The sequence below is a fragment of the Nocardioides plantarum genome (assembly GCF_006346395.1).
GTDB classification, from domain to species: domain Bacteria; phylum Actinomycetota; class Actinomycetes; order Propionibacteriales; family Nocardioidaceae; genus Nocardioides; species Nocardioides plantarum.
On record NZ_VDMS01000001.1, the window covers coordinates 1,696,943 to 1,753,045 of the forward strand.

The following is a 56,103-nucleotide window of genomic DNA, read 5'->3' on the forward strand; positions in this document are numbered from 1 at the left end:
GGCGACGACGCCGTGAGCGCCGCCGTCGACGCCTGGACCCTCGCCGACATCCCCGACCAGACCGGCCGCACGGTCGTCGTGACCGGGCCGTCGGTCGGCGGGCTCGGGCACCACACCGCCCTCGAGCTTGCCCGGCGCGGCGCCCGGGTCGTGCTCGCCGGTCGCACCCCGGCCAGGCTCGACGAGACGGCGGCGGCGATCACCGCCGAGGTGCCGGACGCGGCCTTGGAGCGGCTCGTCGTCGACCTGTCCGACCTCACCTCGGTGCGATCCGCCGGCGCCGCGGCCGCGCGGCTCGGGCCGATCGACGTCCTCGTCAACAACGCGGGGGTGATGGGCACCAAGCGGCGCCGTACGGCGGACGACCTCGACCTCCAGCTCGCCACCAACCACCTCGGCCCCTTCCTGCTGACCGGCCTGCTGCTGCCGCAGCTCGTCGCGAGCGAGGCGGCCACGGTGGTCACCGTGTCGTCGATCTTCCACCGGATGGCCGGCGCGGTCGGCGACCCGAGCCGACGGACACGTGGGATCTACCGGAAGTGGCACGTCTACGGGCAGTCCAAGCTCGCCAACCTGCTGTTCACCGCCGAGCTCGACCGTCGCTGCCGCGAGGGCGGTGTCCCGGTCCGGGCGCTCGCCGCACACCCCGGCTTCGCCGGCACCCACCTCGCCGCCAACGGGCAGTACGGCCGCTCCTCCGGTGGCATCGCCTCGGTCCTCGACGCCGCCATCCGCGCCGTCTCGCAGCCCGCCGCCGCCGGGGCCTGGCCGAGCCTGATGGCCGCCACTGCCGACCTCCCGGGCTCGTCGTACGTCGGCCCGAGCGGCCCGGGCGAGTTCGGCGGCACGCCCCGGGTCACCACCGGCAGTCGGGCCTCGCGTGACCGGGCAGCCGCCGAGAGGCTCTGGGTGCGCAGCGAGCAGATCGCGGGGATCGTCTACCCGTGACCACTCCTGGACCGCCGCCACCCGCGCCCCTGGAGGTCTTCGAGGAGGCCCTGGGCAAGCCCACGTCCCACCCCGCCGTCGCGGCCGTGATGAAGGCGCTCGGCGGTGTCTACGAGGTCGGCGACTACCTCAGCCGGACCCGCCACGACTACGACCCCGACATCGCCCGGTCGGTGCGGTGGGAGTTCACCCGCGTCCCGGCGGCCAACTACTACCCCACCCACCTGCGGGTGCTCGACGGGGTCGTGGTCTCGATGAGCCTGCACGGGGGCCTGGTCGCCGGCAGCCACCCGAAGGCCGTCACCCTCGTCCTGCCGGTGGAGGAGGAGCTGGTCTGGCTCGGCCACGAGGTCACCGACGGTAGCTGGCCCCCCAGGGTGGTCCGCCGTGGACAGCAGCACCTGCTCGACCTGACCGTCCCGCAGGGCCACTGGGACGCCCGCTACCGGTTCCCCCTGACCCCGACCCAGGTCGAGGCGCTCAGGGCGAGCCGCGAGACGTGGCAGTGGCTCTGGGACGCCCTGATCAGGATCTGCCAGTCGCGTCGCTTCCTCGACGACCCGGCCACGCTGCCCGGCGACGCGCAGCGGACCATCGACCGCTTCTGCGGGGAGGCCTGATCCTGTCCCACCCGCGGGACCTGGGAAGATTGACGCTTCAACTAGTGTTGGACCCATCATGAAGAAGAACATCGGGTTCCTGAACTTCGGCCACTGGACGCCCTCGCCCCAGTCGCAGGTGCGCAGCGCGTCCGACGCACTGCTGCAGTCGATCGACCTGGCCGTCGCGGCCGAGGAGCTCGGCGTCGACGGCGCCTACTACCGCGTGCACCACTTCGCGCGGCAGCTCGCGTCGCCGTTCCCGCTGCTGTCGGCGATCGCGGCGCGCACCAGCCGGATCGAGATCGGCACCGGCGTGATCGACATGCGCTACGAGAACCCGCTCTACATGGCCGAGACGGCCGGCGCGGCCGACCTGATCTCGGCCGGCCGACTGCAGCTCGGCATCAGCCGCGGGTCACCGGAGCAGGTCATCGACGGCTACCGGTACTTCGGCTACGAGCCCGCCGAGGGGGAGGACCACGCCGACCTGGCGCGGCGTCATACGGCCGACTTCCTCGAGGCGCTGAAGGGCGACGGCTTCGCCGAGCCCAACCCGCGCCCGATGTTCCCCAACCCGCCGGGACTGCTGCGTCTCGAGCCCCACGCCCCCGGACTGCGCGAGCGCATCTGGTGGGGCGCCGGCACCCGGGCCACCGCCGAGTGGACCGCCGCCCAGGGCATGAACCTGATGAGCTCGACGCTGCTGAGCGAGGACACCGGCGTCCCGTTCCACCAGCTCCAGGCCGAGCAGATCGAGCGCTTCCGCAGCGCCTGGGCGGCCGCGGGCCACGCCTGGGAGCCGCGGGTCTCGGTGAGCCGCAGCATCTTCCCGATCGTCTCCGACCTCGACCGCGCCTACTTCGGTGGCGAGTCGCGGGGCCAGGACCAGGTCGGCATGATCGACGGCGGCATCGCCCGCTTCGGCAAGACCTACGCCGGCGAGCCGGACCGGCTGGCCAAGGCCCTCGCCGAGGACGAGGCCATCGCCGCGGCCGACACGGTGCTGCTGACGGTCCCCAACCAGCTGGGCGTCGACTACAACGCCCACCTGCTGGAGTCGCTCCTCGAGCACGTCGCGCCCGAGCTGGGTTGGCGATGACACGCTCACCGGCGCTCTGACGGTCGCCGGCGGAGGCTCCGGTGTCGAAGGAGCGCGGTGTCTCAGGTCGGCCCGTCCGACGGCGTCCCGTTCGCGAAGTCCTGCACCAGGGGGCTGGGGTCGTCGGCCGCACGCCGCACGAGCGTCTCCCGCTCTCCTGGTTGCATGGCAGCGAGTGAGTCGAGCGCAGCGAGCCGAACCCGGGGGTTGATCGCCCGCTCGGTGAGGTGGTCGAGGGTGTCCATGGTCGAGTCCGAGGCGAACCAGCGTGCCAGGTGGCACATGAGCATCTGGCTGGCCGCCGGGGTCTGGACGTGGCCGGTGACCTTCTGGGACTCCAGGTCGAACCAGTACTGATCTCGCGATCCGAAGTCAGCGGACACGATCATCAGGTTGATCGACATGGAGAAGGCCGGCGGCGGCGCCTGGACGTGGATGTCGCGCGACGCGCGGTAGAACATCACCTTGCCGGCGGGAAGTGACGTGTCCTCCAGGAACTCCAGGTCGACGGTCTCGCCTGCGGTGCCGACCACCGCGCGCGGGTCGTACTCGTAGATCGAGGTCTCGTAGCCCGGGCCGAAGTAGCCGACGGTCATGAACGAGAAGTTGTGGTCGTGAGGCCGCGAGTAGGCGTAGAGGTGCGACTCCCAGTCCCAGATGTCGCGGTCGGCGCCCGTGGGCACCCACATGTTCGCCCGCACCGCGAACTTCTCGCCCTGCCCGAGCATCAGCGTCTGCGACGAGTATCCGTTGCCGGTCTGGAACTCGCTCCAGGCCAGCAGCTCGTCGTTGAACCTCGTGGCGATGAACTCGGAGTTGTTGCTCAACGCCTTCAACATGCTGGCCGACTCGAGGATGCTGTCCTCGTCGTTGAGGTCGACGGTCCGTGTCACGAAGTCGATGTACTCGTCGATGTCGATGCTGCCACTGACGTCAGCATCCAGGGTGTAGGCCACGGGATCAGCTCCTCGCTTGGACGGACAGCTCGTCGAGGTAGGCCTCGACCACCGGCAGTGCCCTGACTGCCGCATCTCGGACGTGGGGGTGCGGATCGGCAGTGGCGCGTTCGACGAAGGAGCGACCGTAGACAGCGTCCAACCGGACCATGGCGCGGATGGCGGACCATCGCACGAAGTGGTCCGAGTGCGAGGTGAGGACGGCCAGGCTCTCGGCGCTCTGGTCGTTGCCGATCTCCGACAGCATCCGTGCGGTGAACTCGAGGCGGGACGACTCCACCGAGGCAGCGATCGCCCGGCTGGGGCGTAGCGTCTCGGGGTCGTACTCGATCCTCAGCGAGCTGACGTTCTTCGTGCCGAGCGAGATCAGGAGGACCGGTGCGGAGACAGGCTGGATGGCGAACACGTCGTACCCGGCCCGCACCCTCATGACGTCGAGCGGCTGGATGACCCGAGTGCCTCGCGGTCGGAGCACCTTGTCGCGATCGACCTCGTCGTAGGGCTCGGGGTCGGGTTGCTCGAACAGGCTCACCGGGACGCCTGCCTCTGCTCCGGGCACCGCGATCACTCCCAGGAGTCCGTGCTGGGACGCGCTGTAGAGCTTGTCGGAGTAGTTCTGCTCCGGACGAAGCAGGCGCAGCGACAACACGAAGACCGGATCGACCACGAGGGCCAGGTCCGCCTCGGAACCGCCCCCGGCAGGGACGTGCGCAGCGTCGGCTGCGACCTTGCGCAGCTCGTCGGCGACCAGCTCCGTCACGAAGCCGGACGACAGCAGGCTGCGGAAGCCGGGTTCGAGCGCCCAGATGCCGTCGGGCCGCTCGGCCAGCGTCGCTGCGACCGTGCCGCAGAACTCGTTCAGCGCGGGGATGCCCTGAACTCGCTCGCGGTAGCTGTCGGCGTCGAGGGGACCTCGGTTCACGAAGGGGCGGCGAGCGTCGAGAGCTGGTGACCGCCGGACGTGAGGAACTCCCCGATGTGCTCCGACTCGAGCGCGACCCCCAGGTCGCCTGCCCGAGCGACCACCTCGTCGACGAGGCTGTTGCCGCCGTCGGCGGTGGACTGGACCAGCTGGCCGCCGGCGCGGCTCGCGACCATCTCGATGAGCGACTCGCGCGCAGCGAGGAAGCTGTGGAAGGTCGCCAGTGCGGTCGGCTCCTCGGCGAGGATGCGCCGCAGCTCGGTCTGCGCCTCCTCGGTGAACAGGTCGTCGGTGGCGCTCACAGCGCGATCACCAGGACCACGGTGGCGATGACCAGGGTGATGTTGGGTTCGACCACGTCGACGTTGGCGGCAGGCGGTGTCACAGGCTCGGACAGATCGTCCAGCCGAAGTCCGGAGAAAGCCATGTCAAGTACTCCCTTGCCTAGATTGTCAGCAAATTAGCACCGCTCTTGCCTTTCGTGATAGAGGCGGACCCCATCATTTTCTTCGTCGCACCGGTCGTCGTCGGCTGGCGTCGAGGCCGCCGCCGGATCGACGTACGGCGTGGGCCAGACTCGGCGGGTGCGCATCGAGGAGATCGGACCGGGCGGCCACCCCGAGGTCATCGCAGCGTCGTTGCGGCGCAGCCCGCACCTGACGGCCGACGCCGCGTCGTGGACCTACGACCACCCGGAGGTCTTCTCGGACCTGGTGGCCCTGGTGGCCCGCGACGACGACGGCGCCCTGCTGGGCCACGGCCGGCTCTCGCGGGCCGCGCTCCTGCCCGACGGCACCCGGCTGGTGGCGGTCAGCGTGCTCACGGAGCACGAGGGGCAGGGGGTGGGCAGCGCCCTGCACGAGGCCCTGCTCGCCCGGGTCCCCGCCGACACGACCGAGCTGCGGTCCAGCGTCCACGACGACGAGCCCGGCTCGCTGGCCGTGGCCGAGCACTGGGGGTACGCCGTCCAGCGCACCTCGATCTGCTCGCAGAAGGTGCTCGCCGACCTGCCCACGCCGGCCCCGGGTGCGGGCGTGACGCTCGAGAGCGTGCCCGACCTGCGTTTCGCGGGTGACGACGCCGACGCCGTCGAGGCGATGCTCCTGGCCAGCCAGACCAACCCCGAGGCGGCCGCCGGACAGGTCGCCACCGTCGACTCGCTGCGTGCGCTGGCCCACACCGGCGACCCGGTCGCGGTGCTGGCCCGCGTCGACGGCTCCCCCGCGGCGATCACCGTCGGCGACGTCACCCCCGACGGCACCCTGTTCATCGCCTACACCGGCGTCGACCCGGCCCGGCGGGGCCACGGGCTCGCGCGGCTGGTCAAGGAGCAGGCCCACCTCGACGGCGCCCGCCTCGGTGGGCGCGTGTGCGTGACCGAGAACGAGGCCGGCAACGCCGGGATCCGGCGGATCAACGCCGAGCTGGGCTACGAGGTGCGGTTCGGGACGCACTACCTCGTCCGCCGGCCCGCGCCTCCTGCCTGATCCGGCGCCGAGAGGTGCAGGATGTCGCCATGGCCGACCCCCGCGCTGGACAGCTCGCCGCCCCCTCCGACCTCGTCGACGTCGCCCACCTCGTGACGGCCTACTACACCGGCGTGCCCGATCCCGAGGACGTCGACCAGCAGGTCGCGTTCGGGACCAGCGGGCACCGCGGGTCCTCGCTGAAGACGTCGTTCAACGAGACCCACATCCTGGCCACCACGCAGGCGATCTGCGACTACCGCCGTCAGCAGGGCTACGACGGCCCGCTGTTCATCGGCCGCGACACCCACGGCCTGTCCGAGCCGGCGTGGGCCACCGCGCTCGAGGTCCTCGCCGCCAACGACGTGACCGTGCTGGTCGACTCGCGCGACGCCTACACGCCGACGCCGGCGGTGTCCCACGCGATCCTGCGGGCCAACGCGGGCAGGACCTCGGGCCTGGCCGACGGCATCGTCGTGACGCCGTCGCACAACCCGCCGTACGACGGGGGCTTCAAGTACAACCCGCCCCACGGCGGGCCGGCCGACACCGACGCCACCGCGGTGATCGCCGACCGGGCCAACGAGCTGATCCGCGCCGGGCTCGACGGCGTCCGCCGGGTGCCCTTCGACCGGGCCCGCCGCGCCGCCGGGTCCTACGACTTCCTCGGCACGTACGTCGACGACCTCCCCTCGGTGGTCGACCTGGCGGCGGTCCGCGAGGCCGGCGTGCGGATCGGGGCGGACCCGCTGGGCGGGGCGTCCGTGCACTACTGGGGCGAGATCGCGGAGCGGCACGGCCTCGACCTGACCGTGGTCAACCCCCTCGTCGACGCGACGTGGCGCTTCATGACCCTCGACTGGGACGGCAAGATCCGGATGGACTGCTCGTCGCCGGACGCCATGGCCTCGCTGGTGGCGCGCAGCGGCGAGTTCGACGTCGCCACCGGCAACGACGCCGACGCCGACCGGCACGGCATCGTCACCCCCGACGCCGGGCTGATGAACCCCAACCACTTCCTGGCCGTGGCGATCGGCTACCTGTTCGGGGGCGCCCGTCCCGGCTGGCCCGCGGGGGCGCGGATCGGCAAGACCCTGGTGTCGTCGTCGATGATCGACCGGGTCGCCGCCGACCTCGGCAAGCCCCTGGTCGAGGTGCCGGTCGGGTTCAAGTGGTTCGTGCCGGGACTGGTCGACGGGTCGTTCGGCTTCGGTGGCGAGGAGTCCGCCGGGGCGTCGTTCCTGCGCCATGACGGGACGACCTGGACCACCGACAAGGACGGCCTGGTGCTCTGCCTGCTGGCCGCCGAGATCATCGCCACGACGGGCCGCAGCCCCAGCGAGCACTACGCCGACCTGGTCGCGCGCCACGGCGCCCCGGCGTACGCCCGGATCGACGCGCCCGCCAGCCGCGAGCAGAAGGCGGCCCTCGCCGCGCTCAGCCCCGACGCCGTCACCGCGACCACGCTGGCCGGTGAGGAGATCACGGCCAGGCTCACCGAGGCGCCGGGCAACGGCGCCCGGATCGGCGGCCTCAAGGTGACGACCGAGTCGGCGTGGTTCGCCGCGCGTCCCTCGGGCACCGAGGACGTCTACAAGATCTACGCCGAGTCGTTCCGCGGCCCTGACCACCTCGCCGAGGTGCAGGAGTCGGCACGCGACGTCGTTTCGGCGGCGCTCGGCAGCTGACGTATCGTCGGGGACGCAGAGGGTTTCACGCGTCTCGGAGGTGGGTTCGGCGCGTCGTCCCGACGCGCTCGAAAGGCACCACCCGTGACCCCGCTCGCCTCCTACCGCCGACTCCTCCACCTGGCCGGACCGGCCTACGTCGCCGTCGCCTTCCTCGGCCGGCTCCCCCTGGCCATGAGCCAGCTGGGGACCCTGCTGCTGGTCGCGACCACCACCGGCAGCTACGGCCTCGGCGGCCTGGCCGCCGGCGCCCTGGCCGTCGCCAACGCCGTCGGCGCCCCGGTCGCCGGCTCGCTGTCCGACCGGGTCGGCCAGCGTCCGGTCGTGCTCGTGCAGTCCCTGGCCGGCGCGACCGGCCTGAGCCTCCTGGTGGCCTGCGCACACGCTGGCCTCGCCGACGTCACCCTCGTCGTCGCCGCCGCGGTCACCGGACTGGTGCTCCCGCAGGTCGGCCCGCTCGCGCGGGTGCGCTGGCGCCCGATCACGTCAGGCCAGGGGCCCCACCAACGACGCCTGGTCGATGCCGCGTTCTCCTACGAGGGGGCGGCCGACGAGGCGTCGTTCGCCGTCGGGCCGGCCCTGGTCGGGCTCGTCGCCGTCGCGGTCTCGCCCGGCGGGGCGCTCGTCGTGGCCGCCGTCCTGCTCGCCGTGTTCGGTACGGCGTTCGCGCTCGACCCCTCGGCGCGCCTCGTGTCCGGAGCTCCCACGGCCGCGTCGGGCGGACGTCTGGTCACCGTCGCGTTCGGGGTGCTGGCCCTGGCCCAGCTGTCCATCGGCACGCTGTTCGGCGCCACCCAGACCGGTGCCACGGTGCTGGCGACGGAGTCCGGGACGCCCGGGCTGGCCGGGCTCGTGCACGCCACGCTCGGGGTCGGCAGCGCCGTCGCCGGGATCGCCACGGCGTACGTCCCCGAGCGGGTCGGCCACGAGCGTCGCTCGCTCGTGGCGGCCTGCGCCCTGCTCGTGCTGTCGCTCCCGCTGCTGGTGGTCGACTCGCTGCTCGGCGCGACCCTGTGCGTGCTGGTGCTCGGCTGCGCGGTCGCGCCGTTCATGATCGGCGTCTTCTCGCTCGGCGAGCGGGTGGTCCCGCCCGGCAGGGTCGGCACCGCGATGACCCTGCTCGCCAGCGCCACCGGGGTGGGCTACGCCCTGGGCGCCGGGCTGGCCGGTCGCCTCGCCGACGCGCACGGGTCGACGGCAGCCTTCGGCGTCACCGTGGGTGCCACCGTGCTCGCCGTCGTCGTGATGGCGAGCCAGCAGCGTCGGCTGCGCCGGGCCGTCGCAGTCGCGCGGGCAGAGGAGCCTGCTGTCCCCGCGCTGGTGTGAGGGTCAGGCCGCTGCGGCGGCCTTCTTCTCGGTCCGCTGGCGCTTCTCGAGCTGGACCAGGCGGGCCTGGGCAGCACGCCGGATCTTGGGGCCCTTGGTCGACATCGCCCAGAGCAGCTTGGCCTGCGCCGGCAGGTTCTTGGGCGTCGTGGTGGCCAGGAACCCGTTGGGCAGCGAGAGCCGGACGACGCGGTGCCAGGCGCTCGCGACCTGCTTGGGCAGCGACGCCTCGTGGTAATTGAGGTCGTACTTGTCGAAGAGCGCCTCGACCTTGGGCGCGATCTCGGCGTAGCGGCTCGAGGGCAGGTCGGGGAACAGGTGGTGCTCGATCTGGTGCGACAGGTTGCCGGTCATCAGGTGCATGGCCTTGGAGCCGGAGATGTTGGCCGAGCCGAGCATCTGGCGGAGGTACCACTGGCCGCGGGTCTCGTCGGCGGGGATCGACTTGCGCTCGAAGGTCTCGACGCCCTCGGGGAAGTGACCGCACATGATCACCGAGTGCGACCACAGGTTGCGCACCAGGTTGGCGGTGAAGTTGGCGCCGAGGATCGGCAGGGTGGCGCCGAACGGCAGGCCCAGCGCGGGGTGGACGACGTAGTCCTTGGTGGCCTGCTGGCGGATCTTCTTCAGGGTCTTGGCGAGGTCGGCCTTGAAGCGCTCGCTGCGCTTCTCCTTGGGCATCGACAGGTTCTTGCCGAGCTCGAGGTCGTAGGCCGCGATGCCGTACTCGAAGAAGCAGGCGTTGATGAAGTTCCACAGCGGCTGGCCCAGGTGGAAGGGGTGCCAGCGCTGGTCCTCGTCGATGCGCATGATGCCGTAGCCGAGGTCGTTGTCCTTGCCCACGATGTTGGTGTAGGTGTGGTGGATCTCGTTGTGGGAGTGCTTCCAGCCCTCGGCGGTGGAGGCGTTGTCCCACTCCCAGGTGGTCGAGTGGATCTTCGGGTCGCGCATCCAGTCCCACTGGCCGTGCATGACGTTGTGGCCGATCTCCATGTTCTCGAGGATCTTGGCGATGGAGAGGCCGAGGGTGCCGAGCACCCACAGCGGCGGCAGGGCCGAGCCGAGGAGCACCGCACGCGAGCCGAGCTCGAGCTTGCGCTGCACGTCGACGACCTTGCGGATGTAGGCCGCGTCCTTGGCCCCCCGGGCGTCGAGGACGTCCTGGCGGATCGCGTCGAGCTCGACGCCGATCATCTCGACGTCCTCGGCCGAGAGGTGGGCGGTCGGGTTGACGTCCTGCTTGGTGATGACGGTCATCGGTATGCCTTTCGGTGATCGAGCTTGTCGAGATCTCGGTGATCGAGCTTGTCGAGATCTTCGGTGATCGAGCTTGTCGAGATCAGACCTTGATCGTGCAGGGTCCGGCGGCGGCGTTGATGCAGGTCTGGATGGCGATGCCCTCGGGGCCGGTCTCGCCGGGCACGGCGACGGTGATGGCACCGTTGCGCAGGTCGCGCACGGCGCCGGCCTGGAGCGGCAGCACACAGCCGAAGCAGACGCCGATGCGGCAGCCGCTCGGCATCAGGACGCCGACCGACTCGCCGGCGTCGAGGATCGGGGTGGAGCCGTCGGAGTCGACGACCTGACCGGACGCGAACGACACGGTGCCGCCCTCGCCGGTCTCACCGAGCACGACCGGGCGGAACCGCTCGGTCGTGAGGTCGAGGCCGCGGGCCTCGTGGTGGGCCTCGAGGGCGTCGAGCAGGCCGGCCGGGCCGCAGGCGTAGGCCAGGCGCTCGTCGAGGTCGGGCACCAGGGTCTCGAGCTCGGCGACGTCGAGCATGCCGTCGCGGTCGTCGTAGCGCTCGACCAGGCGCAGGTGCCCGGCCTCGCCGTGGGCGCGCAGCTCGTCGCGGAAGATGGCGCTGTCCTCGGTCACGTTGACGTGGACCAGGGTGATGTCGATGGCCGGGGCGACCGCGCGGGAGTAGAGGTTGCGCAGCATGCCGATGACCGGGGTGATGCCGGAGCCGGCGGTGACCAGCAGCAGCTTGGCCGGCAGCGGGTCGGGCAGCACGAACTCGCCGTCGGCCTGGGCGATCTGGATCATCTCGCCGACCCGGGCGCGGCGGACGAGGTAGCCGGAGACGAGCCCGTCGGGGATCGCCTTGACGGTGATCGAGATGCACCCGTCGCGACGCGGACCGTGGGTCAGCGAGTAGGTGCGCCACAGGCGGACCCCGTCGACGTCGACGCCGACGCGGAGGTACTGCCCCGGCACGTGGCCGGACCAGTCGCGGCCGGGCTTGATGACGAGGGTGGCGGAGTCGGCGGTCTCGGGACGGACCTCGACGATCCGCCCGCGCAGCTCGGTGCCGGCGCGCAACGGGTGGAAGACGTCGAGGACGTCGTCGAGGTCGAGCGGGGTGACGGCGGCGTCGGCGAGCCGACGCAGGCGCTGGCGCAGGCCGCGGGACTCACGGGGTGCGTCCAGGGCGGTCGAGGTCATGTGCTCCAGTATGTCGGCTCCCGGCGCTAAGATCCTGACCACGGGACGTGAAGATCCCACCCTCTTTTGTTCTCTGGAGACAGAATGCCCCCCAGGCCGCGCCGGACCACCGATCCCGGGCTGCTCCTGCCCGGCCAGGTGGCGGCCGAGATCCGCGAGGGACTGCCGGCGGTCGCCGAGGAGGTCGTCGCCGCCATCATCGACGAGGTCCCGAGCTACACCGATGCGTTCAACGGCCCGATGGGCGCTCGGATCCGCGGCGCGGTCGAGGTCGCGCTGGGCGGCTTCCTCTCGCTGGCCAGCAGCCGCCACGGCACCGACCCACGCACGCCGACCGCGCCGGCCGTCGACGGCGCCTACCAGCTGGGGCGCGGCGAGGCGCGCGGCGGTCGGTCGACCGAGGCGCTGCTGTCGGCCTACCGCATCGGGGCCCGCGTGTCCTGGCAGCGGATGGCGCAGGGCGCGGTGCGTGCCGGGCTCGATGCCGAGACGCTCGCCTCGTTCGCCGCCCTGGTGTTCGCCTACATCGACGAGCTGTCCGCGGCGAGCGTCGCCGGCCACACCGACGAGCTGGCCACCACCGGCCGGGTGCGCCAGCGTCGCCTCGAGCGCCTCGCGCACCACCTGGTCGCGCGCAGCGACGTCACCGAGGAGACGGTCCGCGCCGCCGTGGACCGCGCCGACTGGCCCGAGCCGCGCACGCTCACCGCCGTCGTGGTGCCCGAGTCGCAGGTGAGGCCGCTGCTGGCCGTCGTACCCCCCACGACCCTGCAGGCGGCCGACCCCCCGGGCCTCGACGAGGGGGTCCTGCTCCTGGTCCCCGACGTCCACGGCCGTGCCCGCGCCCGGCTGCTGCGCGCCCTACCCGAGCGCGGTGCCGTCGCCGGCCCCGCCCGCCCCTGGCTGTCGGTGCGGGCGTCCTACGAGCGGGTCCTGCGGGCCCGGGCGCTCGGCCTGGGCCACGACACCGAGCAGCACCTGACCCGGCTGGTGCTGACCGCCGACCCGGAGGCGCTGGCCGACCTGCGGGCCCAGGCCCTGGCCCCCCTGGCGGCGCTGCGCCCCGGCACGATCGACAAGCTCGCCGACACCCTGCGCCTGTGGCTGCTGCTCCAGGGGCGGCGCGACGACGTGGCGGCGGCGCTGTTCGTGCACCCCCAGACCGTGCGCTACCGCATGGGCCAGGTCCGCGAGGCCTACGGCGACACGCTCGACGACCCCGAGGTGGTGCTCGCGCTCACCCTCGCGCTGGGCGCTCCCCCGTAGCCTCGGCCAGGTGATGCGAGGACCTGTCGCCGTCCTGGCGGTGCTGACCCTGGGGCTGGTGAGCGCCTGCTCCGACTCCGACGCACCCGCCGCCGAGCCGACCTCGGCGTCGGCGTCGACTTCCCCCTCGGCGTCCGCCTCCGCGTCCGCGTCACCGTCGGGCTCCCCCACGCCCGAGGCGCCCACCGTCGGCCCGCAGTACGTCGCCCTCGGCGACTCCTACGCGGCCGCCCCCGGCGTACCCACCACCTCCGGCGCCGGGGGGTGCTTCCGCTCCAGCGGCAACTACGCCCAGCTCGTCGCGTCCGCCGCCGACCTCACCGTCACCGACGTCACCTGCAGCGGCGCGACCACCGCGACGGTGCTCGCCCAGCAGGTCACCCGGATCACCCCCGACGCCGAGCTGGTGACGATCGGGGTGGGCGGCAACGACTTCGACCTGTTCACCAAGCTCATCCAGACCTGCACGAGCCTGGCCGGCTCCGATCCCGAGGGCACGCCCTGCTCCGACACCGTCCGGGCCGAGCTCGACAAGACCCTGCCCAAGATCGACGCCAACCTCGACGGCCTCTTCGACGCCATCGCGGCGGCGGCCCCGTCGGCGAAGGTCGTCGTCGTCGGCTACCCCGACCTGCTGCCGGCTTCGGGCGGGTGCCCCGACCGGGCTCCCCTCGCGACGGGCGACTTCGCCCTCCTCAACGAGGTGACGCACGGACTGTCCGACCTGCTGCGCGGGCAGGCCGAGCGCCTCGACCTCGACTTCGTCGACCTGGAGGGTCCGAGCCGTGGTCACGACATCTGCTCGGCGACACCCTGGGTCAACGGCGCGGAGTTCGCCCCGGACGGCACGATCCCCTTCCACCCGTTCGGGGTCGAGCAGCAGGCCGTCGCCAAGCTCGTCACGGCGCTGCTCTAGGGGCCGCCTTGGTTATCGGGGGCTCGAGGGCTCGGGGTCCGGCCGACCGTGCTGGTGGTGTCGATGGCCTCGGTCAGTGAGCGAAACCCGATGCCGCAGTGCGACATCCTGATCGAGGGTAGAGACGCGGGCGTACCCGATGAGTGTCAGGGCCCGGCTCTGGCTCTGAGCGACGCTTGTCCGCTCTGCCGCGAGGGTGCGTACCTCGAGCTGGGCGCGACGATCACTCGAGCCTTGCCTCGAACGTGCAGACGAGCGACATCAGGTCGAACGCTAAATGAGCCTCATCGTTCGGCTGTGGACTGCGGAGCGGGGCGGAGCGCAGACCGCTGGGGCGTCTAGACCAGTTACCGGTTTCCCCCTTACGTCTGCGGTTGTCGGACACAAGTGTTCTTCCTTACCCATGAGAACCATGAGAGCCGCTATCGCGGCATCGTTCTGCACCGTCCTCACTGTGACCTTCGTGTCCACTGGGTCGGCATCGGGCTCCGGCTCGCCAACTGAGACGTGCCCTAGCACCAGCGACCAGGTTCTCACGGTCTCCGAGGCCGATGGGGCCTCAGCCACCGGATGCGACCTGGAGGGAATGTCCGTCGTATCCACCTCCGGGACCGTGGTGGTGCCCGAAGTCGGAGAGGCGATCTCCCTGACCGACATGATGAGCAACGGCACCGAGACCGGGCTCATCGTTGGCGTCACACCGGATGGAACCGTCGAGGTCGAGATGACCCACGAGTCTGCACCGTCAACCTCCGGCGAGGACTCGGAGGCATCGCTGGACCCGCAGGACATTGAGTTCCCGAATCGACCTCCGCCGATCGAGAGCAACAAGTGCAATAGCAGTGCCCACGCACTCACCGGGACCCGGTGGGGCGACACCTCTCCGGAGTGGCGCATCAACCAGGGAACCATCCCGACCGCGGAGGTGAGCGTGGCCGGGGCGGTGACTGCCATCAGGACGGCCTTGGGCAACGTCGTGCACCAGGAGAATAGCTGCGGCTTTGGGGACGCAACCACCATCAGCGGCACTTACCTCGGCGACACCAACGTCGTGGCGCCGATCAGCTTCGACTCCGCGGGCAATTCGGTATGTATGGCCAACAGCACCCGTGATGGCCTGAACGAGGTCCAGTTCGGCCAGCGCGGGTCGAAGCAAAACAGCATCGTGCTCGCGACCACCTGCGCGCGCCGGAACTACCGCGACGGTGTCGACCAGACCGCCGAAGTCGACATGGAGATCGCCAGCAGCTTCGCGGCTTTCGGGAGCCGGCCCGCCTTCGCGGCGGGTTGGACCATCTACCCCAACGCTTCGTACTGCGAGCAGGATCGCGACTTCGACCTCGAAGGGGTCGCGACCCACGAGTTCGGCCACTGGTACGGCCTCGCCCACGTCACGGACGACAGCCAGCTGATGTTCCCCAACCCCTCGAAACCCTGCGCGACCGACTGGCGCTACCTCGGCCGGGGAGACATCCTCGGGATGCGCGCCCTGTACTGACCATTGGCGGGCGGCCTAAGCCGCTCTGACCATCACAACCCCCAGAGCCTCCACGGCCCACCCAGAAAATACCTCGCGTACGGTGCAACGCCCGAGACCGGCCGCGACGTGTATGGGCTGTGGAGGCTCTGATGCATCAACAACAAGACGACGACCTCGGTCCTGACCCGAGCACCGGCGCCAACGACAACCGGACCGACGGCCCTACCCGATCAGCCACGAGCAGCGCCTCATCGTTCGACACTTGGGTCGACCAGCACGTCGCCTCGCTTCGCGGGTTCGCCCTAGTGGTGTGTGGCAACCCCAGCGACGCCGACGACGCACTGCAGGAGGCGTTGGTGCGCGCCTACATCAGGTGGGTCTGGATCTCGCGAACGCACGATCCCCTGCGCTACGTACGCAGGATGATCGCCAACGCCCACATCAGCGCCTGGCGCAAGCACCGCCGCCGCGAGTCCCCCATCAGCGACGTCTTCGTGCTGGTCGAGGACACAGCCTCGCGAGCCACCTCGACAGGAGGTATCGCAGAGCTCTTGTCGCAGCTCACCCCCAAGCAGCGCTTGGTAGTGGCCTTGCGCTACCTCGACGACCTGAGCTTCACCGAGATCGCCAAGACGCTCCGCATGCCGGAATCAACCGTGCGTTCGCACCACGCACGAGCCCTCAAGACCCTTCAGACCTCACCGTGGGAGAGCAAGCAATGAACAGCCAGTGGGAAGACCAGCTCCGTTCTTCGATCAAGACCGCAGGAGCACGGGCCTCCAGCAGCACCAACCCAAACCTCACTGGAGAGGTCAAGGCAATCGCGCGCCGCCGCTGGCGCAGCACGGCCCTGGCCGCGGCCGGCTGCGTGGCCGTCGCGAGCGTCGGGATCGCCGCCCTGGCACGCCCCAGTGACGCCCCCAGCCCTTCGAACACCGCGGCTGCCTCCGGCACGACTGACACCACCGGCGCGAAGGCCATCGCCTGCGGCGAGACGCTCGACGCCGTCGAGATCGCCACGACTCGCGACCTCGAGGCCGCCAGCGACGGACTGACGATTTGTCGGTGGAGCAACCCTGCCACCGGTGACCCGTATCAGGACAAAGACACCCTGAGCGGGCAGAAGCCCCTGAATGCCGAGCAGTCAGCTGATCTGCTCAAGGCCCTGCAGTCCGCCCGCAAGATCCAGTCCCCGTCCATGTGCTACTTCGCCGACAGCCCGCCTCCGCTCACCTACGAGGTACTGATCCCTACGACCGCCGGTCCCCGCGCGATCCCCGTCTCCAAGCTTTCGTGCTCTACGTTCACGCTCGCCGACGGGGCCCAGTTCTCTTCCACCAACACCCTCAAGCGACTTCACGCGCTGAGCAACTGACGCCCCTAGGGCCTAGGGGCTCAGGGCGGTCGATCGGACCGGCCCTACAGCTCCGAGGAGCGGTGGACGACCCGCCCGCCGACGACGGTCAGCGCCACCGTCGTACGACGCAGGGCGGCAGCGGCCTCCCGGGCCGACTCCGCCGGCGCGAGGGGGTCGTGGTCGAGCAGGACGAGGTCGCCGCGGGAGCCGACCCGGACGGTCGGCTGCTCGTCGACCGAGGAGGCCAGCGCCTCCCGGGGGGTGAGGGAGTGCTCGGGGTGCCAGGCGTCGCGGTCGTCGTCGACCCAGCCGCGGTGCACGGCCGCGGAGACGGCCAGCCACGGGTCGAGCGGCGAGACCGGGGCGTCGGAGCCCAGCACGAGCCGGACGCCCGCCTCGAGCATCCAGCGGAACGCGAAGGACCGGTCGCCGCGGCCGGGCCAGATCAGCTCGGTCAGGTCGCGGTCGTCGAGCAGGTGGGCGGGCTGCACCGACGCGCGCAGCCCGAGCGCCGCGATCCGGGCGGCGTCGCCGACCCCGACCAGCTGGGCGTGCTCGACGGAGCCGAGCGCACCGGTCGCGGCGTAGGCGTCGAGCGCGGCCGACACCGCGGCGTCGCCGATCGCGTGGGTCGCCACGTGCAGGCCGGACATGTGGGCCCGGGCGTGCAGGGCCTGCAGCTCGTGCGGCGGCAGGTTGGCGGCACCCGACGGGTGCGGCAGGCGGGCGCCGTCGGCGTACGGCTCGCAGCACCAGGCGGTCCGGGTGTTGAGGGAGCCGTCGCTGATGATCTTGAGCGGACCCATCACGAGCCGGTCGTCGCCCGCGACGAGCGGGGTGCCGGTGCGCAGGCCCTCCTCGATCACCGACTCCAGGCGGTCGGCGTACGACGCCATGCGCACGCGCAGCAGGTCGCAGCCCTCGGCCCAGCGCGACCGCCACTCGTCGGCCCCACCGGTGAACTCGAAGTCGACGAGGCCGACCACGCCGCGCGCGGCAGCCGCCTCGAGCGAGGAGCGGTAGGCGTCGGGTCCGTCGCCGGGGGCCCCGGTGAGCCGGGTCAGCAGCTCGTAGGCCGCGAACCACTCGTTCTCGCGGACCACCTCGTCACGGGCGCCCAGGCCGAGGGCGGCCAGCGCGACGCTGTTGAGCCACGCGTGGTGGGCGTCGCCGGCGATCAGCACCACCGGGGTCACGCCGGAGACCTCGTCGAGCTCGGCGACGGTGACCTCGCGGCTCCAGGTGCCGGGACGGTGGCCGAACCCGATCACCGGGTGGCCCGGCCTCTCGGTGACGAGCCGCGCGACCAGGTCGCGGGCCTCCTCGGGCGAGGTGACCGCCCCGGTGTCGACGCGCTGGCGGCTCAGGCTCCACTGGCCGAGGTGGACGTGCTGGTCCCAGAGCCCGGGGGCGAGCCATCGTCCGGCGGCGGCGACCTCCTCGACGCCGGCCGGCCGGGCCAGCCCGGGGCCGACCGCGGTGACCACGCCGTCCAGCACGAGCACGTCGACCGGCCCGGCCGGGGCGGGGTCGGTCACGGGGTCGGTCAGGGGCACGAGGCGTGTCTCGCGCAGCAGCAGGTCACCCACGGTGACGACGCTAGTGAACGTCGCGGGCGACCGCTGACATAGGGTCGCGCCTGTGAGGTGGCGGGTCGCGGTCGCGGTGCTCCTGGCGCTGGTGGTGGGCGCCGCCGGCGGCTGGGCCTACGCGAGCATGCAGGACGACGACGCCCCGGACACCGGACCCGTCGCCGCCGCGATCGAGCCGATCCCGGCCACGCCGAGCCTGCCGGTCAAGGTCGCCCAGCCCGACCCGGACGACGACACCCTCGAGCCCGAGGTCGTGCTCGACCCGACCGAGCTGCAGATCCCGGTGGAGGGCGACCCGGAGTACGTCGTGCGGCTCCCCGTGCCCCGCGGCTGGAAGAGGACGTTCGACGGCGAGACGAAGTTCGGCTTCACCGTGCCGGGCAACAGCCCGAAGTCCTACGGCCTGCGCGTGCAGATCATCGCCGCCCAGCGACGTTCGGTCGACTCGGCGCTGCGGGCCCGGATCTCCTCGCTCCAGTCGGCCGTCCTCCAGGGCAACCTCGGCGACCTCGACTACACCTTGAACAAGACCGGCGACGGGTTCACCGCGACCTACGTCGACACCGACGGCTACAACCGGGTGACCGTCGAGAAGTTCTACGAGGGCGAGGACGACAACGCCTTCGTGACCGTGGCGGCCTACGGGCGGTTCCGCGACCGTGCCGGCCTGGAGGACCTCTCCGCCCGGATCGGGATCGAGCTGAGCACCTCGGAGCCGGGTCAGAACCCGTAGACCCGTACCCCGTCGAGCACCCGGTTGGCGGTGCCGCGGTCGGAGCTGCGGATCTGGATCCAGAGCAGCTGGTCCTGCGAGACCCGCACGACGCGCTCGGCGATCACCCCGCCTCCCGGGCACCCGGTGAAGACACCGGTGACGGTGCTGGTCGCGTCGTTGCGCACGCTCCTGGTGGAGTTCTCGCACTTCGGGTGCTGCGGCACCTCCTCGGGCAACCGGTCGCCGGGCAGGAGGCCGGCGAAGACGCCCTCCGCAGCGGGGTCCGTCGCCCACGACGGGCTCGTGCCGACGGACAGGGCAGCGACGAGGCTCTCGTCGGCCGAGTTGGGCGGACGCCACCCACCGGTGCCCTGGGCCAGGTCCCAGGCGGCGGGGACCAGGACGCTCACGCTGTCCGAGGCGTCCATGATCCTGACCTCGGCCGGCCCGGCTGCCTCCTGGTCGAGCTCGTCCTGCCCGTAGTAGCCCGCAGCCGCGCCCCCGCCGAGGGCGACGAGCACCGCGACCGCGATCGCCAGGGCACGGCCCACGCGCCGACGACGCCGCGGCGGCACCGGCTCGGGCAGGGGGTTGTCGGAGGGCATCGGCGTGGGCCGCACACCGGGCTGGGTCAGCGCCGGGTCGAGCGGGAGCAGCCGGGTGCCGGGGCCGTCGGGCCCGCCCTGCCCGTCGGCCAGGGCGCTGGTCAGCGCATCGACGTACGCCGTCACGCTGGGCCAGCGCGAGGTGCGGTCGACGGCGAGCGCGCGGCGTACGACCTGCTCGACGGCGTCGGGGAACTCCCGTCCGGCCGCCGACAACGCCGCCGGCTCGGCCGGAGCGGCGGCCGCGGGCAGCGACGCGTGGTTCCACGGCAGCCGCCCGCTCAGCAGCAGGAAGGTGAGCACCCCCAACGAGAACTGGTCGGCCCGGGCGTCGGGGGTCTCGCCCTGGGCCTGCTCGGGCGCGACGTAGGCGGGGGTGCCGGCGATCATCGTCAGCCGCGACGACACGTCGAGGGCCTTGCCGAGGCCGAGGTCGCCGACCATGGCGCGCACGCCGTCGGGCCCGGCCGACGGGTCGACGGTGCGGAACAGCACGTTGGCGGGCTTGACGTCGCGGTGCAGGATGCCGCGGTCGTGGAGCGCCTGCAGCCCGCGTCCGACCTGGGCGACGACCTCGAGGGCCTGGGGCACGGTGACGCCGCCCTGCTCGAGCCGGTCACTGAGCGTGCCCTGGTCGGCGTAGGCCATCACGAGGTAGGGCCGGCCGTCGTCGAGCGAGCCGGCGTCGTAGACCGGCACCACGTGGGGCGACTCCACGCGCCGCAGGTAGCGGCCCTCCTCGACGAAGCGGGTGCGCACCTCGTGCTGCTCGGCCCAGTTGTCGGCGAGCACCTTGATCGCCACCGGGGCGTCGAGCTGCTCGTCGTAGCCCAGCCACACCGTCGCGAACCCGCCGCTGCCGATCCGCCGCCGGACGGCGTACCGCCCGAAGTGGCTCGGGCCGGACGACGGGGACGTCGGCGGCGGCTGGGTGTCGGACACGCGTGCATTATGTCCTCAGGCGTGGACGAACCACGGAAGGGAAGGGTGGGCGGCATGGCTCTCGACGCGGGACGACAGGACGGGCACGACTCCGGGACGACCCCCGACGAGATCGACGAGCTGGCCCGGCGCGCCCAGGCCGGCGACGCCGACGCTCTGGAGGCGGTCCTCGCCGCGATCCGCCCGCGCACGCTCAACGTCTGCCGCGGCGTGCTGCCCTACACCCCCGACGCCGAGGACGCCTGCCAGGAGGCGCTGCTCAACATCGCGACCAAGATCGGGTCGTGGGGCGGCCGGGGCCGGTTCACGACGTGGACCCACGTGGTCGCCGTCAACAGCTCGCGGACGACGTACCGCCGGATGAAGAACCAGGCGACGGCCTACGACCCGCAGGAGCACAACCCGCTCAGCGAGCGACCCGACCCGCGCACCACCAGCGTCATCGCCGGCACCCGCCTCGACCTGCTCGAGGCGATGGAGACCATCGAGAAGGACCACCCCCAGTACGTCGAGCCGCTGCTGCTCCGCGACGTCTACGGCCTGCCCTACGACGAGATCGCCGAGCTCGTCGGCGTGCCGCTCGGCACGGTCAAGGCGCAGATCCACCACGGCCGCAAGCTCGCCCGGCCGCTGCTGCGCGGCGACGGGTAGCCGTCCGCCCGGTCGGCCGCCCGACCGCTCGTCCCACCGGACCGACCGCTCGTCGCACGTCGGTCCCCGTCCGGCGCAGCGTCGGCGCGCACCCCTGCCGGCGTACGACGGCGCGCTCCTAACGTGACCGGCGTCACGTTCCGCCCGGCAGCACCGCCCGAAAGGCGCCGACCCATGCCCCAGGACTCGCCCCCACCCCACGACATGGCCGCCCGCCATGACCCCATCTACGAGACGCTGCACGCCTCGGACGACTTCGCCGAGCTGCGGCGCCGCTACCGCGGGTTCGCCATCCCCGCGACCGTCGGCTTCCTCGCCTGGTTCCTGCTCTACGTCGTGCTGTCCAACTGGGCGACCGGGTTCATGTCGCACCGCCTGTTCGGCAACATCAACGTCGCGCTGGTCTTCGGCCTGCTGCAGTTCCTGACGACGTTCGGCATCGCCTACCTCTACAGCCGCTACTCCATCGCCAAGCTGGACCCGCTGTCGGAGAAGCTCGAGGCCCGGTTCGAGAAGGAGCGCTCCCGTGGATGACAAGGTCCTGACCATCGGGCTGTTCCTCGCCGTCGTCGCCCTGACGGTCTACATCACCCTGCGCGCCAGCCGTACGACGTCCGGCACCTCGGACTTCTTCGCCGGCGGCCGCTCGTTCACGCCGATCCAGAACGGGATGGCGATCGGCGGCGACTACATGTCGGCGGCGTCGTTCCTCGGCATCTCCGGCGCCATCGCCCTGACCGGCTACGACGGCTTCCTCTACTCGATCGGCTTCCTCGTCGCCTGGCTCGTGGCCCTGCTGCTCGTCGCGGAGATGCTGCGCAACTCCGGCAAGTTCACGATGGCCGACCAGCTGGCCTACCGGATGAGGCAGCGGCCCGTCCGCACGGCGGCCGCCGGTTCCACCGTCGTGGTGTCGATCTTCTACCTGCTGGCCCAGATGGTCGGCGCGGGCACGCTCGTGGCCCTGCTCCTCGACATCGAGACGACCAACACCCTGGCGATCAGCGCCGTCATCGCCGGCGTCGGCGCCCTGATGGTCTTCTACGTGACCGTCGGCGGCATGAAGGGCACCACCTGGGTGCAGATCGTCAAGGCCGTGCTGCTCATGGCCGGCTCGGCGCTCATCGTCTTCCTGGTGCTCGCCAAGTTCGACTTCAACGTCAGCGAGCTGCTCGGCGCCGCCGCCCAGCAGTCGGGCAAGGAGGGCTTCCTCGACCCCGGCATCAAGTACGGCATCAGCGAGACCACCAAGATCGACTTCGTCAGCCTCGGGCTCGCGCTCGTGCTCGGCACGGCCGGGCTGCCGCACATCCTGGTGCGCTTCTACACCGTCCCGACCGCCAAGGACGCCCGCAAGTCGGTGCTGTGGGCGATCGCCATCATCGGCGTGTTCTACCTGTTCACGCTGATCCTCGGATTCGGCGCCGCGGCCCTGCTCGACACCGGACCGGACAGCGCGACCGCCATCAGCAAGGGCAACCAGGCCTCGCCGCTGCTCGCCCAGGAGGTCGGCGGCGGAGCCGGCTCCACCGGCGGCGCGATCATGATCGCGCTCATCTCGGCCGTCGCCTTCGCCACGATCCTCGCCGTGGTCGCCGGGCTGGTGCTGACGTCCTCGACGTCGGTGGCCCACGACATCTACAACAGCGTGATCCGCAAGGGCCAGGCGACCGAGAAGGAGGAGATCCGGATGACGCGGTACGCCGCCGCCGGCATCGGCGTCGTGGCGATCGCCCTGGCCATCCCGGCGCGCAACCTCAACATCGCGTTCCTGGTGGCGCTCGCGTTCGCGGTGGCCGCGTCGGCCAACCTGCCCGCGCTCGTCTACAACCTGTTCTGGCGGCGCTTCAACACCCGCGGCGCGCTCTGGAGCATCTACGGCGGGCTGACCTCCTGCATCGGGCTGGTCATCTTCAGCCCGGTCGTCTCGGGCAAGGGTGAGATCAAGGGCGTCAACCAGTCGCTGCTACCGACCAGCATCGACATCTCCTGGTTCCCGCTGGAGAACCCCGGCATCGTCTCGATCCCGCTGGGCTTCTTCCTCGGCTGGCTCGGCACCGTCACCAGCAAGGAGACCGCCTCCGAGGAGCGCTACACCGAGCTCGAGGTCCGCGCCCTCACCGGCGCCGGCTCCGAGAAGGCGATCAGCCACTAGCCCGACCCACCCCACGGTGGTCGAGCCGCCCGGTGCGCGCTGGCGCGCCGGGCGAGTCGAGACCCCCGCAGCCGACCTCTCCAGCCCGACCGACCCGGTCGAGCCGGACGCTCGCTGCGGGGGTCTCGACTCGGGCTCGCCGAGGGCTCGCCCGGCTCGACCACCGTGAGGTGGACCCAACGTCCGCGCAACCGGCCCTCGCTAGTGTGACGAGGGCCGCACACCCCGCACCAGGAGAAGCCCGTGAGCGAAGAGACCCAGCCCGAGGCCATGCTGTCCAACCTGCTGCAGGAGGACCGGACCTTCGAGCCCCCGGCCGCGCTGGCCGCCGACGCCAACCTCAAGGCCGAGGCCTACGCGCGTGCCGAGGCCGACGTCGAGGCGTTCTGGGCCGAGCAGGCCGACCGCCTCACCTGGACCCAGACGTGGGACCGGGTGCTCGACTGGGACCACCCGCCGTTCGCCAAGTGGTTCGTCGGGGGCACGCTCAACGCGGCCTACAACTGCGTCGACCGGCACGTCGAGGCCGGCCGCGGCGACAAGGTCGCGCTGCACTTCGTCGGCGAGCCCGTCGACCCCGAGCTGTCGGGCACGCGCTCGATCACCTACGCCCAGCTCAAGGACCTCGTCTCCCAGGCCGCCAACGCGCTGACCGACCTCGGCGTCGAGACCGGTGACCGCGTCGCGATCTACATGCCGATGATCCCCGAGGCGGTCGTCGCGATGCTGGCGTGCGCGCGCATCGGCGCCCCGCACACGGTGGTCTTCGGCGGGTTCTCGTCCGACGCGCTCGCCTCGCGCCTCGAGGACTGCCAGGCCAAGGTCGTCGTCACCTCCGACGGCGGCTACCGCCGCGGCTCGGCCTCGGCCCTCAAGCCCGCCGTCGACGAGGCCCGCGCCAAGGCCGAGGGCCTCGGGCACACCGTGGCCAAGGTCCTGGTCGTCAAGCGCACCGGCCAGGAGGTCGACTGGGACGACGCCGTCGACGTCTGGTGGCACGACGCCGTCGACCAGGCCTCGACCGAGCACACCCCCGAGGCGTTCGACTCCGAGCACCCGCTCTACGTCATGTACACCTCGGGCACCACCGGCAAGCCCAAGGGCATCCTGCACACCACCGGCGGCTACCTGACCGGCACGGCCTACACGCACTGGGCCGTGTTCGACCTCAAGCCCGAGACCGACGTCTACTGGTGCACCGCAGACATCGGCTGGGTGACCGGCCACTCCTACATCGTCTACGGGCCGCTAACCAACGGCGCGACGCAGGTGCTCTACGAGGGCACTCCCGACAGCCCCGAGCGTGGCCGGTGGTGGGACATCATCGAGGAGTACGGCGTCACGCAGTTCTACACGGCGCCGACCGCGATCCGCTCCTTCATGAAGCAGGGCCGCGAGATCCCCGACCAGCGCGACCTGTCGTCGCTGCGGCTCCTCGGCTCGGTGGGTGAGTCGATCAACCCCGAGGCCTACATGTGGTACCGCGAGGTCATCGGCGGCGACCGCTGCCCGATCGTCGACACCTGGTGGCAGACCGAGACCGGCGCCATGATGATCAGCCCGCTGCCCGGCGTCACCGCCGGCAAGCCCGGCTCGGCGATGAAGGCCCTGCCCGGCATCGCCGCCGACGTCGTCGACGAGAACGGCGACTCGGTGCCCAACGGATCCGGCGGCTACCTCGTCGTCAAGGGGCCGTGGCCGGCCATGCTGCGCACCATCTGGGGCGACGACGAGCGCTACCGCGACACCTACTGGTCGCGCTTCGACAAGCAGGGCTTCTACTTCGCCGGCGACGGCGCCAAGAAGGACGCCGACGGCGACATCTGGCTCCTGGGCCGTGTCGACGACGTCATGAACGTCTCCGGCCACCGGTTGTCGACCACCGAGATCGAGTCGGCCCTCGTCTCGCACCCCAAGGTCGCCGAGGCGGCGGTGGTCGGCGCCAAGGACGAGGACACCGGCCAGGCCGTCTGTGCCTTCGTCATCCTGCGCGACAGCGCGGGCGACGGCGGCGACGACATCGTCTCCGAGCTGCGCAAGCACGTGCGCAAGGAGATCGGGCCGATCGCGACCCCGCGCCAGATCATGGTCGTGGCCGAGCTCCCCAAGACCCGCTCCGGCAAGATCATGCGCCGCCTGCTGCGCGACGTCGCCGAGCACCGCGAGGTCGGCGACGTCACCACGCTGGCCGACTCGTCGGTGATGGACCTGATCTCCTCGGGCCTCGACCAGGGCAAGGGCGAGGACTGATGCGACGGTGGTCGAGGAGGTTCCGCTAGGAACCGTCTCGAGACCACGGGGGCCGCGGCCGACGACCTGACCTGGCTCGCTGCGGCCGCGTGGTCTCGAGACGGCCGCGGGCGGCCTCCTCGACCACCGTGGGCGGACCAGGGGCAGCCACCTCGACCGGTAGGGTGTCTCGCGGTGCGCCGGGAAGTCTGGTCGGCAACTCTGCCGTCGACCCCAGGAGCACCGTGACCCAGCCCACCGAGTCCGACCGCCGACGCCTGTTCGAGCGCGGCTCGTGGCCCGAGGCGTCGCGGGTCACCGACCTGCTGCGCGGCGAGACGACCGGTGGCGTGCTGCTGATGATCGGCGCGCTCGTGGCGCTCGTCTGGGCCAACAGCCCGGCGTCGTCGTCGTACGACGCCCTGCGCGACCTGCACGTCGGCACCGATGCGTTCCTGGGCCTGCACCTCGACCTGAGCCTCGCGACGTGGGCGGCCGACGGGCTGCTGGCGATCTTCTTCTTCGTCGCCGGGCTCGAGCTCAAGCGGGAGTTCGTCGCCGGCGACCTGCGCGACCCGCGTCGCGCCGCGCTGCCGGTCGTCGCGGCGGTCGGGGGGATGGTCGTCCCGGCGCTCGTCTACACGGCGTGGAACGCCTCGGCCGACGGCGACCTGCAGGGCTGGGCGATCCCCACCGCGACCGACATCGCCTTCGCGGTCGCGATCCTGGCCGTGATCAGCACCCACTTGCCGTCGGGGCTGCGCACGTTCCTGCTGACCCTCGCGGTGGTCGACGACCTGCTGGCGATCACGGTGATCGCGGTCTTCTACACCGACTCCGTCGACCTGGTCGCCCTGGCCGCGGCGGTGGTGCCGATCGCGGTGTTCGGGTTCCTGGTGCAGCGCCGGATCCGGACGCCGTGGCTGTTGGTCCCGCTGGCCCTGGCCGCCTGGGTCTTGATGCACGAGTCGGGCATCCACGCGACCGTCGCCGGGGTCGCGCTCGGCTTCACCGTGCCCGTGCTGCGCAGCGAGGCGGCCGGCGGCCCCGACGCCGGGCCCGGTCTCGCCGAGCACCTCGAGCACCTGGTCCGCCCTGTGTCCGCCGGCTTCGCCGTACCGGTGTTCGCGTTCTTCGCCGCCGGGGTGACGGTCGGGGGCCTCTCCGGCCTGGCCGACTCGCTGACCGACCCGGTCGCCCTCGGGGTCGTCCTCGGCCTCGTGCTCGGCAAGCCGATCGGCATCGTCGGGTCGACGTGGTTGCTGGCGCGCTTCACCCGCGCCGACCTCGACGACGACCTGTCGTGGGTCGACGTGATCGGGATGGCCATGCTCGCCGGGATCGGCTTCACGGTCTCGCTGCTGATCGGCGAGCTCGCGTTCGGCCCGGGCAGCGCGGCCGACGAGCACGTCAAGGTCGGCGTCCTCGTGGGCTCGCTGACGGCCGCGCTGCTGGCGACCGTCGTGCTGCGTGCACGCAATCGGGTGTACCGACGGATCTGCGAGATCGAGACCATCGACGACGACCTCGACGGGATCCCCGACGTCTACCAGTAGGGTCGTGCCCGTTCCGCCCGGACGACCAGAGGACCCACCGCGATGGCACTGCAGCAACCCCAGGCCGACGATCCGACCATCGGCAAGCTGGTCACCGACGCCAGTCGCGACATCTCCTCGCTGATCAGCAAGGAGATCCAGCTCGCCAAGTCCGAGCTGAAGGTCAGCATCAAGTTCGGCGTCGCCGGCGCCATCATGTTTGCCTCGGCCGCGTTCGTCGCCGTCCTGGCCGTCATCATGCTCTCGGTCGCGTTCGCCTACCTGATCAACTGGAACGGCGACGGCCTCGCCCTGCACTGGGCCTTCCTCATCGTCACCTTCGTCTACCTGGTGATCGCCGGCCTGCTGGTCTGGCTCGGCATCAAGAAGGTCAAGAAGGTCGGCCCGCCCGAGAAGGCCATCGAGCAGGGCCGCGAGATCCCGAAGGCCCTCAAGGGCAAGAGCTGACTGCTCCGGCATTCCGCACCGCCCGCGTCGACGACGCGGGCGCCTGGGCTGCGGTCGTCACGGCCGCGACGCCCTACCCCGTGGTCGACGAGGCCTCGGCGCGCCACGAGGATGCGACCGCCACCCGCCTCCTCTGAGACGCGAGTCGGCGGATTGCGGTCGACGCGTGCAGCGTTTGGTGCTCGCCACTGCATCTGGTGGGTATGACCGAGAAGCTACGAGCACCATCAGCGTCCGCCGGGAGGTGGCAGGTGGCCGGATCGGCGGGCCCGACCGGGTTCGAGGAGTACGCCGTCGCGCGCGGACCCTGGCTCCAACGGGTCGCCTTCCTGCTGTCCGGCGACGCCCACCTCGCCCAGGACCTCGCCCAGTCGACCCTGGTCCAGGCCCACCGGAGCTGGAAGCGCGTGCAGGCCGCCGACGACCCCAACGCCTACGTGCGCCGGATCCTGGTCAACGAGCTGCGCACGCTGCAGCGGCGGCGCTCGTGGTCGGAGGTCGTCTCGGACGAGCCGGCCACCCTGAGGCTCGCCCCCGCCGGCGACGACGTCGAGGTCGGCGTCGTCCAGCGCCTGGAGGTCGAGCGGCTGCTCGGTCGGCTCTCGCCGCGGGCGCGGGCCGTCCTCACGCTGCGCTACCTGGAGGACCTGCCCGCCACCGAGGTCGCCGACCTGCTCGGGCTCTCCCCGTCCAGCGTCCGCTCGGCCACCAGCCGCGCCCTCACCCGACTCGCCGAGATCACCAGCACGGAGGCCCACGATGACGACCGATGACCCCCGCGAGGCCGCGGCCCGCGCGACCCTGACCCGGTGGGCCGACCAGGCGCCCACCCACGACCTGCTCGACGGCGTACGCCGGGAGCTCGCCGGCCGACGCCGCCACACCCGCGCCTACTGGGCTGCGGGCCTGGCGACCGTCGGGGCCGGCGCGGCCGCCCTCGCCCTCGTCGCGGTGCTCGCGTCGTCCGGCGGCAGCGACCGGGCCGTCTCCCCCGCCGACACCCCGTCCGACACTCCGTCGGCGACCCCGTCCCCGGACGAGGACGCCGTCGTGGACCTCGCGCTGCCGGACCCCAGCAGCAAGCTCGCCCTCGAGATCCTCGACTACGGGCTCCGACAGGGCGCCGCGTCCTACAGCGGGGTGTCCGCCGGTCCCGACGACACCGACCTGGTCGTCTACCGCGTCGCCGGGCCCGGCGCCGACCGCTTCGACGCCGCCGTACGCCGGCGCGCCGGCACCACGCCCGTCGAGATCGTGGACAGTCGCTACACCTACGACGAGCTCTCCGAGGTCGGCGACGCGCTCGAGGCCGAGTCCGACCTCGCGGGCGACGGCCCGGCCGTCACCCTGGTGTCCTACTCGGTCGGCAACGGCAACGGGCTCATCGCCTACGTCGAGGGCCCCGCTGCTGCCGACCCCGCGGCCCTCGGCGACCTCGGCGACCGGCTGAGCAGGCAGTACGACGTCCGCGTGGTGGTCAGGCCGGTGTCCGAGGCACCTGGTGCCTGAGCCCTGGGTCAGCCCGCGCAGTCCTGCGTGTCGACCTGGGCCGTGGCGTCGCGGCCCTCGTCGGCGGCGTCGGCGACCTGGGCCCAGGTGAGGGCGTAGCCGGTGTCGTCGTCGGTGACCGAGGCGGCGAACACCACCCCGGCGACGTGGCCCTGGGTGGTGACGATGGGTCCGCCGGAGTTGCCGGGGCGGATCAGCCCGCGCAGGGAGTAGACCTCGCGGATGACGCTGCCCTCGCCGTAGATGTCGGGTGACTCGAGGCGTCGCTCCTCGCGGACCCGGCCGCGCTGGATGTCGTAGGGGCCGTCCTGGGGATAGCCGAGGATGGCGACGCCGTCCTTGGCCCCGATGACCGCGCTCTGCTCCTCGTCGTCGCTGTCGACGAACGGCAGCGTCGGCAGGCCCTCGGAGTCGAGGCGGAGCACCGCCACGTCGAGGTCGGGGTTGTAGTAGACGACGGTCGCGTCGACGGCCTCTCCGTCGATGATGACGTCGGGGTCGTCGACGCCGGCGACCACGTGGGCGTTGGTCATGAGGCGGTCGTCGGCGTAGAGGAACCCGCTGCCCTCGACGCCACGGCCGCAGTCGTTGTTGCCGCGCACCTTGAGGACGCTGCGCTCGGCGTCGGCGATGTCGGGGTCCCGCAGGAGCCGTTGGGCGCCGGGGCTGACCTGGCGGATCTGCTCGTCGGCGAACGGCTGGAGATAGCGCGGGAACGACGTGCCGACCGCGTCGTTGAAGCGCTCGAGCGCGCTGGGGGCCGAGGCCGGAAGGGCGTCGTTGACCGAGCGGAGCACCGCGGACTCCCGGACCATCGCGGTCAGCGAGCCGATCCGCGAGCCGGTGACGGCGACGCCGAGGGCCCAGGCGACGAGCAGGACGGCGAGCGAGCTGAGCAGTGCCCCGCCGACCGCGTCAACCGCGCGGGCCGGCTGCCAGGTGATCTTGTCGCGCAGCTTGGCGCCGAGGAACTGCAGCAGCGCCTGGCCCAGCGACGCGCTGACGATGACGATGAACAGCGCGCCGAGCGACACCGACAGCGACGGGTCGGAGTCGCCGAGGACCAACGGCGCGAGGTAGATGCCGATCAGGCCGCCGGCGAGCAGGCCGGTCGTCGCGAACGCACCCGTGACGAAGCCCTGCCAGTAGCCCGAGAGCGCGTAGGCGAGGACGAGGAGGACCAGGAGCCAGTCGAGCAGGTTCATCCGCGGCGACGCTCCTCGAACTCGGTGTTGGGCTGGACGTCGACGTTGGCCGGCGGCCGGCCGCCGAGCATGTAGGCCGGGAGCTCGTGCTCGGGGGCGTCGGGTAGATCATCGATCCACCCGAGGAACTCGAACAAGCGGGCGACGATGCCGCCGGTGAACCCCCACAGGATGACGTCGTGGTCGTCGCCGACGAGGAACCCGGGCGACCTCCACCCGCGGGGCCCGACCACGGTGATCCGGTGGGCGGTGTCGCGCAGCTCGCTGATCGGCACCCGCCACACGGCGTGCACCTCGTCGGGCGAGCGCACCGACACCGGGCTGGGCTCGCGCCACCAGGCCAGCACGGGGACGACGGCGAAGTTGCTCGGCGGCAGCCAGAGCTCGGGCAGCTCGGCGAAGACCTCGACGCCGGCCGGGTCGAGCCCGGTCTCCTCGTGCGCCTCGCGCAGCGCGGTCTCGTGGGCCGTCTCGCCCGGGTCGATGCTGCCGCCGGGGAAGGACACCTGGCCCGGGTGGGAGCGCATGTGGTGGGCCCGCTCGGTGAGCAGCAGGTCGGGACCCGACGGCCCCTCGCCGAACAGCATCAGCACCGAGGAGCGGCGTACGCCGTCGGCGTCGTCGGGGACCATGAAGCGGGTCAGGTCGTGGACGGTGATCGAGCGGGCGGCGGCCTCGACCGGGCGCAGCCAGTCGGGCAGGCCGGGGTGCTCGGCCCAGCTCACAGGGCCACCCCGAGGTTGGTCTCGACGGAGGCCAGGAGCTGGTCGAGCGAGGTGATCTCCTTGGCCTCCTTGACGATCCGGCCGTCAGCGGCGACGTAGATGGTCTGGGGGAACGCCTGCCTGAGCCCCAGGTCGGCGTCGTCGAACACCGTGCCTCCGGGGTCGGCGAGCTGCGGGTAGGTCGCCCCGACCTCGTCGGCGAAGCCGATCGCGTAGTCCGGGTAGGTCTCGACGTCGATGCCCACGAGGGGGACCTGGTCGGCGTACTTGTCGTGGAACTGCTGCAGGACCGGCATCTCGTCGCGGCACGGGCCGCAGCCGGAGTACCAGAGGTTGATGAGCATCGGGCCCTGCAGCGTCGACAGGTCGACGTCGGGTCCGCCGCCGAGGCACGGCAGCGTCAGGTCGGGCAGCTGGTTCTTGCCGGAGCCCGGCACGCAGGTCTCGATGCCGGCGGCGGCCTTCTGCTCACGCAGCGCCGGGGTGTCGACGTCGACCTTGCTCTGGCCGGGGGTCGGGACCCCGCCGTCACACGCCGTGAGGGCCGTGAGGGCCAGCACGGTGGCCACGGCCGCCAGGAGTCGCCTCACGCAGGGCCCTGGGTCTTGAGCAGCGTGGCGGCCGCCTCGGGATCGGTGGGTCCCTCACCGAAGGAGGGGCAGAGCTTGGCGACCGGGCAGGCGCCGCACGCAGGCTTCTTGGCGTGGCAGCAGCGCCGACCGTGCCAGATGAGGTGGTGGCTGAGCATGGTCCAGTCGCGCTTGGGGAACAGCGCGCCGACGGCGTGCTCGACCTTGACGGGGTCGGTCTCGTCGGTGAGCCCGAGGCGCCGCGAGAGCCGACCGAAGTGGGTGTCGACGGTGATGCCCGGGACCCCGAAGGCGTTGCCGAGGACGACGTTGGCGGTCTTGCGGCCCACACCGGGCAGGGTGACCAGGTCGTCGAGACGACCGGGCACCTGGCCGTCGTAGCGCTCGACGAGCGCGGCGCTGAGCTTGAGCAGCGACTCGGTCTTGGCCCGGAAGAACCCCAGGGGACCCAGGATGGCCTCCATCCGGTCGCGATCGGCCGCGGCCATGGAGACCGGGTCGGGGTAGGCCGCGAAGAGGGTCGGGCGCACCGCGTTGACGCGCCGGTCGGTCGTCTGGGCGCTGATCACGGTCACCACGAGGAGCTCGAAGGCGTTGTCGAAGTCGAGCTCGATGTCGGCGTCGGGGTAGGTCTCGGCCAGGGTGCGGTCGATCTTGCGGGCCCGGCGCACGAGGGTCGTCGGCGGGGGCCCGGGCGTCACGGCGGTCGCTGGCACGTGCCCAGCCTACGGTTCGACACCGACAGGGCCGTCCTCCGGGGAACTCCCGCCCAGCCACCGCGAAGGCCATGGGCGCCGGTCCCGGGGCGTCGTTCGGGCGGTTCGCTTACCCTGTGAAGTCTGACACCCTCTAGGATTCGGCTCGGGCGCTTCGCCCGCACTCATCCCTCCAGGAGGTCCCGTGGACACCGACGTACTCCGTCAGGCCCCGCTGTTCAGCGCCCTCGACGACGAGGCTGCCCTCGCGCTGCGCTCCTCCATGAGCGAGACACGGCTGCGCCGCGGCGACGTGCTCTTCCACGAGGGCGACTCGGGCGACAAGCTCTACATCGTGCTCGAGGGCAAGGTGAAGCTCGGCCGCACCTCCGCCGACGGCCGCGAGAACCTGCTCGCCATCCTCGGCCCCGGCTCGATGTTCGGCGAGCTGTCGCTCTTCGACCCGGGCCCGCGCTCGGCCACCGTCACCGCCGTCACCGACGCCGAGTTCGCCTCGCTGTCCCACGAGGACCTGCTGCGCTGGCTCGAGGGCCGCCCGGTCGTCGCCCGCGGGCTGCTCTCCCAGCTCGCCGGTCGGCTCCGCAAGGCCAACGACGTCGTCGCCGACCTGGTGTTCTCCGACGTCCCCGGCCGGGTCGCCAAGGCGCTGCTCGACCTCGCCGACCGCTTCGGCCGCACCGCCGACGACGGCGTCCACGTGCACCACGACCTCACCCAGGAGGAGCTCGCCCAGCTGGTCGGCGCCTCCCGCGAGACGGTCAACAAGGCCCTCGCCGACTTCGCCTCGCGCGGCTGGCTGCGCCTCGAGCCCCGCTCGGTCGTCATCATCGACGTCGAGCGACTGGCCCGCCGCGCCCGCTGACGCTCCGCCCGACGTACGTCGACGCCCCCGGGACCTCGGTCCCGGGGGCGTCGCTGCGTGGTGACGGACCGTGCCGGTGACGCCCACCTGACACACCGCCGGCCGGCCCGGCCCCGAGGGGCTGGACCGGCCGGTGCGGTCGGAGCGGGTCGAGCGGGATCGACTAGCGGACGACCGCCGCGGTCGGGGCACTGGTGCGGTCGACCCGGTCGTAGGCGGGGCGGGTGGCGATGGAGACCACCGTGATCCGCTTGCCCACCCGGGCCGAGGTCGGCACGTAGGTGCTCGACGTCGCGCCGGCGATCTGCTTGCCGTCGACGTACCAGACGAACCGGATGGTGGTGCCCGGGTCGTGGGCACCCGCGTAGGCGGTGAGCGTCCTGCCGACCTTCGCCGTCCCCCCGATGGTGGGCTTGGGCGTCAGCTTCTGCGTGCCCCGGGCGACGGCGGTCGTGCGCGCGCTGGTGGCGCTCGCGGTGCCGTAGCCCGCCTTGGTGCTCGTGACCGTGACCGTGATCCGTGCGTCGAGGTCACGTGCGCTCAGCAGGTACGTCGTCGCGTCGGCCCCGGCGATCGCGACACCGTCGCGCTGCCAGCGGTAGCGCAGCGTGGTGCCCGCGTCCCACCGTCCGACGACCACACGGAGCGTGGCGCCGACCTTGGGCGTGCCGGTGATGGTCGGCGTCGGGGTGCTCTCCTGGTCGCCCGGGGCCACCGCGGCCGTGGGCGCACTGGTCCGGGTGACCGTCGTGTAGCCGGTCCGCACGCCCGTGACGGCGAAGGTGACGACCGCCCCCACCTGCGCGGCGGTGGGCGTGAACGTCAGACCGGTCGCCCCGCTGATCGCGGTGCCGTCGGCCAGCCACTGGAAGGTCAGCGTCGCGCCGTCGTCCCAGGTGCCGGGCACGCCGGTCAGCGCGACACCCACCTGCGGGGTCCCGGAGACCGTCGGCGTCGGGGTGCTCTGCTGCTCGCCCGGGGCCACCGCGGCCGTGGCCGCACTGGTCCGGGTGACCGTCGTGTAGCCGGTCCGGGCGCCAGTGACGGCGAAGGTGACGACCGCCCCCACCTGCGCGGCGCTCGGCGTGAACGTCAGACCGGTCGCCCCGCTGATCGCGGTGCCGTCGGCCAGCCACTGGAAGGTCAGCGCCGTGCCGGAGTCCCAGTCACCGGGCACACCGGTCAGCTCGACGCCCACCTGCGGGGTCCCGGAGACCGTCGGCGTCGGGGTGCTCGCCTGGTCGCCCGGAGCGACATCGGCCGTCGAGATGCTCGTCCGCGTGACCGTCGTGTAGCCCGGTCGGGTCGAGGTGACCGCGAACGTGAGAGCCGCATCGAGCTGGGCCGGGCTGGGGGCGAACGTCGCCGACGTCGCCCCCTCGACCGGTACGCCGTCGGCGAGCCACTGGTAGGTCAGCGTCGTGCCGGAGTCCCAGTCACCGGGCACACCGGTCAGCTCGACGCCCACCTGCGGGGTCCCGGTGATCGTCGGCGTCGGGGTGCTCGCCTGGTCGCCCGGAGCGACCGGCGCGCTCGCGGCGCTGGTCCGGGTGACCGGCGCGTAGCCGGCCTTGGTGGCGGTGACCGCGAAGGTGACGACCTCGCCGGCCCGGCCCGGCCCGGGCGTGAAGGTCAGGCCGGTCGCGCCGTCGACGGGCACGCCGTCGGCCAGCCACTGGTAGGTCAGCGTCGTGCCGGAGTCCCAGTCACCCGGTACGCCGGTCAGCTCGACGCCCACCTGCGGGGTCCCCGTGATGGTCGGGGTCGGGGTGTCGACGAGATCGCCCGCGGCGACCGCCGCGGTGGCCGCGCTGGTGCGGGTCACCGAGGTGTAGCCGGGACGGGCGCCGGTGACGGCGACCCGCACGGTCTTGCCGACGTCGCCGGGACGCGCGACGTACGTCGTCGCGGTGGCACCGTCCACGGCATCACCGTCGACGGACCACTGGTAGGTCAGCTCGGCGCCGGAGTCCCAGTCGCCGGGGACCGCGGTGAGCTCGACGCCCACCTGCGGCGTACCGGTGATGGTCGGCGTCGGCGTCGGGGCGAGCTCGCCGGGGGCGACCGTGGCGGTCGGGTCGCTGGTGCGGGTGACCGACGTGTAGCCGGCGCGGGTGCCGGTCACGGCGAAGGTGATGACCTCGCCGACCCGACCCGGACCGGGGGTGAAGGTCAGGTCGGTGGCACCGTCGACGGGTACGCCGTCGGCCAGCCACCGGTAGGCCAGCGTCGTGCCGTCGTCCCAGGTGCCGGGCACGCCGGTCAGCGCGAGGCCCACCTGCGGGGTGCCGGTGATCGTCGGGGTCGGGGTGAGCGTCTGCTCGCCGGCGACGACGGCGCCGGTCGGGTCACTCGTGCGGGTGACCGTCTCGTAGGTCGCCTTCGTGCTGGTCACGGCGAAGGTGATCGCCGTACGGACCTGGTCCGCGGTGGGCGTGAAGGTGAGCGAGTCGGCGCCGTCGATCGCGGTGCCGTCGGCCAGCCACTGGTAGGTCAGCGTGGTGCCGTCGTCCCAGGTGCCGGGCACGCCGGTCAGCTCGACGCCGACCTGTGGCGTACCGGTGACGGTCGGCGTGGGCGTCAGTACCTGCGCCAGGCCGAGGACCGTCTTGGCCGCGCTCGTCTTGGTGACGGTCGTGTAGCCGGCGCGGGTGCTGGTGACCTCGAAGGTCAGGGCCTGGCCGATCTGGTCCGTGGTCGGGGCGTAGGTGAGGGCGGTCGCCCCCGTGACTGCGACCCCGTCGGCGTACCACTGGTAGGTGCGGGTGGTGCCGCTGTCCCAGGTGCCCGGGACGCCCGTCGAGGACTCGCCGGCCCGCGGGGTGCCGGTGATCGTCGGAGTGGGCTGCAGGGTCTGCGTGCCGGTCTCGACGGGGAGGCTGGCCGCGCTGGTGCGGACCACGGCGGGGATGCCGGGCTTGGTGCCGGTCACCACGACGGTCAGCGTCTGACCGAGCGTGGCTGCGGTCGGCGCGTAGGAGCCGGTGGTCGCCCCGGAGATGTTGGTGCCGTTGGCCTGCCACTGGAAGGTGGTGACGACGCCGTCGTCCCAGCTGCCGTAGCTCGGCGCGAAGGCGACGCCGACCTTGGGCGCGGTAGCGCCGAAGACGGGGGTGGGCGTCGAGACGAGCGCATCACCGGCGGTGACCGCGGTGGTCGCGGCGCTGGTCTTGGCCGTCGTCGTGTAGCCGGCCTTGGTGCCGGTCACGACCACGTCGACGGTCTGGCCCACCTGCGAGGCGACGCTGGGGGTGAACACGGGAGCGGTGCCGCCGTTGTTCGCGGAGACGTTCGTCCCGTTGACGCGCCACTGGTAGGTGAAGACCGTGCCGGGCTGCCAGGTGCCGCGGGCGACCGTGAGCCGCTCGCCGATCTTCGGGGTACCGGAGATGGTCGGCGTGTCGCTGGTGGGCGTGGCCCGGACGCCGGCCGCAGTGGCGGCACTGGTGGCCGACGTGGGGTTGAAGCCGGACAGCGTGCCGGTCACCTTCACCGCGAGGGTCGCGCCCACGACGTTCGCGGTGGGGGTGTAGGTCGCGCTGGTGGCGCCGGGGACGGGCGTGCCGTCCAGGAGCCACTGGTAGGCGAAGGTGGTCCCCGCGGCCCAGCCGGTGGTGTCCGCGGTCAGCGGCACGTCGACCGTCGGGGTGCCGCCGGTGACGGTCGGGACCGGTGCCGGTGAGATCGGCGCCGTGCCGACGACCGCAGTGGCGGTGCAGCTCACACAGGTACCGCCGAGGGTCGCCGCGAGGGCGACCGCCTTGAGCCTGGCGCCCGTCGTACCGGCGTTGACCGTCACGGGGATCGCCACGGTGGCGGTGGCCGCGAGGGCTGTGGCGGGCACCGACCAGGTCAGTGTCGTGCCGTCGTCGAGGGTGACGCCGGTGGGCAGGGTGCCGAGGGTGGCGTCGTCGAGCAGGTCGGACACGTCGAGGGTGATCTTGGTGGCGTCCGCCGGCATCGCGACCTTGCCGGTGTTGCGGACCGACAGCGTGTAGGTCGCGGCGTCGCCGGCGTTGATCTGGGCGGTCGGGCCGGTGACGTCGAGGTTGAACTTCACGGGCCAGGCGGGCTTGCCGGCGGTGAACCACCAGCTCTGGAAGAACGCCGTCAGGTCGCGTCCGCTGATGGACTCGGCCATCGCCTGGAACGCGGCGGTACGGCGCCCGGCGATCTGCGTGCCGCCGTACGTCACCTGGTACTGGCGCATCAGCGTCTCGAAGTCGACGGGACCGATGGCGGTGCGCAGCGCCTCGAGGGCCATCGCGCCTCGCTGGTAGACCTGCGAGCCGAAGAGCTGGTTGCCGTTGGTCATGGCGGCCGACGGGATGGTGAACGTGGACGAGTTGGCCGCCGTGCTGTTCCACGAGCTGTAGATGGTCTGCTCGACCGTGGTGGTGGTGGTGCCGAAGCCTTCGTAGGCCAGCTGTGACGGGGCGTAGGTCGCGGGCCCCTCGTTGAGGGTGATGTCGTTCCAGTCGGTCGGCGAGACGTTGTCGCCCCACCACTGGTGCATGACCTCGTGGTAGAACGACCCAGTCGCACTGTTGCTGGCGCTGTTGGGGAAGAACGGCCGGTCCTGGGTCTCCAGGGCGTAGTTGATCGTGCCGGGGACGACGTCGGTCACCACGCCGATGCTCTTGCCCGGGTAGGGCCCGTACTTCGACTCGTAGAAGTCGAGGAGCGACTTCCACTGCGAGCGCGAGACCTGGGTGGTGTTCTGGTTCGCGACGGAGATGGCCGGGTCGATGAAGGACCACTCGTGCAGGACGCGACCGCTGGCCAGGGTGACGTCGGACTCGTAGATGTCGTAGCGACCGATCGAGATCATCGACAGCTCGCTGGCCATCGGCTTGGTCTCGTTCCACACCCACGTGGTGCGGCTGCCGTCACCGCTGGGGGTCTTGGAGATCAGTTCACCGTTGCTGGCCACGCCGGCCTTGTAGGGCTTGCCGCCGGCGTTGGCGTAGTTGGAGGTCTTCAGCATCGTGGGGACGTCGATGGTGAACGTGTAGGTCGCCTTGTCGCGCGGCGTGTTGTTGTTGGGGAACAACGTCATCGAGCCGACCGGCTGGTTGACGAAGGTCGCACCGTCGGTGGTGTTGTTCCAACCCTCGGACGAGCCGTCGGTGTCGAAGTGGATGACCGGGGCGCCGTGGGTGGTCACGACGGTGGTGAAGGCGCCGCTCACCGGGGTGGCCGGGGTGATGATCAGCTTGTGGTTGTCGACCAGGGCGCTGCTGGTGCTGCTCGTCTCGATGCGGCTGAAGGTGGCCGGGGTCCCGTTGACGGTGACCGTGTCGACGTCGTACGTGGAGGCGGCGAGGTTGCCGGTCGACCCCTGGAAGTCGAGCGAGTACGACGACAGCGGGGCGTCGGTCGTCGTCGCCTCGATGGTCGTCGTGGCCTTCGGGAGGTTGGTGGTGCCCACGGCGCCGTTGGCGACCGCGGTCGTCACGTCGACCTTGAGGTCGATGTCGTAGTGGCTGACGTCGTACCCGCCGTTGCCCTGGTTGGGGAACAGCGAGTCGCCGGCGGTCTGGGCACCGGCGACGGCGTCGGCGGCGAAGGCCGGCACCGCCGGCTGCAGGGTGGCCAGCGCGCCCACGGCGAGGCTGAGGGCGGCGAGCCGGGCGGCGTGGCGGCGTACGAGGGTCATTCAGCGTCTCTTTCGTCGGTCCCGCCGAGCCCGTCCCGAGAGGGCGGGGAGTAGGCCGAACGTAGAGGGACGGGGGACGCCGCCGCCGCGAAACCCGGCAAAGTTGTCTGACGATCTCGCGATCCGGGACGCCGGTGACGGTCGTCACCTGGCACGTTCCGGCAAGCCTCCCCAGCGAGATTCATGGTCCAGAGTGACCCCCGACGCGGGGGTCGCCTGCGTAGGACGGGGTGGAAGGGGGTCGGTGTGGCTCACGAGGACGACTTCACGGCGTACGTCGCCGCGCGCACGCCTGCCCTGTCGCGGACGGCGTACCTGCTCACCGGGGACGCCCACCTGGCGGAGGACCTCGTGCAGACAGCGCTCTTCAAGGCGGCCAAGGCGTGGCACCGCATCGACGGCGACCCCGAGCCCTACGTGCGCCGCATCCTCTACACCCAGAACGTGTCGTGGTGGCGCCAGCGCAGGCTCGCCGAGTCGCCGCTGGGTGACCACGACCGGCCGGCCGCGTCGGGCTCCGACGTGGCCCTGCGCCTCACGCTCGAGGACGCGCTGGGCCGGCTGACCGCCAAGCAGCGCACGGTGCTGGTGCTGCGCTACTTCGAGGACCTCACCGAGGTCGAGGCCGCGCGCACGCTCGGCGTCTCGGCCGGCACGGTCAAGTCGACCACCCGCCAGGCGCTGGGCCGCCTACGCACGCTGGCCCCCGAGCTGGCCGAGCTGATCGGGGAGCCGTCATGACCGGCGACGGGCTGCGCGACGAGCTGGCCCGGATCGCGGGGGACGCGCCGGTCGCGAGCGTCTCTCCCGAGACGTGGGGGCGGGCGCAGCGGGCCCGCGCGCGAGACCGGGTCGTGAGGGTGCTGGGCGCTGCCGCCGCGGTGGCGGTCGTCGCCGGCCTGGCCATGACCGTGCTCCCCCACCAGGACGAGCCTCCGATCGCCGGCGGCGGGGAGGGTCTCGGCGTGCCCGACCGGCTGTACGCCGTGCCCGACCGGATGTCCGAGCGGGACGACGACTACCGGTGGCGCAGTGAGGAGATCACCGACGACGTCACCATCGGGCGGGGGGCAGCCGCCTGGGTGACGTATGAAGGACTGCCGGTGGTCGTGGACGCCGAGCACGGCGACTACCACCTGCTGGACCTGCCCGGTTTCGTCGGCAACGACCTCAAAGTCCGGCCGTACGGCGGCGGGCTCGACCTCAGGCTCGGGCTCACGCTCTCTCCCGACGGTCGACGGCTCGCCTACGCCTACGGCGATCCGGGACCGTGGAGCGATGACACCAAAGCGGTCACCGGCGTGCGCGTGCTCGACCTGACGACCGGAGACGTCCGTGATATCGCCCTGACCGGTGGCGAGGGCACGGTCGCCGAACAGATCCGCTTCTCCCCCGATGGCCGGTGGCTGGTCTGGGCCGGCCGGCAGCTGGTGCCGCGGACCGGGGGGTCGCTCACGGTCGGCAGCCGGGTCCTGGGCCGGATCGCCCCCGGAGCCACGCAGTCCACCCCGGTCTCCGGCTTCCGGCCGAGTCTCTCGTCCGGTGATCTCACCGTGGCCGACACCGGGCTCGTCGTGGCCGTCAGCGACAACGCGGGCAAGCCGGGGTCGGCGGTCGTCCAACGGTGGGACGACCGCCTGCTCGGCCGTGAGCGGCTCACTGACGCCGACGACGAGCCGCTGGCGACCCTGCCCGGAGGCACCCGGGTCTCACCCGACGGGCGGCTGGTGGCGGTCGGGTCCTGCTGCACCGAGGAGGCCTACGTCGTCGACACGACCACTGGGAAGGTCGTGACGAGGTCCGCGCTGGACTACGAGGGCTCCCTCGCCTCCGCTGGACCCGTCGGGTGGCTCGACGACGGGACCAGCGTGTGGCAGGTGATGCCCCAGGGTGGCGGCGGCGACGGATCGCTGGTGCTCGTGACGGACGACGGACGCGCGCGCACCGTCGGCGCGGTCGAGGACGCGGTGCCCGAGGGGATCGCAGTGGCCACCGACCTGATGACGACGGCGCACCCGGCGGTCGACCGAGCCGCCCCGGGCTGGGCTCGGACCGCGACCCGCTTGCTGGTCCTCCTGCTCGTCGCGGCCCTGCTCGTCGTCGGCGGCTCGGCGGTCTGGTCACGGCGCCGGGCCGAGCCCGGCCCGGCGGTGCCGTTCCTGCCCCGCGGGATCGTCGCCCTCACGGCCGCGACAGTCGGCTCGATCGCGCTGTCGATCGGATGGGTGTGGCTGATCTCGACCTCGGCCGACGAGACCGAGGCGGCGGACGTGCTCCTCCTGGCCGGACCGGGCGCCCTCGTCGTCATCGGCGTGGCGCTGCTCCTCCACCGGCGGTGGCGGTGGGTCGGCATCGGGCTCGTCGCCGGGCCGCCGACGGCGCTGCTTCTTGCGACCGCGCTGCTCGTGATGGCGCTCAGCGAGATCGGCTCGTAGGGCGGCTACCCGCTAGCCGCGCTCGGCCAGGTAGGCGAGCTGGGCCCGCACCGACAGCTCGGCGGCGTCCCAGAGCGACTCGTCGACGTCGGCGTACACGATCTCGACGACGCGGCGCGGCACCTCGTCGGTGGCGATGCCCTCGGGGTGGGGTGCGTCCTTGAGCTGCTCGAGAGCGCCGCGGACCTGGTCGAGGCGCTGGCGGCGGTGGGCGAGGTAGAAGTCGAGGACGGCGCCGGCCTCGTCGAGCACCGGGCCGTGGGCCGGCCAGATCGTGTCGACCTCGCCGTCGGTGACCAGCGAGCGCATCCGCTCGATCGACTCGAAGTAGGAGCCGAGCTGGCCGTCGGGATGGGCGACCACGGTCGTGCCGCGGCCGAGCACCATGTCACCCGAGAGCAGCACACGTTCGGCGGGCAGCACGAACGACACGGAGTCGGCGGTGTGGCCGGGGGTGGCGACCACGCGCAGCCGCAGCCCGTCGACGTCGATCACCTCGTCGTCGGCCAGCGGGTCGGCGCCGACACAGAAGTCGGGGTCGAGGGCGCGTACGGCGCAGCCCTTGCGCTCGGCGAGGGCGGCGGCGACCTCGGAGTGGTCGTAGTGGTGGTGGGTCAGCAGGATCAGCCCGACGTCGCCGGTAGTCTCGTCGACGAGGTCGAGGTGGCCCTCCTCGATCGGGCCGGGGTCGACGACGACCGAGGTGCTCGAGCCGGGCTCGCGCAGCACCCAGGTGTTGGTGCCGTCGAGCGTCATCACGCCGGGGTTGGGGGCGAGCAGCACACGGCCGCGTCGGCCGTGCTCGCCGCTGGCCCACGCGGCCGGGGTCGCGCTCATCGGCGGCGCGCTGCGACGAGGGGCCGGAACCGGTCGGGCATCGAGAGCGTGAAGCCGTCGTCGAGCGGCTCGACGGACGGCGTGAACATCTCCGCGCGGCGGCCGGCCGCCTCGGCGAGGACGTCGTCGGGCGTGGCGAAGGTGCCGACCTCCATCGCGGTCAGGTAGGTCGGCGGCATCATCGCCAGCTCGCCGGCGTCGGCCTCGTCTGCGGCGACACCCGCGGGGAGCCAGACCACGGAGGACGACTCCGAGGACACGTCACGGGTCAGCTGACCCTCGGGCAGCACCGCCACGAAGAACCAGGTGCGGTAGCGCTTGGGCTCGAAGACCGGGGTCAGCCAGGCGTCCCAGACGCCCAGCAGGTCGGTCCGGAGCACCAGGCCACGGCGGAGCAGGAAGTCGGTCATCGACAGCTCGCGCGACTCCAACGCGACCCGGTCGGCCTCCCAGTCGTCGCCGGTGGTGTCGGCCACGACCGCCTCGGCCGAGGGACCGGCCAGCAGCACGCCGGACTCCTCGAAGGTCTCGCGGACCGCGGTGCAGACCAGGGCCCGTGCGGTCTCGGCGTCGGTGCCGAGCCGCTCGGCCCACGCGGCGGGACCAGGACCCGCCCAGGCGACCTCGGTGTCGAAGTCACGGGGGTCCACGCCGCCGCCGGGGAACACGGCCATCCCGGCCGCGAAGTCCATGGAGACCTGACGGCGCATGAAGTAGACGTCGGGGCCGCCCTCGGCGCCGGGGTCGGTGGCCGGCCGCATCAGCACGACCGTCGCGGCGTTGCGCGGCTCGACCGGCTGCTGGCGGCCGTCGGCGTACTCGCGAGCAACCTCGACCAGGTGGTCGGGTAGCGGCACCGGGGGCAGCGGGATCCTCACACCTCGACCAGGATCTCGACCTCGACGGGTGCGTCGAGCGGCAGGACCGCCACGCCGACGGCGGACCGGGCGTGGACGCCGGCGAACACCTCCCCCAGCAGCTCGGAGGCGCCGTTGGCGACCCCGGGCTGGCCGGTGAAGTCGGGTGCCGAGGCCACGAACACCACGACCTTGACCACACGCTTGACCAGGGCCAGGTCGCCGATCTCGGCCCGGACCGCGGCGATCGCGTTGAGCGCGCACTGCTGGGCGCAGGCGTAGGCCTCCTCGGCCGTCACCCCGGCGCCGACCTTGCCGGTCGTGATCAGCTCGCCCGACCGCATCGGCAGCTGGCCGGAGGTGAAGACGTGGTTGCCGCTGCGTACGGCGGGCACGTAGGCCGCCACGGGCTTGGCGACCTCCGGGACCTCGTGACCGAGCGCGGCCAGTCGCTCCTCGGGCGTGCTCATGCCTGCTGCCGCTTGAGGAACGCCACCAGACCACCCTGGGCGTTGGTGTGGATCGCCACCAGCTCCCAGCCGTCCTGGCCGAAGTTGTTGAGCATCAGTGCCTCGTTGTGGAGCGGGATCGGCGCCACCTGGTACTCCCATTTCGTCATGCTCGGCACCCTACTCACCCGGCCGGACTCACCCGGCCCCTGCCGAGATCCGAGGGCTTGGCGTGCCGGTGTCCGCTCTTCTGCCGAACCACGGACAACGGAACGCGAGCGGTGCGATCCTCTCGACATGAGGTGGTGGTGGCGCGTTCTCGGCTGGATCGTGGTGGCAATGCTGGCCCTGTTGATCGGGGCCAGCATCGGCGCGGCCAACTACTACTGCCCGGATGATGCAGCCGACTGCGACCTTGGCATTCTCTGGGTCTACGGCGGCGCCATCTACGGATTGCTGGTGGCGGCCGTCCTGGCTCTCGTGGTCGAGATGACGTTGCTGGCCCGCTGGCTCATCCGCAGGCGAAGGCCAGCGCCGACCGGCCAGGGAGTCAGCACCTAGGGGCGCGGGCCCGAGGTTCTTGGCCGCTTCGCGCACTGAGGGCACGCCCTCGCGGCAGCGGCGATCCTCGGAAGACGACCGGGTATGCCGTCGGACCGCCGCCACCGTGAGGGCACGCACCCTGAGCACGCCAAGCCATCAAGAACCTCGGACCCGCACCACTAGACCCAGAGCGAGACCGGACGACGACCATCGCTACGCCTGGTCGTGCTGATGTCCCCGCCTCCTGAGGTCGGAGGCGGGGTGTGGGGCGGTCAGGGTCGTCGGCGTCGGTCAACGAGGTAGGTCGCACCGGTGGGGCTGGTCCATTCGTAGAGCCCGGGTTGAAGCATCCGGTAGGACCAGCGGCCGTGGGTCTTGGCGCGGTGGTGCCTGCGGCAGAGCATGGCGAGGTTGTGGGCTGAGGTCGGTCCACCCAGGTCGAACGGGTCGATGTGGTCGAGGTCGACCTTCCGTCTCCCGCAGTCGGGGAACACACACGTCCGATCGCGCAGGGTCACCTGCTCGCGGATGGCATCGGTGGGTCGGTACGCCGTGGTGGTCGGGTCGGAGGTGAGGTCGATGACGGGCTTGATGGTGACCTTGGTGCCGGCGGTCTGGCACCACGTCTTGATCTGCTCGACCAGGACCGGGGTGAGGATGTTGTCCAGCACGGCTGGGGTGTCGGGGTCGGTGGGGTCGAGGTGGGCGTAGATCGTCACGCCCCGACCCCCGGTGGTCTCGAGGTCGAGGGTGAGCTGGTGGCGGGCTATCTCGCCCAGGGCGTGGGAACGGCGTACGTCGAGGGTGTCGGTGGACCCGAGGTCGGCCAGCCTCTGGGCGCCGTCACGCAGGGCTGCGTCGAGGTCGAGGGCGTCGGCCAGGTCCAGCGTCGCGCGCATGTCGACCGTCCCCGTCGTCGTCGCGCTGGCCACGTCCAAGGTGGCGTGGCGTCCCTCGGCGGCGACCAGGCGGCGGCGTTCGGCCTCGGCGGGGTCGTAAGCCGCTCGGGCGGCCTCGACAGCACGGTCGACCTGGGCCCAGGAGCAGGTGTGCAGGAACGGGGAGATGACCCGGTCCACGTGGGTCGCACCGGCTGGTGGCAGGGCGATGGTCTGCTCGGCGACCCGGAACGCCTTCCACAGCGAGACCTCCAGACCCACGACCCTCGCGTAGAGCCGTGGGAGCCGGTGGCGCAGCTCGAGGGCCTTGCCCAAATAGGCCAGCCCGCCATCAGTCGACATCCCCAACGACAACGCCAGGTCCAGGGCGGCGTACTCACCGATCACGGGACAGCCCGACCCGCCCAGGTGCAGGGCGGGCTCGACCATCGGGTCCAGCAGCTCGGCTGTCTCGACCTCGTCGGCGGTGTTGGCCACCGACCAGTCCAGCACCGCGGTCAGGGTCGCGACCTGGTCACGCGCCTCGGTCTCGCGGCGGGACCGGACCGCGTGCAGCAGCGGGTCGCTGCTGCGGGCTCGGGTCGTGGTCGGCATGGGTCCATTCTACCACTTTATTCGAATACGTGTTCCCATTTGCGGGACCTGTGGATACCGGCCCACAGGCCAGCTGGAGCAGTGCTCCGCGACACGAAGGGGTTCCACGCCGATGGACTGTCCGAGAGCAGCCATGGGGGCCGAGCCAGGTCGACGCGGGCGAGGCTCCAAGACCGCGGGCGGTCCCTCGACCCGCGCACGCTTGCGCAGCTCGTAGAACGACTGACGCGAGATGCCGTGCTCGGCGCAGAACGTCGAGACCGCTCCGCGCGGTGCGTCTTCAGGCCACCGAGAGATCGCGAGCCGGACACGGGGATCGATGGGTTCACCGGCAGCCGTCCCCGAACCAGCAAGGCTGGAGTGTCACCACCAGGACCACCCGAACCGTCACCTGTGTCCTGATGCAGAACTGTCACTGAAGTCCTGAGACATAACAGTTGGGGATGAGCTCATCGACGGGCGTGGGGGTCGGGTCGGGCGGGTCCGCTGCGGGGGTTTCGAGGCTCGTCGCCGGGGCTCCTCGCACCTCAACCACCGTGGTGAGGCCTGCCCGCCCGAGGCGCCTCGCACCTCGACCGACCTGGGGGCGTCATCCCGTGGACTGACGACCACCGGCGTCCGACGGCCTACCGTGGAGCCCGTGCATCCACCGGACGGCGTGCTCCAGCCGTGGCGCCTGGGCGCGCGGGGCGAGCGCTGGCTCGACATCGGCATCGTCGTGTCGTTGCTGCTGTTCGCTCCCCTCTACCTGATCGCGGGCGTCCGGCTCGCCCTGCCCCTTGCCGTGCTGCAGCTGGCTCCGCTGCTGTGGCGACGCACCCACCCCGGGCGGGCGTTCGCCGGCGTCGCCCTGGCCAGCGCGCTGCAGGTGGTGCTCCTCGACACGCCGATCCACTCGCAGGTGGCCTTCCCGATCGCTGTCTACTCGCTCGCTCGGTTCGGCGACCAGCGCAGCGGGCTCGTCGCCCTCGCCGTCGGCGAGTGCGCCGCGGTGGTGGCGTCGGTCGACTGGATCACCGGCTTCGACGGCGACCTCACCGTCCGGACGTTCCTGCCCTACTTCCTGACGATGTCGGCCTTCGTCGTCACCGCGTGGGCGCTCGGCACCCTGGGCCGCACGCGGGCGGCGTACGTCGCCGCGCTCGTCGACCGGGCCGAGCGCATCCGCGTCGAGGCCGAGCAGCAGGTGACGCTGGCCGCGGTGTCCGAGCGGGCGCGGATCGCGCGCGAGATGCACGACGTCGTGGCCCACGGGCTGACCGTGATGGTGGTCCAGGCCGACGGAGCGAGGTACGCCGCCGCACGCGACCCCCGGGTCGCCACCGAGACCCTCGAGCGCATCGCCGCGACGGGTCGTGAGGCGCTGACCGACATGCGGCAGCTGCTCGGGCTGCTGCGGGCCGACGAGATGACCGGTCGTCACCCCCTGCCCGGGCTGGTCGACCTGCCCGCGCTGCTCGACGACGCGGAGACCCACGGCACGGTCGAGCGCGACCTGCAGGGACTCGACCGCGAGGTGCCCACGGCCGTCGCGCTGACGACGTACCGCGTGGTCCAGGAGGCCCTGACCAACGTGCGCAAGCACGCCGGCCCCCACGCCCGCACCCACGTCGCGGTCGCCGTCACCGACCGGGTCGCGATCGACGTCGTCGACGACGGCCGCGGCGCGGCCTCACCGCCCAGCGGCGGCCACGGCCTCACCGGCATGCGCGAGCGTCTCGACGTGCACGGCGGCACGCTGACCGTGGGTCCCCGGACCGGCGGCGGCTTCACGGTGAGCGCGACGATCCCCCTGTGACCCACTCCCCCGACCCCGACCCCCGCCCGATCCGCGTCGTCCTCGTCGACGACCAGCAGATGGTGCGCGCCGGCTTTCGGATGCTGTTGGAGAGCCAGCCCGACCTCGTGGTCGTCGGCGAGGCCGGCGACGGCCGCGCCGCCGTCGACCTGCTCGAGCGCCTCGCCTGCGACGTCGTGCTCATGGACGTGCGGATGCCGGTGCTCGACGGCGTCGAGGCCACCGCGCTCGTCACCGCCATGCCCGGGGCACCTCGGGTGCTCGTGCTGACGACGTTCGACCTCGACGAGCACGCGTTCGCCGCGATCCGCGCGGGCGCGGCCGGCTTCCTGCTCAAGGACGCGACGCCCGAGGACCTGCTGGCGGCGGTGCGCACGGTGCACGCCGGTGACGCGGTCGTCGCGCCGAGCACCACCCGGCGGCTGCTCGAGCACGTCGCCGCGACCAGCCCCGCACCACCGCCGGGCCCCGCCGTCGACCACCCCCGCCTCCGCGACCTCACCGACCGCGAGCACGAGGTCCTCGTGCTCGTCGGCCGCGGCCTGTCCAACCACGAGATCGTCGCCGAGCTCGTCGTCGCCGAGGCCACCGTCAAGACCCACGTCAGCCGCCTGCTGGCCAAGACCGGCAGCCGTGACCGGGTGCAGCTGGTCGTGCTGGCCCACGAGGTCGGCCTCGTCGGATGACCCGTCGACAAGGGCTCGTCATCCCGCCGGATGACGCCGGACGACCGCAGGACCATCCCGCGGCCTGACGACCCGGAGGGGTCCGGATTCCTAGCGTCGACCCCATGACCACCCCCTCCCCGACCACCACGCTCGAGGCGAGGACCACCGCCGCCAGCGCCCGTGGCCTCTCCCGCACCTACGGCCGCGACGAGCACGCCGTCCACGCCCTCCGCGACGTCGACCTCGACCTGCCGGCCGGACGGATGACCGCCGTGATGGGCCCGTCCGGCTCCGGCAAGTCGACGCTGATGCACTGTCTCGCCGGCCTCGACACCCCCACCGGCGGCAGCGTCACGGTCGCCGGGCGCGAGCTCGCCGGACTCGACGACACCGCGCTGACGCTCTTCCGCCGCGAGCACCTGGGCTTCGTGTTCCAGGCCTTCAACCTGCTGCCGATGCTGACCGCGGAGCAGAACATCCTGCTGCCGCTCGAGCTCACCGGACGTCGGGCCGCCCTCGAGGCGCGCCCCCACGTCGACGCCGTCATCGACGTCCTCGGCCTGCGCGACCGGCTGCGGCACCGCCCCTCGGAGCTCTCCGGCGGCCAGCAGCAGCGGGTGGCGATCGCGCGGGCGCTGGCCACCCGGCCCGCCATCGTGTTCGCCGACGAGCCGACGGGCAACCTCGACAGCACCGCCTCCGCCGAGATCCTCGACCACCTGCGCCGCTCGGTGCGCGAGCTCGGGCAGACGGTCGTGATGGTGACCCACGAGGTCGACGCGGCGGCGTACGCCGACGACGTCGTGGTGCTCGCCGACGGCGCCGTACGCGCCCACCTGGTCGACCCCACCACCGACCAGCTCCTCGAGACCCTGCGCGGCGGCACGGCATGAGGACCGTGCTCCTGGCGTCGTTGCGCGTCCACACCCGCCGCTACGTCGCGGCCGCGCAGGCGGTCGTCGTGGGCGTCTCGTTCGTCGTCACCACCGCCGCGCTGACCTCGGCCACCCGCGACGGGCTCACCCAGGGCGTCTCCGCGCCGTACGCCGGGGCCGACGTCGTCGCGACCGGCCTCGGCGGCGACGACGCCGCCCGCGTGGTCGCCGCTGCCGACGCGTCCGGCAACGGGGCCAGCGTGCTCGGCTGGGCGTCCGAGCGGGTCCGGCTCGACGGCCGGGTGCTCGGCGACGTCGACGAGGTGGGACACCTCGCGTCCGGCGACCTGCGCTGGCAGGACCTGACCGACGGCGCGTTCCCCACCCGCGCCGGGGAGGCCGTCGTGGAGGACGCGGTCGCCGACCGCGACGGCCTGGCCGTCGGGGACCGCCTCGAGGTCGGCAGCGGGGCCAGCGCCGTCGAGGTCCGCGTCGTCGGCCTCGTCGACTCCCCCTCGATGCTCGTGCGGTCCGACGTCTACCTCACCTGGGCCGACCTGGCCCCCTTCGCCGACTCGATGTACGTCGACAGCGTGGCCTGGGCGGGACCCACCGGGCCGCTGGCCGCCGCCGTCCCGGACGCGTCGATCCAGTCGGCCGACGAGCACGTCGCCGAGCTGACGGCAGACGTCAACCGCGGCGTCGACGTGATCGCGCTGATGCTCCTGCTCTTCGCCTCGATCGCCCTGTTCGTCTCGGTGCTCGTCATCGCCAACACGTTCTCGATCCTGTTCGCCCAGCGTCAGCGCGACCTCGCGCTGCTGCGCTGCGTGGGCGCGACCCGTCGTCAGGTGCTGGCCTCGGTGCGCGCCGAGGCGCTGGTGCTCGGCGCCGTGGCCAGCGTCGTGGGACTCGCCGTCGGCACCGGCGCGGGTCTCGGGCTCGTCGCGCTGGTCGACGCCCGTTTCCCCGACGCCGGCCTGGGCCGGGCGTCCGTCTCCCCCGCCTGGTACGCCGGGGCCGCCGTCACCGGGCTCCTGGTCACGCTCGTCGCGTCCTGGCTGCCCACGCGACGCGTCACCGCGGTCGACCCGCTCACCGCCCTGCGCCCCGACGCGGGTGTCGATGCACGCAGCGGCGCCGGTCGTGTCCGCATCGCGCTGGGCGCGGTCGCCGTCCTCGGCGGCGTCGCCCTCCTCGCGCTCTCCGTGCAGGCCGTCTCGGCCCCGGTGATGGTCGCCGGCGGCGTGCTCTCCTTCACCGGCCTGCTCCTGCTGCTGCCCCTGGTCGTCCCGGCGCTCATCTCGGCGACGGCCCGGGCCACCGGACGGGTGCTCGGCACCCCCGGCCGGCTCGCCGCCGGCAACGCCGTGCGCAACCCCCGTCGTACGGCGGCGACCGCGGCCTCGCTGCTGATCGGCGTCACGCTCACCACCGCCGTGCTCACCGGCATGGCCAGCGCCCGCGGCGCGGTCGACGACGAGATGGACCACGACCACCCCCTCGACGCCACCGTCACCGCCGGCCGCGACCCGCTCCCGCACAACGCGGCCGACGTCGTGGCCGCGGTCGACGGCGTGGGCGACGTGCTGACCCTGTCCGGCACGCGGGCCACCGTCGGCGGCCTCGGCGAGGTCGAGGTGCTCGCCACCCCCGACGACCTCGACCCGGTCGCCCGCGGCACGGCCACCACCCTGGTCCCCGCTGACGGTCAGGTGCTGCTGCCCTACGACCTGGTCGACGGCGACGTGCCCACGCGGGTCTCCGTGACCGGCAGCGACGGACGCACGGTGCGGCTCGAGGTCGTCCTCGGCGACGGCTGGGGCGACGCGGCCCTCGTCACGCGCACCACGCTCGACCGCCTCACCGACGCCCCGACCGACGGCGCCGTCTGGGCCCGGGCCGACGACGATGCCGACGCCGACCGTCTCGCGGACGACCTCGACGTCGCCGCCGCCTCCTTCGGTGGCTCTGCCGACGGCGGCTTCGCCGAGCGGGCATACGTCGACCTCCAGCTCGACGTCGTCACCGGTGCGGTCGTCGGGCTGCTCGGCATCTCGGTCGTCATCGCCCTCATCGGGATCGCCAACACCCTCGGCCTGTCCGTGCTCGAGCGCGGTCGCGAGAACGCCCTGCTCCGCGCGCTCGGCCTGACCCGCCGCCAGCTGCGCGTCATGCTCGGCCTCGAGGCCGTGCTGCTCTCGGTCGTCGCGACCCAGCCCAGCACGTCGCGCACCGGGTCCCGCGCGTCGGCCGCGACCAGGCGCAGCCAGCAGTCGGCCACCACGTCCTCGGCCTCGGCGCGACTGCCGAGGATGGCGTAGCCGACCCGCACCAGGCGTTCGCGGTGCTCGGCGTACGCCTCGGCGAGGCGGTCCTGGCTCATGCGCGGAGCCAGTCGTCGAACGTCGTGGTCCCGGCGACTCCCCCATCGCGCAGGGTCAACGACCCGTCGCGCATGCCGCGGCCCGCCGCACCCGGCACCGGGACGGCGACGACGAGACGGCCCAGGCCGCGGGCCCTCGACACCCGGCGCGCCAGCCGGTGCATCGTCAGCACCTCGGGCCCCGCCAGGTCGGGCACCCGGCCCGACGGCCCGGCCTCCACCAGGTCGACCAGCGCCTGGCCGACCTCGCGCGCCGCGACCGGCTGGCTGGTCATCCGGGGCACGACCGAGACCGGTCCGAGCCGCACGAAGTGCAGCACCTGCTCGGCGAACTCGTGGAACTGCGTCGCCCGCAGCACGCTCCACGGCTGCTCACCCTCGGCCAGCACCCGCTCCTGCAGCCGCTTGCCGGCGTAGTAGCCGCTCGGCACGTCGTCGATGCCGACGATCGACAGCGCGACGTGGTGACCGACCTCCGCCGCCCGCTCGGCGGCGAGGAGACGCCGCGTGACCCCGCCGAAGAACGCCTCCGACGCGGCCCGGTCCTGGGTCGGCACGCTGGTCACGTCGACGACGGCGTCGACGCCGGCCAGCCGCTCCTCGAGGCCCACCCCCGTGGTCAGGTCCACGCCCACCGACCGGGCCAGCAGGACGACCTCGTGACCGCGCTCGGTGGCGACCTCGACCACGTGGCGGCCGACGACCCCGGTGCCGCCCGCGACCGCGATCCTCATGGGAGTCATCTTCTCGCTCATCTCGCTCATACGAGGTGGACGAGACAGCCCCCTCACGATGTGACACTGCTGCCATGGCCTACGACGAGAGCCTCGCCGACCGGGTCCGCGCGCCCTCGAGCCCACCGGCCCGCTGACGTCGGTCGAGGTGCGAGGAGCCCTGGCGACGAGCCTCGAGACCACCGCAGCGTGCGCACGTCCGTGCCGTGGTCTCGAGGCTCGCTCCGCTCGCACCTCGACCGACGGCAGGGTCGCTTCGCTCGCACCTCGACCGACGGCAGGGTCGCTTCGCTCGCACCTCGACCGACGGCAGGGTCGGTGCGCAGGGTCAGTCCGTGAGCACCTCGGGCTCGGTCTTCTCCCGCACCTCGTCGAGGGTGACGTCGGGGGCGAGCTCGACCAGGCGCAACCCGTCGGGCGTGACGTCGAGGACGGCCAGGTCGGTGATGATCCGCTGCACGACGCCCTTGCCGGTGTAGGGCAGCGAGCACTCGCGCACGATCTTGTAGGACCCGTCGCGCGCGACGTGCTCCATCAGCACGATCACCCGCTTGGCGCCGTGGACCAGGTCCATCGCGCCGCCCATGCCCTTGACCATCTTGCCGGGGATCATCCAGTTGGCGATGTCGCCGGCGGCCGAGACCTGCATGGCTCCGAGGATCGCGGCGTCGATCTTGCCGCCGCGGATCATCCCGAACGACGTCGCGGAGTCGAAGAACGAGGCCCCGCGCCGCAGGGTGACGGTCTCCTTGCCGGCGTTGATGAGGTCGGCGTCCTCCTCGCCCTCGTAGGGGTACGGCCCGGTGCCGAGCACGCCGTTCTCCGACTGCAGCACCAGCTCGACGCCCTCGGCGACGTAGTTGGGCACCAGCGTCGGCAGGCCGATCCCGAGGTTGACGTAGGACCCGTCGACCAGCTCCGAGGCCGCCCGCGCGGCCATCTCCTCACGCGTCCAGCTCATACGTCCCCCTCGGTGGTCGAGCCCTCGGTGGTCGAGCCCTCGGTGGTCGAGCCCTCGGTGGTCGAGCCCTCGGTGGTCGAGCCCTCGGTGGTCGAGCCCTCGGTGGTCGAGCCCTCGGTGGTCGAGCCCTCGGTGGTCGAGCTTGTCGAGACCCTCACGGTGCGCTTCTCGATCCTCTTGTCGGCCGCCTGCTCCGGCGTCAGCTCGACCACGCGCTGCACGAAGACCCCCGGCGTGTGCACGTGATCGGGGTCGATCTCGCCGGGCTCGACGAGGTGCTCCACCTCCGCGATCGTCACGCGCCCGCACATCGCGGCCAGCGGGTTGAAGTTGCGCGCCGACTGGCGGTAGACGAGGTTGCCGTGCCGGTCGCCCTTCCAGGCCCGCACCAGGCCGAAGTCGGCGACGATCGCCTCCTCCAGCACGAACTCCAGCGGCCCCTCGGCCGTCTCGAACACCTGCGTCTGCTTGGGCGGCGAGGCGACGGTGACGTTGCCCCGGTCGTCGTAGCGCCACGGCAGGCCGCCCTCGGCGACCTGGGTGCCGACGCCGGTGCGGGTGAAGAAGGCCGCGATCCCCGAGCCACCCGCGCGCATCCGCTCGGCCAGCGTGCCCTGCGGGGTCAGCTCGACCTCGAGCTCACCGGCGAGGTACTGCCGGGCGAACTCCCTGTTCTCACCGACGTACGACGCGATCATCCGGCGCAGCCGCCCCGCGAACAGCAGCTTGCCCAGGCCCCACTCGTCGACCCCGGCGTTGTTGGACACCGCCTCCAGGTCGGCGGCCCCGGTCTCCAGCAGCGCGTCGATGAGCACCGCGGGGATGCCGCTCAACCCGAACCCGCCGACCGCGATCGTCGACCCCGACCCGATGTCGGCCACGGCGTCCGCCGCCGACGAGACCACTTTGTCCATGCCCGCGATCCAACGCAGTGTCCGGGTCGGGGTCAACCACCGTCCGCTGAGCCGACCCCGATCACCCGCTCAGCGGCGTACGACGGCCGGTAGTGTCCGCTGGGTGGACACCCCGGTCGACGTGCTCGGTCGTGCCGCGCGGGTGCTGCGGGCGCTGGCGACCCACGAGCCCGACGGCGCCGGCACCAGCACCCTGGCCCGCGACTCCGGGCTGCCGCGCGCGACCGTGCACCGCCTGCTCACCTCGCTGCACGCCGAGGGTCTCGCCGACCGCGACCCCGACTCGGGCCGCTGGCTGCTCGGCCCCGAGCTGTTCCTGCTCGGCGCCGCGGCCCGGCCCCGCCACGACGTGACCGCGCTGGCCCACCCGCACGTACGCCGGCTCGCCCAGGTCACCGGCGAGAGCGCGTTCTACTCCGTACGCCGCGGCGACGAGACGGTTTGCCTGGTGCGCGAGGACGGCAGCTTCCCGATCCGCTCCCACGTGCTGCACGAAGGCGCCCGGTTCCCGCTCGGCGTGGTCTCGGCCGGGCTGGCCGTGCTCGCCTACCTGCCCGACGTCGAGGTCGAGGCCTACCTCGCCCGCGCCGACCTCACCGACGAGCACGGACCCGACCACGCGCCGGGCCCGCTGCGCGAGCGCGTCGAGCGCACCCGCCTCGACGGCTGGGCGCTCAACCCCGGACTCATCGTCGAGGGCAGCTGGGGCATCGCCGCCACGGTGTTCGACGCCGAGGACCGGCCGGTGGGCGCGCTGTCCCTCACCGGCATCGAGCGGCGTTTCGGCCCCGACCGGCAGGCCGAGCTGGGCGCCCTGCTGCTGCGCGAGGCCCACGAGCTCACCCGTCGTACGACGTCGGGCGCCTCGGGCTGAGCGGCTCCTCGCCCCTCCAGGACGAGGCGGAGGTCACGCCGAGCTCTCTTCCGGCGGGCGAGGTGGCGCCGTACGCCGGTGACTAGGGTCGTTTCATGACCGACTGGCCCAAGGTGCGCCTGCACGTGGTGACCGGCAAGGGCGGCACCGGCAAGTCGACCGTCGCCGCCGCGCTGGCGCTGGCCCTGGCCACCGAGGGCAAGAACGTGCTGCTCTGCGAGGTCGAGGGCCGCCAGGGCATCGCCCGGATGTTCGACGTCGACCCGCTGCCGTTCGAGGAGCGCCGCCTCACCACCGGGCTCCCCGCCCACGGCGGCAAGCCCGGCGTGGTCCACGCCCTGCACGTCGACCCCGAGTCGGCGCTGCTCGAGTACCTCTCGCTCTACTACAAGCTCGGTCGCGCCGGCCGGGCGCTGGACAAGTTCGGCGTGATCGAGTTCGCCACGACCATCGCCCCCGGCGTGCGCGACGTGCTGCTCACCGGCAAGGTCTTCGAGGCGGTGCAGCGCAACAGCCGCAACAAGGGCGCCACGCAGTACGACGCCGTCGTGCTCGACGCCCCGCCGACCGGGCGCATCGTGCAGTTCCTCAACGTCAGCAACGAGCTCGCCGGCCTGGCAAAGGTCGGGCCCATCAAGTCGCAGTCCGACACGATGATGACGCTGTTCCGCTCCCCGCGCACCGCCGTCCACCTGGTCACCGTGCTCGAGGAGATGCCCGTGCAGGAGACCCACGACGGCATCACCGAGCTGCGCGCCGTCGACCTGCCGGTCGGCGGGGTCGTGGTCAACCTGGTCCGGCCCCAGGACCTCACCCCCGAGCAGCTCACCGGCACCGCGCCCGAGCGGATCGCCGCCGACCTCGAGGGCGCCGGGGTGGACCCCGACCCCGACCTGGTCGCGAGCCTGGTCACCGAGGGCCGCGAGCACGCCGAGCGCCGGGCGCTCGAGACCTCGCAGCGCACGCTGGTCGGCGAGCTCGACGTGCCGACGTACGAGCTGCCGCGTCTCCCCCAGGGCGTCGACCTCGGCGGCCTCTACGAGCTCGCCGCCCTCCTCCGAGACCAGGGAATGGCATGAACCAACCCGCCCGCGTCGGACCCACCGGCACCCCGGCCCCGCCGCTCGACGTCGACGCCCTGCTCGACGACACCGGCGTCGGCATCATCGTGTGCTGCGGCTCCGGCGGCGTCGGCAAGACGACCACGTCGGCGGCGCTCGCGCTGCGCGCCGCCGAGCGCGGACGCAAGGTGGTCGTGCTGACCATCGACCCGGCCCGGCGCCTGGCGCAGTCGATGGGCATCGAGGCCCTCGACAACACGCCGCGTCCGGTCACCGACGTCGACGCCGCGGCGGGCGGTCACCTCGACGCGATGATGCTCGACATGAAGCGCACCTTCGACGAGGTGGTCGAGAGCCAGGCCAGCCCCGAGAAGGCCAAGCTGATCCTCGAGAACCCCTTCTACATCGCGCTGTCGAGCTCGTTCGCCGGCACCCAGGAATACATGGCGATGGAGAAGCTCGGCCAGATCCACGCCGACTCGGTCGCCCCCGGCGGCGACGGCCGCTACGACCTGATCGTCGTGGACACCCCGCCGTCACGCTCGGCGCTCGACTTCCTCGATGCCCCCGAGCGGCTCTCCAGCT

Annotated in this window: 52 protein-coding genes and 3 pseudogenes (2 of these 55 only partly in view); 32 read left to right on the top strand and 23 right to left on the bottom strand. The window is 72.3% G+C overall.

Translation table 11 applies throughout. The annotated features are described in order from the left end of the window. The 4 genes in view from FJQ56_RS07965 to FJQ56_RS07980 are tightly spaced (at most 58 nt apart) and all read left to right on the top strand, a layout consistent with a single transcriptional unit that may run on beyond the window. Positions 1 to 16: the end of a maleylpyruvate isomerase family mycothiol-dependent enzyme gene (locus FJQ56_RS07965; protein ID WP_140008719.1), read on the top strand. It extends 809 nt beyond the left edge of the window; the window shows 16 of its 825 coding nt (coding positions 810-825); its start codon lies beyond the left edge, outside the window; the stop codon is at positions 14 to 16. Continuing rightward, positions 13 to 948, top strand: coding sequence for an oxidoreductase (locus FJQ56_RS07970; RefSeq protein ID WP_140008721.1), 936 nt, complete (start codon positions 13 to 15; stop codon positions 946 to 948). Before FJQ56_RS07965 ends, FJQ56_RS07970 begins: the two co-directional genes overlap by 4 nt. Next, positions 945 to 1,568 (top strand): hypothetical protein, encoded by a 624-nt coding sequence (locus FJQ56_RS07975; RefSeq protein WP_140008723.1) that lies wholly within the window; start codon positions 945 to 947, stop codon positions 1,566 to 1,568. The genes FJQ56_RS07970 and FJQ56_RS07975 overlap by 4 nt, the downstream gene beginning before the upstream one ends. 58 nt (positions 1,569 to 1,626) lie before the next feature. Beyond that, positions 1,627 to 2,649, top strand: a complete 1,023-nt coding sequence (locus FJQ56_RS07980) for an LLM class flavin-dependent oxidoreductase (RefSeq protein WP_140008725.1) — start codon at positions 1,627 to 1,629, stop codon at positions 2,647 to 2,649. Positions 2,650 to 2,711: 62 nt separating this feature from the next. On the opposite strand, the gene FJQ56_RS07985 is transcribed toward FJQ56_RS07980, so the two are convergent. Genes FJQ56_RS07985 through FJQ56_RS22890 form a run of 4 tightly spaced genes read right to left on the bottom strand, consistent with a single transcriptional unit; the run spans position 2,712 to position 4,954 of the window. Continuing rightward, entirely contained in the window at positions 2,712 to 3,605 is an 894-nt protein-coding gene (locus FJQ56_RS07985; RefSeq protein WP_140008727.1) for a hypothetical protein, read from the bottom strand. A gap of 4 nt (positions 3,606 to 3,609) precedes the next feature. Further along, on the bottom strand, positions 3,610 to 4,527 hold the full coding sequence (locus tag FJQ56_RS07990; RefSeq protein WP_140008729.1) for a HEAT repeat domain-containing protein: 918 nt from the start codon (positions 4,525 to 4,527) through the stop codon (positions 3,610 to 3,612). Continuing rightward, the gene (locus FJQ56_RS07995; protein WP_140008731.1) at positions 4,524 to 4,829 is read right to left on the bottom strand and encodes a hypothetical protein; all 306 of its coding nucleotides are present in this window, start codon (positions 4,827 to 4,829) and stop codon (positions 4,524 to 4,526) included. Before FJQ56_RS07995 ends, FJQ56_RS07990 begins: the two co-directional genes overlap by 4 nt. Next, a complete protein-coding gene (locus FJQ56_RS22890; protein ID WP_281284663.1) occupies positions 4,826 to 4,954 on the bottom strand; it encodes a hypothetical protein in 129 nt (42 codons plus the stop codon). The genes FJQ56_RS07995 and FJQ56_RS22890 overlap by 4 nt, the downstream gene beginning before the upstream one ends. Positions 4,955 to 5,111: 157 nt before the next feature. Between FJQ56_RS22890 and FJQ56_RS08000 the strand changes: the two genes are divergently transcribed. From FJQ56_RS08000 to FJQ56_RS08010, 3 genes are all read left to right on the top strand, one after another. After that, positions 5,112 to 6,014: a GNAT family N-acetyltransferase gene (locus FJQ56_RS08000; protein ID WP_140008733.1), complete on the top strand. Its 903-nt coding sequence runs from the start codon at positions 5,112 to 5,114 to the stop codon at positions 6,012 to 6,014. 29 nt (positions 6,015 to 6,043) lie between these two features. Beyond that, positions 6,044 to 7,681 carry a phosphoglucomutase (alpha-D-glucose-1,6-bisphosphate-dependent) gene (pgm, locus tag FJQ56_RS08005; protein ID WP_140008735.1) on the top strand — a complete coding sequence of 546 codons (1,638 nt, stop codon included), beginning with the start codon at positions 6,044 to 6,046 and terminating at the stop codon, positions 7,679 to 7,681. An 84-nt stretch (positions 7,682 to 7,765) separates the two neighbouring features. Then, entirely contained in the window at positions 7,766 to 9,007 is a 1,242-nt protein-coding gene (locus tag FJQ56_RS08010) for an MFS transporter (protein WP_140008737.1), read from the top strand. Between the two features lie 3 nt (positions 9,008 to 9,010). Here FJQ56_RS08010 and FJQ56_RS08015 read toward each other — a convergent pair whose 3' ends face one another. Continuing rightward, positions 9,011 to 10,264 carry a fatty acid desaturase family protein gene (locus tag FJQ56_RS08015; protein ID WP_140008739.1) on the bottom strand — a complete coding sequence of 418 codons (1,254 nt, stop codon included), beginning with the start codon at positions 10,262 to 10,264 and terminating at the stop codon, positions 9,011 to 9,013. Between the two features lie 82 nt (positions 10,265 to 10,346). Beyond that, positions 10,347 to 11,456 (bottom strand): ferredoxin reductase, encoded by a 1,110-nt coding sequence (locus tag FJQ56_RS08020; protein WP_140008741.1) that lies wholly within the window; start codon positions 11,454 to 11,456, stop codon positions 10,347 to 10,349. Between the two features lie 84 nt (positions 11,457 to 11,540). On the opposite strand from FJQ56_RS08020, the gene FJQ56_RS08025 reads away from it, so the two are divergent. From FJQ56_RS08025 to FJQ56_RS08045, 5 genes are all read left to right on the top strand, one after another. Further along, entirely contained in the window at positions 11,541 to 12,722 is a 1,182-nt protein-coding gene (locus tag FJQ56_RS08025; RefSeq protein ID WP_140008743.1) for a helix-turn-helix domain-containing protein, read from the top strand. A gap of 13 nt (positions 12,723 to 12,735) precedes the next feature. Then, on the top strand, positions 12,736 to 13,638 hold the full coding sequence (locus tag FJQ56_RS08030; RefSeq protein WP_246084119.1) for an SGNH/GDSL hydrolase family protein: 903 nt from the start codon (positions 12,736 to 12,738) through the stop codon (positions 13,636 to 13,638). A 586-nt stretch (positions 13,639 to 14,224) separates the two neighbouring features. Beyond that, positions 14,225 to 15,136, top strand: coding sequence for a matrixin family metalloprotease (locus FJQ56_RS08035; protein WP_170215314.1), 912 nt, complete (start codon positions 14,225 to 14,227; stop codon positions 15,134 to 15,136). 119 nt (positions 15,137 to 15,255) lie between these two features. Further along, a complete protein-coding gene (locus tag FJQ56_RS08040; protein WP_140008749.1) occupies positions 15,256 to 15,840 on the top strand; it encodes an RNA polymerase sigma factor in 585 nt (194 codons plus the stop codon). Then, positions 15,837 to 16,493: a hypothetical protein gene (locus FJQ56_RS08045; RefSeq protein ID WP_140008751.1), complete on the top strand. Its 657-nt coding sequence runs from the start codon at positions 15,837 to 15,839 to the stop codon at positions 16,491 to 16,493. Before FJQ56_RS08040 ends, FJQ56_RS08045 begins: the two co-directional genes overlap by 4 nt. Before the next feature lie 44 nt (positions 16,494 to 16,537). Here the strand turns inward: FJQ56_RS08045 and FJQ56_RS08050 are convergent, their stop codons facing one another. Next, entirely contained in the window at positions 16,538 to 18,064 is a 1,527-nt protein-coding gene (locus tag FJQ56_RS08050) for an amidohydrolase (protein ID WP_140008752.1), read from the bottom strand. A gap of 52 nt (positions 18,065 to 18,116) precedes the next feature. Between FJQ56_RS08050 and FJQ56_RS08055 the strand changes: the two genes are divergently transcribed. Beyond that, on the top strand, positions 18,117 to 18,800 hold the full coding sequence (locus FJQ56_RS08055; RefSeq protein ID WP_140008754.1) for a hypothetical protein: 684 nt from the start codon (positions 18,117 to 18,119) through the stop codon (positions 18,798 to 18,800). Here FJQ56_RS08055 and FJQ56_RS22405 read toward each other — a convergent pair. After that, positions 18,788 to 20,329, bottom strand: a complete 1,542-nt coding sequence (locus FJQ56_RS22405) for a serine/threonine-protein kinase (RefSeq protein ID WP_140008756.1) — start codon at positions 20,327 to 20,329, stop codon at positions 18,788 to 18,790. The genes FJQ56_RS08055 and FJQ56_RS22405 overlap by 13 nt on opposite strands. Before the next feature lie 54 nt (positions 20,330 to 20,383). On the opposite strand from FJQ56_RS22405, the gene FJQ56_RS08065 reads away from it, so the two are divergent. The 8 genes from FJQ56_RS08065 to FJQ56_RS08100 all read left to right on the top strand — a co-directional run bounded on the left by FJQ56_RS08065 (position 20,384) and on the right by FJQ56_RS08100 (position 28,876). After that, positions 20,384 to 20,980: an RNA polymerase sigma factor gene (locus tag FJQ56_RS08065; RefSeq protein ID WP_140008758.1), complete on the top strand. Its 597-nt coding sequence runs from the start codon at positions 20,384 to 20,386 to the stop codon at positions 20,978 to 20,980. 174 nt (positions 20,981 to 21,154) lie between these two features. After that, positions 21,155 to 21,514: a DUF485 domain-containing protein gene (locus tag FJQ56_RS08070; protein ID WP_246084037.1), complete on the top strand. Its 360-nt coding sequence runs from the start codon at positions 21,155 to 21,157 to the stop codon at positions 21,512 to 21,514. Next, positions 21,507 to 23,135, top strand: coding sequence for a solute symporter family protein (locus FJQ56_RS08075; protein WP_140008760.1), 1,629 nt, complete (start codon positions 21,507 to 21,509; stop codon positions 23,133 to 23,135). Before FJQ56_RS08070 ends, FJQ56_RS08075 begins: the two co-directional genes overlap by 8 nt. Positions 23,136 to 23,405: 270 nt before the next feature. After that, the gene (gene acs, locus FJQ56_RS08080; RefSeq protein ID WP_140009766.1) at positions 23,406 to 25,385 is read left to right on the top strand and encodes an acetate--CoA ligase; all 1,980 of its coding nucleotides are present in this window, start codon (positions 23,406 to 23,408) and stop codon (positions 25,383 to 25,385) included. Between the two features lie 224 nt (positions 25,386 to 25,609). Continuing rightward, positions 25,610 to 26,920, top strand: a complete 1,311-nt coding sequence (gene nhaA, locus FJQ56_RS08085) for a Na+/H+ antiporter NhaA (RefSeq protein WP_140008762.1) — start codon at positions 25,610 to 25,612, stop codon at positions 26,918 to 26,920. 42 nt (positions 26,921 to 26,962) lie between these two features. Next, positions 26,963 to 27,367: a phage holin family protein gene (locus FJQ56_RS08090; RefSeq protein ID WP_140008764.1), complete on the top strand. Its 405-nt coding sequence runs from the start codon at positions 26,963 to 26,965 to the stop codon at positions 27,365 to 27,367. Positions 27,368 to 27,618: 251 nt separating this feature from the next. After that, the gene (locus FJQ56_RS08095; RefSeq protein WP_246084038.1) at positions 27,619 to 28,140 is read left to right on the top strand and encodes a SigE family RNA polymerase sigma factor; all 522 of its coding nucleotides are present in this window, start codon (positions 27,619 to 27,621) and stop codon (positions 28,138 to 28,140) included. After that, positions 28,127 to 28,876 carry a hypothetical protein gene (locus FJQ56_RS08100; protein WP_140008768.1) on the top strand — a complete coding sequence of 250 codons (750 nt, stop codon included), beginning with the start codon at positions 28,127 to 28,129 and terminating at the stop codon, positions 28,874 to 28,876. Before FJQ56_RS08095 ends, FJQ56_RS08100 begins: the two co-directional genes overlap by 14 nt. 8 nt (positions 28,877 to 28,884) lie before the next feature. Here the strand turns inward: FJQ56_RS08100 and FJQ56_RS08105 are convergent, their stop codons facing one another. From FJQ56_RS08105 to nth, 4 genes are read right to left on the bottom strand one after another with little or no spacing between them, the layout of a single operon-like run. After that, entirely contained in the window at positions 28,885 to 30,081 is a 1,197-nt protein-coding gene (locus FJQ56_RS08105; RefSeq protein WP_140008770.1) for a MarP family serine protease, read from the bottom strand. Then, positions 30,078 to 30,806, bottom strand: a complete 729-nt coding sequence (locus FJQ56_RS08110; RefSeq protein WP_246084039.1) for an NUDIX hydrolase — start codon at positions 30,804 to 30,806, stop codon at positions 30,078 to 30,080. The genes FJQ56_RS08105 and FJQ56_RS08110 overlap by 4 nt, the downstream gene beginning before the upstream one ends. Further along, positions 30,803 to 31,396, bottom strand: a complete 594-nt coding sequence (locus tag FJQ56_RS08115; protein WP_140008772.1) for a TlpA family protein disulfide reductase — start codon at positions 31,394 to 31,396, stop codon at positions 30,803 to 30,805. The genes FJQ56_RS08110 and FJQ56_RS08115 overlap by 4 nt, the downstream gene beginning before the upstream one ends. Continuing rightward, positions 31,393 to 32,112 carry an endonuclease III gene (gene nth / locus FJQ56_RS08120; protein ID WP_140008774.1) on the bottom strand — a complete coding sequence of 240 codons (720 nt, stop codon included), beginning with the start codon at positions 32,110 to 32,112 and terminating at the stop codon, positions 31,393 to 31,395. The genes FJQ56_RS08115 and nth overlap by 4 nt, the downstream gene beginning before the upstream one ends. 184 nt (positions 32,113 to 32,296) lie before the next feature. Between nth and FJQ56_RS08125 the strand changes: the two genes are divergently transcribed. After that, entirely contained in the window at positions 32,297 to 32,974 is a 678-nt protein-coding gene (locus tag FJQ56_RS08125) for a Crp/Fnr family transcriptional regulator (RefSeq protein WP_140008776.1), read from the top strand. A gap of 163 nt (positions 32,975 to 33,137) precedes the next feature. Here FJQ56_RS08125 and FJQ56_RS08130 read toward each other — a convergent pair whose 3' ends face one another. Then, positions 33,138 to 38,633 carry a M1 family aminopeptidase gene (locus tag FJQ56_RS08130; RefSeq protein WP_140008778.1) on the bottom strand — a complete coding sequence of 1,832 codons (5,496 nt, stop codon included), beginning with the start codon at positions 38,631 to 38,633 and terminating at the stop codon, positions 33,138 to 33,140. A gap of 246 nt (positions 38,634 to 38,879) precedes the next feature. Here FJQ56_RS08130 and FJQ56_RS08135 point away from each other — a divergent pair, with 246 nt between their 5' ends. Continuing rightward, complete coding sequence (locus FJQ56_RS08135; RefSeq protein WP_246084040.1) at positions 38,880 to 39,374, top strand: SigE family RNA polymerase sigma factor; 495 nt, start codon at positions 38,880 to 38,882, stop codon at positions 39,372 to 39,374. Then, a complete protein-coding gene (locus FJQ56_RS08140) occupies positions 39,371 to 41,068 on the top strand; it encodes a WD40 repeat domain-containing protein (RefSeq protein WP_140008782.1) in 1,698 nt (565 codons plus the stop codon). The genes FJQ56_RS08135 and FJQ56_RS08140 overlap by 4 nt, the downstream gene beginning before the upstream one ends. A gap of 12 nt (positions 41,069 to 41,080) precedes the next feature. On the opposite strand, the gene FJQ56_RS08145 is transcribed toward FJQ56_RS08140, so the two are convergent. From FJQ56_RS08145 to sp36, 4 genes are read right to left on the bottom strand one after another with little or no spacing between them, the layout of a single operon-like run. Next, positions 41,081 to 41,905, bottom strand: coding sequence for an MBL fold metallo-hydrolase (locus tag FJQ56_RS08145; RefSeq protein WP_140008784.1), 825 nt, complete (start codon positions 41,903 to 41,905; stop codon positions 41,081 to 41,083). Next, positions 41,902 to 42,783, bottom strand: coding sequence for an NUDIX hydrolase (locus FJQ56_RS08150; protein WP_140008786.1), 882 nt, complete (start codon positions 42,781 to 42,783; stop codon positions 41,902 to 41,904). The genes FJQ56_RS08145 and FJQ56_RS08150 overlap by 4 nt, the downstream gene beginning before the upstream one ends. Continuing rightward, positions 42,780 to 43,232: a RidA family protein gene (locus FJQ56_RS08155; protein WP_140008788.1), complete on the bottom strand. Its 453-nt coding sequence runs from the start codon at positions 43,230 to 43,232 to the stop codon at positions 42,780 to 42,782. Before FJQ56_RS08155 ends, FJQ56_RS08150 begins: the two co-directional genes overlap by 4 nt. Beyond that, positions 43,229 to 43,381 (bottom strand): Sp36 family protein, encoded by a 153-nt coding sequence (sp36, locus tag FJQ56_RS22105; RefSeq protein WP_170215315.1) that lies wholly within the window; start codon positions 43,379 to 43,381, stop codon positions 43,229 to 43,231. Before sp36 ends, FJQ56_RS08155 begins: the two co-directional genes overlap by 4 nt. 127 nt (positions 43,382 to 43,508) lie before the next feature. On the opposite strand from sp36, the gene FJQ56_RS08160 reads away from it, so the two are divergent. Then, positions 43,509 to 43,772, top strand: a complete 264-nt coding sequence (locus tag FJQ56_RS08160) for a hypothetical protein (protein ID WP_140008790.1) — start codon at positions 43,509 to 43,511, stop codon at positions 43,770 to 43,772. Between the two features lie 254 nt (positions 43,773 to 44,026). Here the strand turns inward: FJQ56_RS08160 and FJQ56_RS08165 are convergent, their stop codons facing one another. Continuing rightward, complete coding sequence (locus tag FJQ56_RS08165) at positions 44,027 to 45,247, bottom strand: HNH endonuclease signature motif containing protein (RefSeq protein WP_140008792.1); 1,221 nt, start codon at positions 45,245 to 45,247, stop codon at positions 44,027 to 44,029. Positions 45,248 to 45,381: 134 nt separating this feature from the next. Continuing rightward, positions 45,382 to 45,568 (bottom strand): annotated as a pseudogene (locus FJQ56_RS22650) (helix-turn-helix domain-containing protein); the annotation flags it as partial. A 319-nt stretch (positions 45,569 to 45,887) separates the two neighbouring features. Here FJQ56_RS22650 and FJQ56_RS08175 point away from each other — a divergent pair. From FJQ56_RS08175 to FJQ56_RS22415, 4 genes and pseudogenes are all read left to right on the top strand, one after another. Then, positions 45,888 to 47,045 carry a sensor histidine kinase gene (locus FJQ56_RS08175; RefSeq protein WP_140008794.1) on the top strand — a complete coding sequence of 386 codons (1,158 nt, stop codon included), beginning with the start codon at positions 45,888 to 45,890 and terminating at the stop codon, positions 47,043 to 47,045. Further along, positions 47,042 to 47,731 (top strand): response regulator, encoded by a 690-nt coding sequence (locus tag FJQ56_RS08180; protein WP_281284664.1) that lies wholly within the window; start codon positions 47,042 to 47,044, stop codon positions 47,729 to 47,731. The genes FJQ56_RS08175 and FJQ56_RS08180 overlap by 4 nt, the downstream gene beginning before the upstream one ends. Positions 47,732 to 47,835: 104 nt before the next feature. Then, on the top strand, positions 47,836 to 48,606 hold the full coding sequence (locus FJQ56_RS08185) for an ABC transporter ATP-binding protein (RefSeq protein WP_140008796.1): 771 nt from the start codon (positions 47,836 to 47,838) through the stop codon (positions 48,604 to 48,606). 701 nt (positions 48,607 to 49,307) lie between these two features. After that, positions 49,308 to 50,792, top strand: a pseudogene (locus FJQ56_RS22415) (FtsX-like permease family protein); the annotation flags it as partial. A gap of 59 nt (positions 50,793 to 50,851) precedes the next feature. On the opposite strand, the pseudogene FJQ56_RS23050 reads toward FJQ56_RS22415, so the two are convergent. The 4 genes and pseudogenes from FJQ56_RS23050 to FJQ56_RS08210 all read right to left on the bottom strand — a co-directional run. Beyond that, positions 50,852 to 50,974, bottom strand: a pseudogene (locus tag FJQ56_RS23050) (sigma factor); the annotation flags it as partial. Continuing rightward, on the bottom strand, positions 50,971 to 51,708 hold the full coding sequence (locus tag FJQ56_RS08200) for an SDR family oxidoreductase (RefSeq protein WP_211350789.1): 738 nt from the start codon (positions 51,706 to 51,708) through the stop codon (positions 50,971 to 50,973). The gene FJQ56_RS08200 and the pseudogene FJQ56_RS23050, both read right to left, overlap by 4 nt. A gap of 328 nt (positions 51,709 to 52,036) precedes the next feature. After that, positions 52,037 to 52,669 (bottom strand): CoA transferase subunit B, encoded by a 633-nt coding sequence (locus FJQ56_RS08205; RefSeq protein ID WP_140008802.1) that lies wholly within the window; start codon positions 52,667 to 52,669, stop codon positions 52,037 to 52,039. Then, positions 52,666 to 53,583: a CoA transferase subunit A gene (locus FJQ56_RS08210; RefSeq protein ID WP_140008804.1), complete on the bottom strand. Its 918-nt coding sequence runs from the start codon at positions 53,581 to 53,583 to the stop codon at positions 52,666 to 52,668. Before FJQ56_RS08210 ends, FJQ56_RS08205 begins: the two co-directional genes overlap by 4 nt. Positions 53,584 to 53,686: 103 nt before the next feature. On the opposite strand from FJQ56_RS08210, the gene FJQ56_RS08215 reads away from it, so the two are divergent. The 3 genes from FJQ56_RS08215 to bagB all read left to right on the top strand — a co-directional run. Then, on the top strand, positions 53,687 to 54,457 hold the full coding sequence (locus FJQ56_RS08215; RefSeq protein ID WP_211350790.1) for an IclR family transcriptional regulator: 771 nt from the start codon (positions 53,687 to 53,689) through the stop codon (positions 54,455 to 54,457). A gap of 95 nt (positions 54,458 to 54,552) precedes the next feature. After that, a complete protein-coding gene (gene bagA, locus FJQ56_RS08220) occupies positions 54,553 to 55,536 on the top strand; it encodes an ATPase BagA (RefSeq protein WP_140008808.1) in 984 nt (327 codons plus the stop codon). Next, on the top strand, positions 55,533 to 56,103 hold the 5' end (the start) of the coding sequence (bagB, locus tag FJQ56_RS08225) for an ArsA family ATPase (protein ID WP_140008810.1). 602 nt of this gene lie beyond the right edge of the window; only the first 571 of its 1,173 coding nucleotides appear in the window; it begins with the start codon at positions 55,533 to 55,535; the stop codon falls past the right edge of the window. Before bagA ends, bagB begins: the two co-directional genes overlap by 4 nt.

What these genes read in the sequence shown, in the direction of transcription:
- FJQ56_RS08015 (WP_140008739.1), bottom strand. Translation starts at nt 10,264, where the DNA reads ATGACCGTCATCACCAAGCAGGACGTCAACCCGACCGCCCACCTCTCG.
- FJQ56_RS08200 (WP_211350789.1), bottom strand. Translation starts at nt 51,708, where the DNA reads ATGAGGATCGCGGTCGCGGGCGGCACCGGGGTCGTCGGCCGCCACGTG.
- pgm (WP_140008735.1), top strand. Translation starts at nt 6,044, where the DNA reads ATGGCCGACCCCCGCGCTGGACAGCTCGCCGCCCCCTCCGACCTCGTC.
- FJQ56_RS08045 (WP_140008751.1), top strand. Translation starts at nt 15,837, where the DNA reads ATGAACAGCCAGTGGGAAGACCAGCTCCGTTCTTCGATCAAGACCGCA.
- FJQ56_RS08100 (WP_140008768.1), top strand. Translation starts at nt 28,127, where the DNA reads ATGACGACCGATGACCCCCGCGAGGCCGCGGCCCGCGCGACCCTGACC.
- FJQ56_RS08140 (WP_140008782.1), top strand. Translation starts at nt 39,371, where the DNA reads ATGACCGGCGACGGGCTGCGCGACGAGCTGGCCCGGATCGCGGGGGAC.
- FJQ56_RS08105 (WP_140008770.1), bottom strand. Translation starts at nt 30,081, where the DNA reads ATGAACCTGCTCGACTGGCTCCTGGTCCTCCTCGTCCTCGCCTACGCG.
- FJQ56_RS08155 (WP_140008788.1), bottom strand. Translation starts at nt 43,232, where the DNA reads ATGAGCACGCCCGAGGAGCGACTGGCCGCGCTCGGTCACGAGGTCCCG.
- FJQ56_RS08165 (WP_140008792.1), bottom strand. Translation starts at nt 45,247, where the DNA reads ATGCCGACCACGACCCGAGCCCGCAGCAGCGACCCGCTGCTGCACGCG.
- FJQ56_RS08185 (WP_140008796.1), top strand. Translation starts at nt 47,836, where the DNA reads ATGACCACCCCCTCCCCGACCACCACGCTCGAGGCGAGGACCACCGCC.
- bagA (WP_140008808.1), top strand. Translation starts at nt 54,553, where the DNA reads ATGACCGACTGGCCCAAGGTGCGCCTGCACGTGGTGACCGGCAAGGGC.
- FJQ56_RS07980 (WP_140008725.1), top strand. Translation starts at nt 1,627, where the DNA reads ATGAAGAAGAACATCGGGTTCCTGAACTTCGGCCACTGGACGCCCTCG.
- FJQ56_RS08130 (WP_140008778.1), bottom strand. Translation starts at nt 38,633, where the DNA reads ATGACCCTCGTACGCCGCCACGCCGCCCGGCTCGCCGCCCTCAGCCTC.
- FJQ56_RS08145 (WP_140008784.1), bottom strand. Translation starts at nt 41,905, where the DNA reads ATGAGCGCGACCCCGGCCGCGTGGGCCAGCGGCGAGCACGGCCGACGC.
- FJQ56_RS08030 (WP_246084119.1), top strand. Translation starts at nt 12,736, where the DNA reads ATGCGAGGACCTGTCGCCGTCCTGGCGGTGCTGACCCTGGGGCTGGTG.
- FJQ56_RS22890 (WP_281284663.1), bottom strand. Translation starts at nt 4,954, where the DNA reads ATGGCTTTCTCCGGACTTCGGCTGGACGATCTGTCCGAGCCTGTGACA.
- acs (WP_140009766.1), top strand. Translation starts at nt 23,406, where the DNA reads ATGCTGTCCAACCTGCTGCAGGAGGACCGGACCTTCGAGCCCCCGGCC.
- FJQ56_RS08070 (WP_246084037.1), top strand. Translation starts at nt 21,155, where the DNA reads ATGCCCCAGGACTCGCCCCCACCCCACGACATGGCCGCCCGCCATGAC.
- FJQ56_RS08025 (WP_140008743.1), top strand. Translation starts at nt 11,541, where the DNA reads ATGCCCCCCAGGCCGCGCCGGACCACCGATCCCGGGCTGCTCCTGCCC.
- sp36 (WP_170215315.1), bottom strand. Translation starts at nt 43,381, where the DNA reads ATGACGAAATGGGAGTACCAGGTGGCGCCGATCCCGCTCCACAACGAG.
- FJQ56_RS08090 (WP_140008764.1), top strand. Translation starts at nt 26,963, where the DNA reads ATGGCACTGCAGCAACCCCAGGCCGACGATCCGACCATCGGCAAGCTG.
- FJQ56_RS08160 (WP_140008790.1), top strand. Translation starts at nt 43,509, where the DNA reads ATGAGGTGGTGGTGGCGCGTTCTCGGCTGGATCGTGGTGGCAATGCTG.
- FJQ56_RS08065 (WP_140008758.1), top strand. Translation starts at nt 20,384, where the DNA reads ATGGCTCTCGACGCGGGACGACAGGACGGGCACGACTCCGGGACGACC.
- FJQ56_RS08035 (WP_170215314.1), top strand. Translation starts at nt 14,225, where the DNA reads ATGTCCGTCGTATCCACCTCCGGGACCGTGGTGGTGCCCGAAGTCGGA.
- FJQ56_RS08205 (WP_140008802.1), bottom strand. Translation starts at nt 52,669, where the DNA reads ATGAGCTGGACGCGTGAGGAGATGGCCGCGCGGGCGGCCTCGGAGCTG.
- FJQ56_RS08210 (WP_140008804.1), bottom strand. Translation starts at nt 53,583, where the DNA reads ATGGACAAAGTGGTCTCGTCGGCGGCGGACGCCGTGGCCGACATCGGG.
- FJQ56_RS08020 (WP_140008741.1), bottom strand. Translation starts at nt 11,456, where the DNA reads ATGACCTCGACCGCCCTGGACGCACCCCGTGAGTCCCGCGGCCTGCGC.